Annotated in this window: 58 protein-coding genes (2 of these 58 cut by a window edge); 18 read left to right on the plus strand and 40 right to left on the minus strand. The window is 33.9% G+C overall.

Features of this window, described 5'->3' with window-relative positions; all coding sequences use genetic code 11:
* From rplO to rpsL, 24 genes are all read right to left on the minus strand, one after another.
* Positions 1-153, minus strand: the 5' portion of a protein-coding gene (rplO, locus tag ACIDC4_RS20605; protein WP_017495009.1) for a 50S ribosomal protein L15. Its footprint begins 300 nt before the window's first position; only the first 153 of its 453 coding nucleotides appear in the window; it begins with the start codon at positions 151-153; the stop codon falls past the left edge of the window.
* Between the two features lie 11 nt (positions 154-164).
* Positions 165-347 (minus strand): 50S ribosomal protein L30, encoded by a 183-nt coding sequence (gene rpmD / locus ACIDC4_RS20610; protein WP_017495010.1) that lies wholly within the window; start codon positions 345-347, stop codon positions 165-167.
* Between the two features lie 12 nt (positions 348-359).
* On the minus strand, positions 360-884 hold the full coding sequence (gene rpsE / locus ACIDC4_RS20615) for a 30S ribosomal protein S5 (RefSeq protein ID WP_085950926.1): 525 nt from the start codon (positions 882-884) through the stop codon (positions 360-362).
* A 3-nt stretch (positions 885-887) separates the two neighbouring features.
* Positions 888-1,238, minus strand: coding sequence for a 50S ribosomal protein L18 (rplR, locus tag ACIDC4_RS20620; RefSeq protein WP_056245956.1), 351 nt, complete (start codon positions 1,236-1,238; stop codon positions 888-890).
* 11 nt (positions 1,239-1,249) lie between these two features.
* A complete protein-coding gene (rplF, locus tag ACIDC4_RS20625; protein WP_412043701.1) occupies positions 1,250-1,792 on the minus strand; it encodes a 50S ribosomal protein L6 in 543 nt (180 codons plus the stop codon).
* Between the two features lie 18 nt (positions 1,793-1,810).
* Positions 1,811-2,209 carry a 30S ribosomal protein S8 gene (gene rpsH / locus ACIDC4_RS20630; RefSeq protein WP_017495014.1) on the minus strand — a complete coding sequence of 133 codons (399 nt, stop codon included), beginning with the start codon at positions 2,207-2,209 and terminating at the stop codon, positions 1,811-1,813.
* 104 nt (positions 2,210-2,313) lie between these two features.
* Positions 2,314-2,583: a 30S ribosomal protein S14 gene (gene rpsN / locus ACIDC4_RS20635; protein ID WP_007803655.1), complete on the minus strand. Its 270-nt coding sequence runs from the start codon at positions 2,581-2,583 to the stop codon at positions 2,314-2,316.
* A gap of 3 nt (positions 2,584-2,586) precedes the next feature.
* A complete protein-coding gene (rplE, locus tag ACIDC4_RS20640; RefSeq protein WP_035619635.1) occupies positions 2,587-3,138 on the minus strand; it encodes a 50S ribosomal protein L5 in 552 nt (183 codons plus the stop codon).
* Positions 3,139-3,140: 2 nt separating this feature from the next.
* Positions 3,141-3,455: a 50S ribosomal protein L24 gene (rplX, locus tag ACIDC4_RS20645; protein WP_007803650.1), complete on the minus strand. Its 315-nt coding sequence runs from the start codon at positions 3,453-3,455 to the stop codon at positions 3,141-3,143.
* A gap of 11 nt (positions 3,456-3,466) precedes the next feature.
* Entirely contained in the window at positions 3,467-3,835 is a 369-nt protein-coding gene (rplN, locus tag ACIDC4_RS20650) for a 50S ribosomal protein L14 (protein ID WP_007803649.1), read from the minus strand.
* A gap of 2 nt (positions 3,836-3,837) precedes the next feature.
* The gene (gene rpsQ / locus ACIDC4_RS20655; RefSeq protein ID WP_007803646.1) at positions 3,838-4,098 is read right to left on the minus strand and encodes a 30S ribosomal protein S17; all 261 of its coding nucleotides are present in this window, start codon (positions 4,096-4,098) and stop codon (positions 3,838-3,840) included.
* Between the two features lie 17 nt (positions 4,099-4,115).
* On the minus strand, positions 4,116-4,307 hold the full coding sequence (rpmC, locus tag ACIDC4_RS20660) for a 50S ribosomal protein L29 (RefSeq protein WP_007803639.1): 192 nt from the start codon (positions 4,305-4,307) through the stop codon (positions 4,116-4,118).
* A gap of 13 nt (positions 4,308-4,320) precedes the next feature.
* The gene (gene rplP / locus ACIDC4_RS20665; protein ID WP_007803637.1) at positions 4,321-4,746 is read right to left on the minus strand and encodes a 50S ribosomal protein L16; all 426 of its coding nucleotides are present in this window, start codon (positions 4,744-4,746) and stop codon (positions 4,321-4,323) included.
* Between the two features lie 19 nt (positions 4,747-4,765).
* On the minus strand, positions 4,766-5,524 hold the full coding sequence (gene rpsC / locus ACIDC4_RS20670) for a 30S ribosomal protein S3 (protein ID WP_012022487.1): 759 nt from the start codon (positions 5,522-5,524) through the stop codon (positions 4,766-4,768).
* Between the two features lie 5 nt (positions 5,525-5,529).
* Positions 5,530-5,943, minus strand: coding sequence for a 50S ribosomal protein L22 (rplV, locus tag ACIDC4_RS20675; protein ID WP_007803631.1), 414 nt, complete (start codon positions 5,941-5,943; stop codon positions 5,530-5,532).
* A 6-nt stretch (positions 5,944-5,949) separates the two neighbouring features.
* Positions 5,950-6,228 carry a 30S ribosomal protein S19 gene (gene rpsS / locus ACIDC4_RS20680; RefSeq protein WP_012022488.1) on the minus strand — a complete coding sequence of 93 codons (279 nt, stop codon included), beginning with the start codon at positions 6,226-6,228 and terminating at the stop codon, positions 5,950-5,952.
* A 6-nt stretch (positions 6,229-6,234) separates the two neighbouring features.
* Positions 6,235-7,059 (minus strand): 50S ribosomal protein L2, encoded by an 825-nt coding sequence (gene rplB, locus ACIDC4_RS20685; protein WP_007803623.1) that lies wholly within the window; start codon positions 7,057-7,059, stop codon positions 6,235-6,237.
* 9 nt (positions 7,060-7,068) lie between these two features.
* Positions 7,069-7,359, minus strand: a complete 291-nt coding sequence (gene rplW / locus ACIDC4_RS20690; RefSeq protein WP_017495018.1) for a 50S ribosomal protein L23 — start codon at positions 7,357-7,359, stop codon at positions 7,069-7,071.
* Positions 7,360-7,366: 7 nt separating this feature from the next.
* On the minus strand, positions 7,367-7,996 hold the full coding sequence (gene rplD, locus ACIDC4_RS20695; protein ID WP_395357230.1) for a 50S ribosomal protein L4: 630 nt from the start codon (positions 7,994-7,996) through the stop codon (positions 7,367-7,369).
* Positions 7,996-8,613 carry a 50S ribosomal protein L3 gene (gene rplC, locus ACIDC4_RS20700; protein WP_007803612.1) on the minus strand — a complete coding sequence of 206 codons (618 nt, stop codon included), beginning with the start codon at positions 8,611-8,613 and terminating at the stop codon, positions 7,996-7,998. Before rplC ends, rplD begins: the two co-directional genes overlap by 1 nt.
* Before the next feature lie 403 nt (positions 8,614-9,016).
* Positions 9,017-9,322 (minus strand): 30S ribosomal protein S10, encoded by a 306-nt coding sequence (gene rpsJ / locus ACIDC4_RS20705; protein WP_007803605.1) that lies wholly within the window; start codon positions 9,320-9,322, stop codon positions 9,017-9,019.
* Positions 9,323-9,333: 11 nt separating this feature from the next.
* A complete protein-coding gene (gene fusA / locus ACIDC4_RS20710) occupies positions 9,334-11,490 on the minus strand; it encodes an elongation factor G (RefSeq protein WP_412043700.1) in 2,157 nt (718 codons plus the stop codon).
* A 10-nt stretch (positions 11,491-11,500) separates the two neighbouring features.
* Positions 11,501-11,977 (minus strand): 30S ribosomal protein S7, encoded by a 477-nt coding sequence (gene rpsG, locus ACIDC4_RS20715; RefSeq protein ID WP_007803600.1) that lies wholly within the window; start codon positions 11,975-11,977, stop codon positions 11,501-11,503.
* 117 nt (positions 11,978-12,094) lie between these two features.
* Positions 12,095-12,478 carry a 30S ribosomal protein S12 gene (rpsL, locus tag ACIDC4_RS20720; RefSeq protein WP_007136570.1) on the minus strand — a complete coding sequence of 128 codons (384 nt, stop codon included), beginning with the start codon at positions 12,476-12,478 and terminating at the stop codon, positions 12,095-12,097.
* Positions 12,479-12,831: 353 nt separating this feature from the next.
* Here rpsL and ACIDC4_RS20725 point away from each other — a divergent pair, with 353 nt between their 5' ends.
* The 7 genes from ACIDC4_RS20725 (at position 12,832) to ACIDC4_RS20755 (ending at position 25,614) form a co-directional block, all read left to right on the plus strand.
* Complete coding sequence (locus ACIDC4_RS20725) at positions 12,832-14,361, plus strand: ShlB/FhaC/HecB family hemolysin secretion/activation protein (protein ID WP_412043699.1); 1,530 nt, start codon at positions 12,832-12,834, stop codon at positions 14,359-14,361.
* A gap of 87 nt (positions 14,362-14,448) precedes the next feature.
* A complete protein-coding gene (locus tag ACIDC4_RS20730; RefSeq protein ID WP_412043698.1) occupies positions 14,449-17,664 on the plus strand; it encodes a SusC/RagA family TonB-linked outer membrane protein in 3,216 nt (1,071 codons plus the stop codon).
* A 10-nt stretch (positions 17,665-17,674) separates the two neighbouring features.
* Positions 17,675-19,180: a SusD/RagB family nutrient-binding outer membrane lipoprotein gene (locus ACIDC4_RS20735; protein WP_412043697.1), complete on the plus strand. Its 1,506-nt coding sequence runs from the start codon at positions 17,675-17,677 to the stop codon at positions 19,178-19,180.
* A 311-nt stretch (positions 19,181-19,491) separates the two neighbouring features.
* Positions 19,492-22,557 (plus strand): SusC/RagA family TonB-linked outer membrane protein, encoded by a 3,066-nt coding sequence (locus ACIDC4_RS20740; RefSeq protein WP_412043696.1) that lies wholly within the window; start codon positions 19,492-19,494, stop codon positions 22,555-22,557.
* Positions 22,558-22,574: 17 nt separating this feature from the next.
* Positions 22,575-23,951, plus strand: coding sequence for a SusD/RagB family nutrient-binding outer membrane lipoprotein (locus ACIDC4_RS20745; protein ID WP_412043695.1), 1,377 nt, complete (start codon positions 22,575-22,577; stop codon positions 23,949-23,951).
* An 85-nt stretch (positions 23,952-24,036) separates the two neighbouring features.
* Complete coding sequence (gene rlmB, locus ACIDC4_RS20750; RefSeq protein WP_072960607.1) at positions 24,037-24,771, plus strand: 23S rRNA (guanosine(2251)-2'-O)-methyltransferase RlmB; 735 nt, start codon at positions 24,037-24,039, stop codon at positions 24,769-24,771.
* A 42-nt stretch (positions 24,772-24,813) separates the two neighbouring features.
* A complete protein-coding gene (locus tag ACIDC4_RS20755) occupies positions 24,814-25,614 on the plus strand; it encodes a DUF2490 domain-containing protein (RefSeq protein ID WP_412043694.1) in 801 nt (266 codons plus the stop codon).
* A gap of 6 nt (positions 25,615-25,620) precedes the next feature.
* On the opposite strand, the gene ACIDC4_RS20760 is transcribed toward ACIDC4_RS20755, so the two are convergent.
* Both ACIDC4_RS20760 and ACIDC4_RS20765 read right to left on the minus strand, forming a co-directional pair.
* Positions 25,621-26,127 (minus strand): hypothetical protein, encoded by a 507-nt coding sequence (locus ACIDC4_RS20760; RefSeq protein ID WP_412043693.1) that lies wholly within the window; start codon positions 26,125-26,127, stop codon positions 25,621-25,623.
* Between the two features lie 67 nt (positions 26,128-26,194).
* Positions 26,195-26,959: a rhomboid family intramembrane serine protease gene (locus tag ACIDC4_RS20765; protein WP_412043692.1), complete on the minus strand. Its 765-nt coding sequence runs from the start codon at positions 26,957-26,959 to the stop codon at positions 26,195-26,197.
* Between the two features lie 152 nt (positions 26,960-27,111).
* Between ACIDC4_RS20765 and ACIDC4_RS20770 the strand changes: the two genes are divergently transcribed.
* On the plus strand, positions 27,112-28,389 hold the full coding sequence (locus ACIDC4_RS20770; protein WP_412043691.1) for a replication-associated recombination protein A: 1,278 nt from the start codon (positions 27,112-27,114) through the stop codon (positions 28,387-28,389).
* A gap of 15 nt (positions 28,390-28,404) precedes the next feature.
* On the opposite strand, the gene ACIDC4_RS20775 is transcribed toward ACIDC4_RS20770, so the two are convergent.
* The 4 genes from ACIDC4_RS20775 to ACIDC4_RS20790 are packed head-to-tail and all read right to left on the minus strand — an operon-like array spanning position 28,405 to position 31,004.
* On the minus strand, positions 28,405-29,151 hold the full coding sequence (locus ACIDC4_RS20775) for a hypothetical protein (protein WP_412043690.1): 747 nt from the start codon (positions 29,149-29,151) through the stop codon (positions 28,405-28,407).
* Positions 29,152-29,153: 2 nt separating this feature from the next.
* Positions 29,154-29,840, minus strand: coding sequence for a YjjG family noncanonical pyrimidine nucleotidase (locus tag ACIDC4_RS20780; protein WP_412043689.1), 687 nt, complete (start codon positions 29,838-29,840; stop codon positions 29,154-29,156).
* Between the two features lie 3 nt (positions 29,841-29,843).
* Positions 29,844-30,533 carry a RadC family protein gene (gene radC / locus ACIDC4_RS20785; protein WP_412043688.1) on the minus strand — a complete coding sequence of 230 codons (690 nt, stop codon included), beginning with the start codon at positions 30,531-30,533 and terminating at the stop codon, positions 29,844-29,846.
* Positions 30,534-31,004, minus strand: coding sequence for a GNAT family N-acetyltransferase (locus tag ACIDC4_RS20790; protein ID WP_412043687.1), 471 nt, complete (start codon positions 31,002-31,004; stop codon positions 30,534-30,536). It lies immediately after the preceding gene.
* 129 nt (positions 31,005-31,133) lie between these two features.
* On the opposite strand from ACIDC4_RS20790, the gene ACIDC4_RS20795 reads away from it, so the two are divergent.
* Positions 31,134-31,760 (plus strand): DUF1287 domain-containing protein, encoded by a 627-nt coding sequence (locus ACIDC4_RS20795; protein ID WP_412043686.1) that lies wholly within the window; start codon positions 31,134-31,136, stop codon positions 31,758-31,760.
* Positions 31,761-31,827: 67 nt separating this feature from the next.
* Here the strand turns inward: ACIDC4_RS20795 and ACIDC4_RS20800 are convergent, their stop codons facing one another.
* The 3 genes from ACIDC4_RS20800 to ACIDC4_RS20810 all read right to left on the minus strand — a co-directional run bounded on the left by ACIDC4_RS20800 (position 31,828) and on the right by ACIDC4_RS20810 (position 34,602).
* On the minus strand, positions 31,828-32,175 hold the full coding sequence (locus ACIDC4_RS20800) for a hypothetical protein (RefSeq protein WP_412043685.1): 348 nt from the start codon (positions 32,173-32,175) through the stop codon (positions 31,828-31,830).
* 320 nt (positions 32,176-32,495) lie between these two features.
* A complete protein-coding gene (locus ACIDC4_RS20805) occupies positions 32,496-33,851 on the minus strand; it encodes a UDP-N-acetylmuramate--L-alanine ligase (RefSeq protein ID WP_412043684.1) in 1,356 nt (451 codons plus the stop codon).
* 64 nt (positions 33,852-33,915) lie between these two features.
* A complete protein-coding gene (locus ACIDC4_RS20810; RefSeq protein ID WP_412043683.1) occupies positions 33,916-34,602 on the minus strand; it encodes a tetratricopeptide repeat protein in 687 nt (228 codons plus the stop codon).
* A 130-nt stretch (positions 34,603-34,732) separates the two neighbouring features.
* Here ACIDC4_RS20810 and ACIDC4_RS20815 point away from each other — a divergent pair, with 130 nt between their 5' ends.
* The gene (locus tag ACIDC4_RS20815) at positions 34,733-41,233 is read left to right on the plus strand and encodes an alpha-2-macroglobulin family protein (RefSeq protein ID WP_412043682.1); all 6,501 of its coding nucleotides are present in this window, start codon (positions 34,733-34,735) and stop codon (positions 41,231-41,233) included.
* A 185-nt stretch (positions 41,234-41,418) separates the two neighbouring features.
* Here ACIDC4_RS20815 and ACIDC4_RS20820 read toward each other — a convergent pair whose 3' ends face one another.
* Positions 41,419-43,563, minus strand: a complete 2,145-nt coding sequence (locus ACIDC4_RS20820) for a S46 family peptidase (protein WP_412043681.1) — start codon at positions 43,561-43,563, stop codon at positions 41,419-41,421.
* Positions 43,564-43,877: 314 nt separating this feature from the next.
* Between ACIDC4_RS20820 and ACIDC4_RS20825 the strand changes: the two genes are divergently transcribed.
* Positions 43,878-44,408 carry a porin family protein gene (locus tag ACIDC4_RS20825; protein ID WP_412043680.1) on the plus strand — a complete coding sequence of 177 codons (531 nt, stop codon included), beginning with the start codon at positions 43,878-43,880 and terminating at the stop codon, positions 44,406-44,408.
* Between the two features lie 109 nt (positions 44,409-44,517).
* On the opposite strand, the gene obgE is transcribed toward ACIDC4_RS20825, so the two are convergent.
* From obgE to hpt, 4 genes are all read right to left on the minus strand, one after another.
* Positions 44,518-45,519 carry a GTPase ObgE gene (gene obgE / locus ACIDC4_RS20830; RefSeq protein ID WP_194617139.1) on the minus strand — a complete coding sequence of 334 codons (1,002 nt, stop codon included), beginning with the start codon at positions 45,517-45,519 and terminating at the stop codon, positions 44,518-44,520.
* 144 nt (positions 45,520-45,663) lie between these two features.
* On the minus strand, positions 45,664-46,938 hold the full coding sequence (locus ACIDC4_RS20835; protein ID WP_194617138.1) for a hemolysin family protein: 1,275 nt from the start codon (positions 46,936-46,938) through the stop codon (positions 45,664-45,666).
* 212 nt (positions 46,939-47,150) lie between these two features.
* Positions 47,151-47,723, minus strand: a complete 573-nt coding sequence (locus ACIDC4_RS20840; protein WP_065450832.1) for an adenylate kinase — start codon at positions 47,721-47,723, stop codon at positions 47,151-47,153.
* Positions 47,724-47,797: 74 nt separating this feature from the next.
* Entirely contained in the window at positions 47,798-48,328 is a 531-nt protein-coding gene (gene hpt / locus ACIDC4_RS20845; RefSeq protein WP_412043679.1) for a hypoxanthine phosphoribosyltransferase, read from the minus strand.
* Between the two features lie 184 nt (positions 48,329-48,512).
* Here hpt and ACIDC4_RS20850 point away from each other — a divergent pair, with 184 nt between their 5' ends.
* Positions 48,513-49,787, plus strand: a complete 1,275-nt coding sequence (locus ACIDC4_RS20850) for a PQQ-dependent sugar dehydrogenase (RefSeq protein ID WP_412043678.1) — start codon at positions 48,513-48,515, stop codon at positions 49,785-49,787.
* A 9-nt stretch (positions 49,788-49,796) separates the two neighbouring features.
* On the opposite strand, the gene ACIDC4_RS20855 is transcribed toward ACIDC4_RS20850, so the two are convergent.
* Complete coding sequence (locus ACIDC4_RS20855) at positions 49,797-50,039, minus strand: hypothetical protein (protein WP_488381163.1); 243 nt, start codon at positions 50,037-50,039, stop codon at positions 49,797-49,799.
* Positions 50,040-50,057: 18 nt separating this feature from the next.
* Here ACIDC4_RS20855 and ACIDC4_RS20860 point away from each other — a divergent pair, with 18 nt between their 5' ends.
* The 5 genes from ACIDC4_RS20860 (at position 50,058) to purE (ending at position 55,619) form a co-directional block, all read left to right on the plus strand.
* Entirely contained in the window at positions 50,058-52,154 is a 2,097-nt protein-coding gene (locus ACIDC4_RS20860) for a TonB-dependent receptor (RefSeq protein ID WP_412043677.1), read from the plus strand.
* Positions 52,155-52,175: 21 nt separating this feature from the next.
* Positions 52,176-52,730 (plus strand): hypothetical protein, encoded by a 555-nt coding sequence (locus ACIDC4_RS20865; RefSeq protein WP_412043676.1) that lies wholly within the window; start codon positions 52,176-52,178, stop codon positions 52,728-52,730.
* Positions 52,731-53,487: 757 nt separating this feature from the next.
* Positions 53,488-54,642, plus strand: a complete 1,155-nt coding sequence (locus tag ACIDC4_RS20870; RefSeq protein ID WP_412043675.1) for a 5-(carboxyamino)imidazole ribonucleotide synthase — start codon at positions 53,488-53,490, stop codon at positions 54,640-54,642.
* 22 nt (positions 54,643-54,664) lie between these two features.
* Entirely contained in the window at positions 54,665-55,069 is a 405-nt protein-coding gene (locus ACIDC4_RS20875) for a hypothetical protein (protein WP_230033163.1), read from the plus strand.
* 67 nt (positions 55,070-55,136) lie between these two features.
* A complete protein-coding gene (purE, locus tag ACIDC4_RS20880; protein ID WP_041516353.1) occupies positions 55,137-55,619 on the plus strand; it encodes a 5-(carboxyamino)imidazole ribonucleotide mutase in 483 nt (160 codons plus the stop codon).
* A 102-nt stretch (positions 55,620-55,721) separates the two neighbouring features.
* Here purE and ACIDC4_RS20885 read toward each other — a convergent pair whose 3' ends face one another.
* The gene (locus ACIDC4_RS20885) at positions 55,722-56,393 is read right to left on the minus strand and encodes a hypothetical protein (protein ID WP_412043674.1); all 672 of its coding nucleotides are present in this window, start codon (positions 56,391-56,393) and stop codon (positions 55,722-55,724) included.
* Between the two features lie 220 nt (positions 56,394-56,613).
* Here ACIDC4_RS20885 and ACIDC4_RS20890 point away from each other — a divergent pair, with 220 nt between their 5' ends.
* Positions 56,614-57,671, plus strand: partial view of a M3 family metallopeptidase gene (locus tag ACIDC4_RS20890; RefSeq protein WP_412043673.1) — the 5' portion only. 970 nt of this gene lie beyond the right edge of the window; only the first 1,058 of its 2,028 coding nucleotides appear in the window; the start codon lies at positions 56,614-56,616; its stop codon lies beyond the right edge, outside the window.

The raw sequence follows: 57,671 nt of genomic DNA on the forward strand, positions 1-57,671 counted from the left end.
AAAACCAATCTTTTTAGAATAACCAGAACGAGATTTTGCTCCTTTGTGACCTCTTGCAGAAGTACCACCTTTTCCTGAACCTTCTCCTCTACCTAATCTTTTATTTTGATTGTGTGTTGACCCTTCAGCTGGTTGTAAGTTACTTAAATTCATAACAGTATTTGTTATTTAGCTTCTTCGACAGAAACTAAGTGTTTAACTTTGTTTATCATCCCAAGGATAGCAGGATTTGAATCATGCTCTACAACTTGTCCCATTTTACGTAGACCTAAAGCTTCCAAACCTCTTTTTTGAGAAAGAGGACAGTTGATTTTGCTTCTTACTTGTTTTACTAATAATTTAGCCATAATTTCCTTGAATTAACCTTTAAAAACTTTTTCTAAAGAAACACCTCTTTGTTTTGCAACAGTGTGAGCGCTTCTCATTTGTAATAAAGCATCAAAAGTTGCTTTTACCACGTTATGAGGATTTGATGATCCCTGAGATTTAGATAATACATCGTGAATACCTACTGATTCAAGAACTGAACGAACAGCTCCACCAGCAATAACTCCTGTACCATGAGAAGCAGGAATTAAGAATACACGTGCACCACCAAATTTACCTTTTTGTTCGTGAGGAACAGATTGTCCGTTCAAAGGAATTTTTACTAAATTTTTCTTAGCATCTTCTACTGCTTTCGCAATTGCTTCAGAAACGTCTTTAGATTTTCCTAATCCGTGACCAACTACTCCGTTTTCATCACCTACAACTACAATAGCAGAAAAACCGAAAGCTCTACCACCCTTTGTAACTTTAGTAACACGATTAACACTTACCAGACGATCTTTAAGTTCAAGACCACTTGGTTTTACCAATTCTACATTTTTGTATTTAGACATAATATATTAGAATTTAAGTCCAGCCGCTCTTGCGCCTTCTGCTAATGATTTAATACGACCGTGATACAAATATCCACCTCTATCAAAAGTGATGGTTTCGATCCCAGCTTTTAACGCTTTCTCTGCAACTAATTTTCCAACAGCAGCAGCGACTTCAACGTTAGTACCTTTTCCTATTTCTTTTTCTCTTGAAGATGCAGCTAAAATTGTAACTCCATTTACATCATCAATAAGTTGAGCGTAAATTTCTTTGTTACTTCTAAATACAGATAGTCTTGGGTTAGTAGCAGTACCACTAATCGATTTTCTAATTCTGAATCTAATTCTCTGTCTTCTATCAGATTTTGTTAATGACATAATCTTATTTTTTAAGCTGATTTACCTGCTTTTCTTCTTAATACTTCACCCACAAATTTAACACCTTTTCCTTTGTATGGCTCAGGCTTACGGAAACCTCTGATTTTCGCAGCAACCTGTCCTAAAAGTTGTTTGTCAAATGATGTTAATTTTACGATAGGGTTTTTACCTTTTTCAGATATTGTTTCTAAAACTACTTCTGGAGCAATTTCTAAAACAATATTGTGAGAATATCCAAGAGCTAAATCTAATTTTTGACCTTGGTTTGAAGCTCTATAACCAACTCCAACTAATTCAAGTTCTTTTGTAAAACCTTCAGACACACCAATTATCATATTATTGATTAATGATCTGTATAATCCGTGTTTTGCTCTTTGGTCTTTATGATCAGACGATCTTTCTAATAAAACTTGATCGCCTTCAACTTTTACAGTAATGTCCGAAAACTCCTGAGTTAGTTGACCTTTTTTTCCTTTTACCGTAACGATACCGTCTTTAACTTCTACAGTTACTCCAGCAACGATTACAATTGGGCTTTTACCTATTCTTGACATCTTATTTAGTCTTTAAAATTAGTATACGTAACAAATTACTTCACCACCTACATTTAATTGTTTCGCTTGTTTTCCAGTCATAAGACCTTTTGAAGTTGAAACAATTGCAATTCCTAATCCGTTAAGGATTCTTGGTAATTTGGCAGCACCTGCGTATTTACGTAAACCAGGTTTACTAATTCTTTGGATATCTTTAATTACTGGCTCTTTAGTATCTTTATCATACTTTAAAGCGATTTTGATTGAACCCTGAACAGAGTTGTCCTCAAATTTGTAACTCAAGATATAACCTTGATCAAATAAGATCTTAGTTATTTCTTTTTTTAGATTAGATGCCGGAATTTCAACAACTTTGTGGTTTGCAGCCACAGCGTTACGAACTCTAGTCAAATAATCTGCAATAGGATCTGTATACATATGTATTTGATTGCGACTATGGTTTTCGGGAGGCACCCGCCTCCCGAACCTTTAATCAATTAAAATTATTTTTTGGTTTGCAAAAGTACTAACTTTTTGCGAGATTACCAAGATGCCTTTTTAACTCCAGGAATTAACCCATTATTAGCCATCTCACGGAAAGTTACACGTGAAATACCAAATTGACGGATATAACCTCTTGGTCTACCTGTTAATTTACAACGATTGTGCAAACGAACTGGTGAAGCATTTTTAGGTAATTTTTGTAGACCTTCAAAATCTCCAGCTTCTTTCAAAGCTTTTCTTTTCTCAGCATACTTAGCTACCGTTTTCTCTCTTTTCACCTCACGGGCTTTCATTGATTCTTTAGCCATGTCTTAATTCTTTTTAAAAGGTAATCCTAATTCAGCCAATAATGACTTTGCTTCCTTGTCTGTTTGAGCAGTAGTAACAAATGTAATATCCATTCCTGAAATTTTGTTTACTTTGTCAATATCAATTTCCGGGAAAATGATTTGCTCTAAAACTCCAAGATTGTAATTACCTCTTCCGTCGAAACCAGTAGCTTTGATACCACTAAAATCTCTAACGCGTGGTAAAGCAGAAGTAATAAGTCTATCTAAAAACTCATACATTCTTTCACCACGTAAAGTAACTTTTGCTCCAATAGGCATCCCTTTTCTCAATTTGAATGACGCAACGTCTTTCTTTGAAATTGTAGATACTGCTTTTTGTCCAGTGATCTTTGTCAACTCATCAACTGCATAGTCAATAAGTTTTTTATCAGATACAGCTGCACCAACTCCACGGCTCAAAACGATTTTTTCAAGTTTTGGAACTTGCATCACGTTTGTATATCCGAATTCTTCTTTAAGAGCAGAGATCACTCTACTCTTATATTCTTCTTTTAGTCTAGGTGTATATGCCATTACTATAGTACTTGATTAGATTTTTTTGAAAATCTTACTTTCTTATCTCCTTCTACTCTAATACCAACTCTAGTTGTTTCCTTAGTTTTAGGATCAATTAGTGAAATGTTAGATATTTGTATAGAAGCTTCTTTCTTAACGATACCACCTTGAGGGTTTTTAGCACTTGGTTTTGTATGTTTCGAAACCATGTTTACACCTTCAACTATCGCTTTATTTTTCTCACGGTAAACACGTAATACTTTACCTTCAGCACCTTTATGGTCTCCAGCAATAACTCTTACGATATCTCCTGATTTTATTTTTAGCTTTATCATCTTAAAACGAATTAAAGCACTTCTGGTGCTAATGATACAATTTTCATGAATTGTTTTTCACGAAGTTCTCTTGCTACCGGACCAAAAACACGAGTTCCTCTCATTTCCCCTGCAGCGTTCAAAAGAACACATGCATTATCATCGAAACGGATATAAGAACCATCAGCTCTTCTCACTTCTTTTTTGGTACGTACAACAACTGCAGTTGAAACAGCTCCTTTTTTAACGTTACCGTTAGGAGTTGCATCTTTAATAGATACTACAATCTTGTCACCAACAGAGGCATACCTTCTTTTGGTACCTCCTAAAACACGGATAGTTAAAACTTCTTTTGCTCCCGTGTTATCTGCTACTTTTAGTCTTGATTCCTGTTGTACCATAATTATTTAGCTCTTTCTAAGATTTCAACTAATCTCCAACATTTTGTTTTACTTAAAGGACGCGTTTCGCTAATTCTTACAGTATCTCCAATGTTACAGTCGTTTGTTTCGTCGTGTGCAACGTATTTCTTTGTTTTCAACACGAACTTACCGTATAATGGGTGTTTTACTTTTCTTACTTCAGCAATAACAATAGATTTATCCATTTTATTTGAAGTAACAACACCTATTCTTTCTTTTCTTAAATTTCTTTTTTCTTCCATCTTTCAGCAGAATACAATTATTGTAACTCTCTTTTAGTTAACTCTGTAGCCAATCTTGCAACTGTTCTTCTTACACTTCTAATTTGAAGTGGGTTCTCAATTGGAGAAATAGCGTGAGCCATTTTTAGGTCAGCATATATTTTCTTAGTTTGACTAAGTTTTTCTTGCAACTCCGCTGCAGAAAGATCTTTTATTTCTGATTGTTTCATAATATAAATTTAATTATGCTTCGAAATCTCTAGCAACGACGAATTTAGTTTTTACTGGAAGCTTTTGAGCTGCAAGACGTAAAGCCTCTTTTGCAACTGATAAAGGAACTCCTCCAACTTCAAACATAATTCTTCCGGGTTTAACAACGGCAGCCCAATATTCAACGGCACCTTTACCTTTACCCATACGTACCTCAAGAGGCTTCTTAGTAATTGGTTTGTCTGGAAATATTTTGATCCATAATTGTCCTTCTCTCTTCATGAAACGAGTTGCAGCAATACGCGCAGCTTCGATTTGACGAGAAGTTAAGAACATTCCATCTTCATGTACAGATTTAATACCAAACATTCCATTAGAAAGTTCATGCCCTCTTTGAGAGTTACCTTTCATTTTACCCTTTTGTACCTTACGGTATTTTGTTCTTTTAGGCTGTAACATTTTTCTTTAGTTTAAAAATTTACTTTCTTTTACGAGCGTCTGGTTTTCCACCTTTATTAAAGTTAGATTTACCTCTAGGAGCATCTCCACCTTTACCACCACCAGTTCCAGATTGTTTTTTATCCATTCCTGCAAGTGGAGAAAGATCTCTCTTTCCATAAACTTCACCTTTCATGATCCATACTTTGATACCCATTCTACCATAAGTAGTGTGAGCTTCAGCCAAAGCATAATCAATATCTGCTCTGAAAGTTGATAGAGGAATTCTACCTTCTTTGAAACCTTCTGAACGTGCCATCTCTGCACCATTCAAACGACCAGAAATCAAAACTTTGATACCTTCAGCGTTCATACGCATAGAAGCAGCAATAGCCATTTTGATTGCACGTCTGTAAGAAATACGGCTTTCGATTTGACGAGCGATGCTTGTCGCCACAAGATAAGCATCTAATTCAGGTCTTTTGATTTCAAAGATGTTGATTTGAACCTCTTTGTCAGTAACTTTCTTAAGTTCCTCTTTCAACTTGTCTACCTCTTGTCCACCTTTTCCGATAATGATACCAGGTCTAGCAGTAGTGATAGTAACGGTTACAAGTTTCAAAGTTCTCTCGATGATTACTTTAGATACACTAGCTTTTGATAAACGAGCGTGGATATACTTTCTGATTTTGTGATCTTCGGCAAGTTTATCACCGTAATCATTTCCACCATACCAGTTTGAGTCCCACCCTCTGATGATACCAAGTCTATTTCCAATTGGATTTGTCTTTTGTCCCATGCTGCTTAAGAATTGCTTTGTGTGTTATTGATAGCTCCAAGCACGATTGTTACGTGATTAGAACGTTTTCTTATTCTGTGTGCACGACCTTGTGGAGCTGGACGAAGTCTTTTCAACATCATTCCACCATCTACTCTGATCTCCTTAACAAATAATCCAGCTTCTTCTAAATTACCTTCACTATTTTTTTGCTCCCAGTTGTTGATTGCAGATAATAATAGTTTCTCTAATTTTCTTGAAGCTTCTTTAGAACTAAATCTTAAGATGTTAAGTGCTCTTTCTACCTTCTGACCTCTTACCAAGTCCGCTACTAAGCGCATTTTTCTAGGTGAAGTAGGGCAGTTATTCAATTTTGCGAAAGCAATAGACTTATTAGCCTCTTTTCTCGCATCTGCTGTTTCTCTTTTACGAACTCCCATTGCTTCTTATTTTTTACCTTTATTTTTTGCTCCAGCATGACCTCTAAAAGATCTAGTTGGTGAAAATTCTCCTAATTTGTGACCTACCATGTTTTCTGTTACGTAAACTGGTACAAATTGACGACCGTTATGAACTGCGATAGTTTGTCCAACGAAATCCGGAGTAATCATAGAAGCTCTAGACCAAGTCTTCACTACACTATTTTTACCACTTTCTACGTTTTCCTGAACTTTCTTGTCTAACTTATAATGAACGAAAGGTCCTTTTTTTAATGAACGTGCCATATCTTATTATTTCTTTCTACGTTCTACGATATACTTGTTACTCGGGTTTTTCTTAGAACGAGTTCTATAACCTTTTGCTGGTATTCCATTTCTTGAACGTGGATGTCCACCAGAAGAACGTCCTTCTCCACCACCCATTGGGTGATCAACAGGGTTCATTGCAACAGGTCTTGTTCTAGGTCTTCTTCCTAACCATCTTGTTCTACCAGCTTTTCCTGATACAACTAATTGGTGATCTGAATTAGAAACAGCTCCAATTGTAGCCGAACAAGTTAACAAGATTAATCTTGTTTCACCAGATGGCATTTTAATTGTAGCATATTTTCCATCTCTTGCCATTAATTGAGCAAATGTACCAGCTGAACGAGCAATTACTGCTCCTTGACCTGGACGTAACTCAATACAAGAGATTACAGTTCCTAAAGGAATTCTACTTAAAGGCAATGTATTACCAATTTCAGGTTGAGATTCTGGACCAGAAACTAATTTCTGACCAACTTTCAATCCGTTTTGAGCAATTACATAAGTTTTCTCTCCATCAGCATACGCTAATAAAGCGATAAATGCAGTACGATTTGGATCGTATTCGATTGATTTCACAGTAGCCGGAATTCCGTCTTTAGTTCTTTTGAAATCAATAATACGATATCTCTGCTTGTGACCACCACCCGTATAACGCATGGTCATCTTTCCTTGACTATTTCTACCTCCAGAGTTTTTTATCGGCGCTATCAAAGAGCGTTCCGGCTTATCAGTTGTAATGGCGTCATAACCATTCACAACTCTAAATCGCTGACCTGGGGTAATAGGTTTTAATTTTCTTACTGACATTTTTCTATCTTAGATATTGTTGTAAAAATCAATTGTTTCTCCTTCTTGTACTTGAACAATCGCTTTTTTAATTGCATTTGTCTTTCCACTGATCAAACCACTTTTAGTGTATTTTGTAGTTCTATCCGGTCTTACGTTCATCGTGTTAACTGAAACGATAGTTACTCCATAAGCAGCTTCAACAGCTTTCTTAATTTGAACTTTGTTTGCTTTTTTGTCAACAACGAATCCGAAGCGGTTTAAAACTTCACTTTCTTTGGTTACTTTTTCTGTTACTATAGGTCTAATTATGATACTCATATTCCTATTATTTGCTTAAATTTTCTTCGATTAACTCCAAAGAACCTTCTAAAAGCACTAAATTATTAGTGTTTAAAATAGCGTAAGTGCTTAATTCTGAGCTAGTTACGACATTAGAAGCCTTTAAATTGCGTGACGACAAATATACATTTTTATTTGACTCTCCCAACACAAATAGAGATTTTTTATTTTCTAACCCTAAAGCTTTCAAAACGTTAATGAAATTTTTAGTGTTTGGCGCTTCAAAATTAAAGTCTTCAAGAACGATGATATTCGCCTCTTTTGCTTTGATTGAGAAAGCTGATTTTCTTGCCAATCTTTTCAAGCTTTTATTCAATTTGAATGAATAACTTCTTGGTCTTGGTCCGAAAATTGTTCCACCACCTTTAAACAATGGATTTTTGATACTTCCCGCACGAGCTGTACCTGTTCCTTTTTGTTTTTTAATCTTACGTGTACTTCCTGTCACTTCAGCTCTTTCTTTAGCTTTGTGGGTTCCTTGTCTTTGATTAGCAAGATATTGCTTTACATCAAGGTATACAGCGTGATTGTTTGGTTCAATTGCGAATACTGAATCAGAAAGTTGAACTTTTCTTCCAGTATCTTTTCCGTTGAAATCTAATACTTTTACTTCCATTACTTCTGAATGATTACATAAGAGTTTTTATGTCCAGGAACACATCCTTTAATAACAAGTAGGTTCTTTTCAGCAACCACTTTTAAAACTCTAAGGTTTTGAACTTTTACATTGTCTCCTCCCATTCTTCCAGCCATACGCATTCCTTTGAATACTCTAGATGGATAAGAAGAAGCTCCCACAGAACCTGGCGCTCTTAAACGGTTGTGTTGACCGTGAGTTGCTTGTCCAACACCACCAAATCCGTGACGTTTAACAACCCCTTGAAAACCTTTACCTTTAGATACACCTTGTACATCTACAAATTCTCCTTCAGCAAAAATAGAAACATCAATAAGATCTCCTAATTTTTGTTCAGTTGCAAAATCTTGAAATTCAACGACTTTTTTCTTAGCAACAGTTCCAGCTTTTTTAAAGTGACCTAAAGCCGCTTTAGTGGAATGTTTCTCGTTTTTGTCATCGAAACCAAGTTGCAACGCTTCGTACCCGTCAACACCTTTGGTTCTGACTTGGGTAACAACACACGGCCCAGCCTCGATTACTGTACAAGGAATGTTTTTCCCGTTTTCGTCGAAAATACTAGTCATGCCGATTTTTTTACCAATTAACCCAGACATAAATATTAATTATTAATTACTAAAATTCCCTTCAATTTGAAAATAACAGAAATTTCCAAACAGGGAGTGCAAAAGTATACATTAAAATTGAATATACCAAACAGTTAGAAAAATTAAATAGCTCATAATCAAAATCAAAGCATCGATCTCAGCACCGCCAATATTTTTTTTCCCCTGAAAAATATTTTTCAGCACCTTAACCCTCAAACCTCATTACCTTAACACTCACCTAATATTAAATAAAAAAAACCTTCGCAACAGCCTAAACCAAAGACATTTCAACTAAAAGCAAAACAATTGCCATCTATTAATATTTGACTAAAAATTATCAAATATTTTTTTCGCCATAAAAAAAAGCGAGACATTTCTGTCTCGCTTTTCTATATAAAATATAATAAAAAAATTATACTTTTATTTCTACTTCAACTCCACTTGGCAATTCAAGTTTCATTAATGCATCAATAGTTTTAGATGAAGATGAATAAATATCAATCAATCTCTTGTATGACATTACTTCAAATTGCTCTCTCGCTTTTTTGTTAACGTGCGGAGAACGTAACACAGTGAAAAGTTTTTTGTGAGTTGGTAACGGAATTGGACCTGTTACAACTGCTCCAGTAGTTTTTACTGTTTTTACGATCTTTTCAGCAGACTTATCTACCAACATGTGATCGTAAGATTTTAGTTTTATTCTGATTTTTTGACTCATTTTCTTAAGAATTAAGCGTTACCTTTTGCTTTTTTAATTACAGCTTCTGAAATATTAGAAGGTGTTTCTGCATAGTGAGAAAACTCCATTGTTGAAGTAGCTCTACCAGAAGATAATGTTCTTAATGTTGTTACATATCCAAACATTTCTGACAAAGGCACATCAGCCTTAATAGTTTTAGCTCCATTTCTGTCACCCATGTCATTAACCTGACCTCTACGACGGTTGATATCACCTACGATATCCCCCATGTTTTCTTCAGGAGTAATAACTTCCATTTTCATGATAGGCTCAAGAATTACCGCTCCAGCAGCTTTAGCAACTTCTCTATAACCCATTCTTGCAGCTAATTCAAAAGAAAGAGCATCAGAATCGACAGGGTGGAAAGATCCGTCAGTTAAAGTTACTTTCAAACTATCTACTTGGTATCCCGCTAAAGGACCAGTTTTCATAGCTTCACGGAAACCTTTTTCTACAGATGGAATATATTCCTTAGGAACGTTACCACCTTTTACAGCATTAATAAATTGCAATCCTACAGGTACTTTACCATCAACTTCGTCAGCCGGCTCAAGTGTAAATACGATATCACCGAATTTACCACGACCTCCTGATTGTTTCTTATAAGTCTCTCTATGTGTTGCACTTCTAGTAAACGCTTCTTTATATTCAACTTGAGGCTCACCTTGGTTCACTTCAACTTTAAATTCACGTTTCATACGATCTACCAAGATATCTAAGTGAAGCTCACCCATACCAGAGATAATTGTTTGCCCTGAAGCCTCATCTGTTCTAACCGTAAATGTTGGATCTTCTTCAGCTAATTTAGCCAAAGCCATACCCATTTTATCAACGTCAGCTTTAGTTTTAGGTTCAATTGCAATACCAATTACCGGCGCAGGGAATTTCATAGACTCAAGAATAATTGGGTGTTTTTCATCACACAATGTATCTCCAGTTTTAATATCTTTAAATCCAACAGCAGCTCCAATATCTCCAGCCTCAATAAATTCGATTGGATTTTGTTTGTTTGCGTGCATTTGATAGATACGAGAAATTCTTTCTTTATTTCCTGAACGAGTGTTCAAAACATAAGAACCAGCATCTAAACGTCCAGAGTAAGCACGGAAGAAAGCTAAACGACCTACGAATGGATCAGTAGCAATTTTAAATGCCAAAGCAGCAAACGGCTCTTTTACATCTGGCTTACGCAAGATTTTAGTTTGATCTTCCTCTAATAATTCAGCATCATCAGGGTGAATCCCTTCAATACCTTCTTTATCCATTGGAGATGGTAAATACTTACATACAGCATCCAACATAAACTGAACTCCTTTGTTTTTGAAAGAAGAACCAGCAAGCATTGGAATAATTGCCATATCTATAGTAGCAGCTCTTAAAGCTTTATTGATTTCCTCTTCTGTAATAGAATTTTCATCTTCCATGAATTTCTCCAAAAGATTCTCATCATAATCAGCAACTGCTTCAATAAGGATAGATCTGTATTCTTTTACCTCTGCAAGCATATCCTCAGGGATAGGCACAATATCAAAAGTAGCCCCTAAAGTTTCATCATGCCATATAATAGCCTGATTCTTCACTAAATCAACTACACCTTTGAAATCATTCTCTTCACCAATTGGCAAAGTGATTGCAACTGCATTAGATTTCAACATATCTCTAACTTGTTGACATACATTCAAAAAGTTAGAACCTTGTCTGTCCATTTTATTAACGAATCCCATACGAGGAACTCTATATTGATCAGCAAGTCTCCAGTTAGTTTCAGACTGAGGCTCAACACCATCAACTGCACTAAACAAGAAAACCAATCCATCAAGTACACGTAAAGAACGATTTACCTCTACAGTAAAATCAACGTGTCCGGGAGTATCAATAATATTAAAGTGGTAAGACAATGTTTCCGGCAAAACTTTTCCTTGTTGAGTTGGAAAATTCCACTCACAAGTAGTAGCTGCAGAAGTAATTGTAATACCTCTTTCTGCTTCTTGTTCCATCCAGTCCATTGTAGAAGCACCATTATGTACTTCACCAATTTTGTGAGTTTTACCAGTATAAAAAAGGATACGCTCAGTTGTTGTTGTTTTACCAGCATCAATGTGAGCAGCAATTCCGATATTTCTTGTATATTTTAAATCTCTAGCCATTTCTTACGAATTAAAATCTAAAGTGAGAGAAAGCTTTATTAGCTTCTGCCATCTTGTGAGTATCCATTCTTTTCTTAACCGCAGCACCTTCTTCTTTAGCAGCAGCTAAACATTCTGACGCTAAACGTTGTGCCATAGATTTTTCATTTCTTCTTCTAGAATAAAGTATTAACCACTTCATTGCCATAGAAATTTTTCTGTCTGGTCTAATTTGCATTGGAATTTGAAATGTAGCTCCACCTACTCTACGACTACGTACTTCTACGTGAGGCATAACGTTTGTTAAAGCATCTTTCCAAATTTCTAATGAAGATTTTTCTGAATCTTGCTTTTTAGACTCAATGATGTCAATTGCATCATAAAATACTTTGAAAGCTGTAGATTTCTTACCATCCCACATTAAGTTGTTCACAAAACGTGTTACCAATTGGTCGTTAAACCTAGGATCTGGTAAAAGTGGTCTTTTCTTTGCCGCTCTTTTTCTCATGTCTTTTTTTTAATAAAAAGTTATAGGTTATCCGTTAAATGTTATTTGTTACAGATTTCTACCTAAGTTTCAACCCCCAACGCTTAACTCCTAACCTCCAACTCTTAACGTTTTAAATTACTTTTTTGCTTCTTTTGGGCGTTTAGCACCGTACTTAGATCTTCTTTGCGTTCTTCCTGCAACTCCTGACGTGTCAAGCGCTCCACGAACGATATGATATCTAACACCTGGTAAATCTTTTACCCTTCCACCTCTAACTAATACTATCGAGTGCTCTTGTAAATTGTGTCCTTCTCCAGGGATGTAAGCATTCACCTCATTACCATTTGTCAAACGTACACGCGCTACTTTACGCATTGCAGAGTTTGGTTTTTTTGGTGTAGTAGTGTAAACACGCGTACAAACCCCTCTTCTTTGAGGACAAGAATCTAAAGCAACCGATTTACTCTTCTTAGTTATCTGAGTTCTTCCTGTTCTTACTAATTGTTGAATTGTTGGCATAATTAATACTAAAAATTTATTATGTATATTAAATTCCCGCTTTTTACGGGGTTGCAAATGTATAAAATATTTTTCAGTATACAAACGTTAATTCATTAATTTTCAATAACATTATTTAAGCTTAAACTTTTACAAACAAATAATAGATATTTGCAATACTTTTAAAAACCAAACAATTAGACTTGAAACATCTTTTATACATAATTACTTTCCTACTCAGCACATTGAGCTATAGCCAAAATTTTTATTTAAAAATAACAGGCTCAAGCAAAATCGAAAATCAAATAATTGACTCCATTAATTACAACACCAAACACCCTAATATTAAATCATTAAATAGAGAGACAACAATCATGTCTGAAAAACTGAACAAAATTGGTTATTTAGACAATCAAACACAGCGACTCAAACAAATAAACGACAGCACTTATTCCTCAATAATTCACTTAAAAAAAAGAATTAAAGAGATACATATATATATAGGTACAAATAATCTTTTTTCTGAATCGACAAATACACAAAAAGACACCATAATTATCCCTTACTATGAAGTTGAAAATTTTCTAAACCAAAAAATAATTGAAGCTGAAAAGAAAGGTTTTGCACTTAGCAAAATAAAACTTGAAAACATCAAGAGAAAGAATTTAATAATTTACGCTGATTTAAATTTTAAATCTGAAAAAAAACGCACTGTAAATTCAATTATTCTAACCCAGATTAATTTGGAAGAAAAAAACTTTTTCCCTAAAGGACACTTAAAACAATTAAACAAAAAATATCTCAACAAAACTTTCAACCAACAGACTGTAAAGGAATTATATGATGACATAAATAATTTCGAGTTTGTAACTCAAACCAAGTATCCTCAAATTTTATTTACAAACGATTCAACCAAAATTTACACCTACATAGAAAAAAGAAAAGCTAATACTTTTGATGGCTACATTGGATTTTCTAATGACGAAAATAAAAAAACAACCATCAATGGCTACCTTGACATAGCACTCATAAACACACTACATGCCGGCGAGCAATTTTCATTGTACTGGAAAAGCGATGGAAATCAGCAAAAGACTTTTAATACCAAATTAGAAATTCCGTATATATTTCAGTCGCCGCTAGGAATAAAAGCGCAATTAAACATATTCAAACAAGACAGCACTTTTCAAAACACAAAAACAGCAATTGATTTGGGATATTATATTAATTATAATTCAAAAATATATCTGGGATACCAATCTACTGAATCAAGCGATATTCAGAACACCAACAACTCCACCATTAGCGACTATAAAAACTCTTATATAACATCGACTTTAGAATATAAAAAAACAGATTACATCAATAACCTATTTCCAAAAAAAGCATCACTTAACTTCATAATTGGTTACGGAAAAAGAGACACCAATGACAACCCTGAAACAGCTGAACCAAGCAAGCAATTTTCGTCAAACCTTAACCTGTCGTATAATTTCGAACTGAATAAAAAGAACTTTATCTATCTTAACTCGCAAAATCTATATCTAAAAAGCAAAAACTACATAACAAACGAATTATTTCGATTTGGCGGAATGAACTCGATAAGAGGTTTTTCTGAAAATAGCCTTCAAGGTAATTTTGCAGCAATGCTTCTAACAGAATACCGATATGTTGTATCAAGCAATTTATACATAAATTCAATTTTAGATTACGCTCTTTACCAAGATTTAACAAATAGTCAAAATCCGCATAAAATCAAAAATTTAACAGGAATTGGAATCGGAACAAATATCCAAACCCCGAATGGTCTATTACGGATTAATCTCACTAATGGCGGGGGAAAGCTTAACGAAATTCAATTATTTAACACTATCGTTAATATATGTTATAATGTTAAATTTTAACCATTCTTAAAAATTCGTTAACATAACGTTAGGTTTATTAACTAATTATTATGAATATTGTAACACTAATTCAAAATAATTGAGAAAATGAAGCCAAAGTTCAATGGATTTTTAGTGCTATTATTAGTGCTATTCGCGCAATTAACCTTCGCGCAAGAAAGAACCGTTTCGGGAACTGTTACCGATGATGCAGGCATGCCGCTTCCAGGTGTGAGTGTATTGATAAAGGGAACAAAAACCGGAACACAAACCGATTTTGATGGAAAATATTCTATCAAAGCAACAACAAGTCAAGTTTTAGTATTTAGCTACATTGGGATGAAAACGCAAGAAATAACAGCGAGCTCATCACAAGTAAATACTAAGTTATCCGGAGATGCCCAACAACTAGAGGGAGTTGTAGTAACTACGGCGATGGGTATTAAAAGAGAAAAAAAATCTCTGGGATATGCCTCTCAACAAATTTCAGGTGCAGATGTTAACGGCGGAGCAGGAAGTGCAAACGTTGCAAATCTTTTATCTGGTAAAGCTGCTGGTGTAGAAGTTCAAAGAAATAACAACTTTGGAGGATCTACAAACGTTGTAATTAGAGGAAACAAATCTCTTACAGGAAACAACCAGGCACTTTGGGTAATTGACGGTGTGCCAATTGACAATTCAAACTCAAATGCATCTTCTCAGCAAGTAGGAGGCGGAGGTTACGATTACGGTAACAATGCATCAGACATTAACCAAGAAGACATTGAAAGCATTAACATTCTTAAAGGAGCTGCTGCAACAGCACTTTACGGATCAAGAGCTGCAAATGGTGTTGTAATGGTAACAACAAAAAAAGGAAAGTCAAATGACAACAAAATAGGATTTTCTTTCTCAAGCGGATTCACAAATGGAAGTATCGACAAATCCACTTTTCCTACATACCAAAACAGATACGGTTCAGGATATGGTTTTGGATCCTCATTTTTAGGAACCGGAACACCGGATACTGTAGATACATCAAATGATGCATCTGATGGAGACGCATTCAACAATCAGCTAGTATATCAATGGGATGCTTTTACACCATTTTCGCCAAATTATGGAAAAGCAACTCCATGGGCCGCTGCAAAAAATGGTCCTGTAACTTTCTTTAAAGATGCTCAAACCTTCGTTAACAGTATCTCTCTTGAAAAATCTACAGAAAGATCAAGCTTATCTATGAGCTATGTTAACACAAATCAAACAGGTATTTTACCAAATAGTGAATTGAAGAAAAATCAGATAAGCGCAAGATTTAGCCAAAAAGTTACTGATAAACTTACCGCTAACGCTTATGCTTCGGTTACATTACAAAGCACAGTAGGTCGAAACTCTACTGGTTACAATGATAACATCATGAGTAACTTCAGACAATGGTGGCAAACTAACACTGATGTTCAAGCTCAAAAAGATGTTTATTTTGCATCAGGAGGCCAAAACATAACCTGGAACTGGAGCGACCCTACTACGCCGGAAGGTTTAGTGCCAGCTTATTGGGACAACCCTTACTTTACACGTTATCAGAACTACTCATCTGATGACAGAACTCGTTTATTTAGCTACGCATCCTTAAACTACGAAATCACTCCATGGTTAAGCGCATTAGGAAGAGCTTCCTTAGACACCTACAAACAACTTCAGGAAGAAAGAAGAGCGATTGGTTCTATTGCTTCAGGATTTGGTCTTTCTCCAGTTGATGAATCATCAGGATACCAAAGAAATGACATTAGCTTTCAAGAAATCAATTACGATTTTATGTTAAACTTCAATAAAAAATTCGGAGACGACATTAGCGTAAACGGAGTTCTTGGAACAAACATAAGAAGAAACGACAGAGACAATGTACTATCATCAACAGTTGGTGGATTAGTAGTACCCGGAATCTATGCTTTATCTAACTCGAAATTAGACTTACCATTCCCAAAAGAAGCAAAAATATCTTCAGGTGTTAATGGTATTTACGCTCAGGCATCTATCGGGTATCTTGACACTTATTTTCTAGATGCATCTATCAGAAGAGACGTTTCATCTACATTACCAGACGACAACAACTCTTACGTATATCCAGCCGTTTCAGGATCTTTTTTATTCTCAAACGTAGTAAAAGCAAACTGGTTAAATCTAGGAAAATTCAGAGTTAACTATGCCGAAGTTGGTAACGACGCAGACGCATTACAACTTAACAACACTTATACAAGAGTTTCTAATTTTCAAGGACAACCTCTTTATACAAATTCATTATTACTTCCATTCCGTAGTATTAATAAAAATCCAGAACTTAAACCAGAAAGAACAAAATCATTCGAAGTTGGTTTAGAAGCAAGCATGCTAGACAGACGCTTAGGATTTGATATTACTTACTACAAAACAAACTCTGTTGATCAAATTGTATCTGCAGCAGTATCTTCTGCTTCCAGCTATACAAACGGACTTGTTAATGGTGGAAATATTGAAAACAAAGGTTTAGAACTTCAATTAAATGGTACTCCAATTAAAACAAAAGATTTTACCTGGGAAATTATCATTAACTGGTCAAATAACAGAAGTAAAGTTATTTCATTACCAAATGGACTTGACAACCTTCAATTAGGATCTTTCCAAGGTGGAGTTACAGTTAATGCCGCTCCTGGAGAAGCTTATGGAGCCTTAAAAGGAACGGATTACGTTTACACAAACGGACAACCAACTGTAGATCAAGCGACAGGAAAATATATGATTACTACTTCTTCAAGCAATGTAATTGGAAACATTACTCCAGATTGGATTGGTGGTGTTAGAAATAAATTCACATACAAAAATTTAACTTTTGGATTCTTAATTGACACTCAAAAAGGTGGAGATATTTTCTCTCTGGATATGTATTATGGTCTTGCTTCTGGATTATACAAAGAAACTGCCGTAGGTGATATGAGAGAAAATGGAGTTATACAACCAGGTGTAGCACCAAACGGATCAGTTAATACCGTAAGAACAGAAGGCGGAACAATTGAAAACACTATGGGATATGGAGCAGCTCCAAACAAAGCTTTTATTTACGATGCTTCATTCGTAAAATTAAGAGAAGTATCAATCACATACAACTTCCCTAAAAAAATGTTCGAGAACACATTCTTAAGCTCGGCATCAGCAAGCCTAGTAGGATCGAATTTATGGATAATCAGTAAAAATCTACCATACGCAGATCCAGAAAGCGGATTGTCTTCAGGAAATAGCTCTAGAGGTTACTCAGTTGGATCACTTCCAACAACCAGAGATATTGGATTTAACTTAACATTCAAATTTTAATACCAAAAAAATGAAAAAATTAATATATGCTTTAGGAATTATGATTCTCACAGTTTCTTGTGATGATAGTAGCCTAACAGACCTAAATGTAGATGTCAAAAACCCTTCTGTAGTCCCTGCCAGTACTTTATTCACAAATGCAGAAAAAAACCTTACCGAACAGCTTGTTAATACTAATGTAAATAGAAACATCTTTAGGTTAGTAAACCAGCAATGGACAGAAACTACTTATCTGGATGAATCTACCTACAACTGGGTAACGCGTAAAATTTCTGATAATCACTGGGACAGATTATACGCAGGACCATTAGCTGATTTATCACAAGCAAAAGCTTTCATAGAAAAAGAAGTAATAGATCCTACAGATCCTGAATTTGCTGAAAAAACTATCATAAAGAAAAATCAATTAATATTAATTGATATCCTGATGGTTTACACTTATCAAGTATTAGTAGACACTTTTGGAGATGTTCCTTATACAGAATCTTTAAAAGCAGCAGAAAATTATCTACCTAAGTATGACAAAGCAATTGATATTTATAAAGACTTAATTACCCGTCTTAACAACGACATTGCAAACATAGACACTTCATCATCCGCATTTGGCGATGCCGAAGTTATTTACAAAGATGACTTAGATGCCTGGGTTAAATTTGCCAACAGTATTAAATTAAAATTAGGAGTAAACTTAAAAGCATCCGGACTAGAAAGCGCTATTGCTGACGCTACAATTATATCTGGTGCCGCAGGCGGATTCACATCAAATGCTGACAATGCAAAACTACCTTATATGCTAAACCTTCCTAACACAAATCCACTTTATGTAGATATGGTATTTTCCGGAAGAAATGATTTTGTTGTTGCAAAACCATTTGTCGATGCATTAGTAACATTAAACGACCCTAGAAAAACTCAGTATTTCAGACCTACCTATAAGGATCAGGATCCTGTTACAGAAGAGCTGATAACGATTACAGGTTACAGAGGAGGAATAGTAGGAACAAAAAATTCTCAATCCCGATTCACCCATGCAAGCGATAAAATTAAAGCTCCGGATTTTAGTGGTACTTTATTAGATTATGCCGAAGTAGAGTTTTTATTAGCTGAAGCTTCAGGAAGAGGAGTTGCAGTAGGAGGATCTATCGCTTCGCACTATGAAGCCGCAATCAGAGCTTCTATGCAAGACTGGGGGGTTTCAACAGCAGATGCAGACGCTTATTTAAGCCAGCCTGCTGTTGCTTATGCTACAGCAACAGGAACATGGCAGCAAAGAGTTGGAGAACAAGCTTGGTACGCTTTATTTAACAGAGGTTTTGAAGGATGGACATCTACCAGAAGACTAAATTTCCCGGTTTTAGCATTAGCTGCAAATGCAGATGCTGCAGCTGAAGGTCAGATACCTTCAAGAATGGCATATCCTATTAGAGAGCAAACATTAAATGCTACAAATTACAATGCCGCATCAACTTCAATTGGAGGTGATAAATTAAGCACTAAAATTTTCTGGGATAAGTAAAATAGTAATCCTAACATAATTTAACAGAAAACCACCCTCTAAAAAGGGTGGTTTTTTTGTGTAAAAGTTATAAAAAAAAGAATAATAACCACTATTTTCTTAAATTTAACATTTTAAACAATCACATTATTTTTCATTATTATCATATTTGAAGCAAAAAAATACGAATTTACAATTTACACATCTTTTTTAACTATAAAAAAACAATATCTTATAGTAAAATCATAATTTAACTAAAAAAAAAGCTTTTTATATTAGGTAGATTAACAAATTATTAAGATTTTTGTCGAACTAATTCAAAATATTTAAAAATGAAACTAAAGTTCAATGGATTCTTAGTGCTTTTATTAGTACTAATTGCGCAACTTACTTTCGCGCAAGAAAGAGCTGTTTCTGGAACAGTTTCTGACAATACAGGAATGCCTTTACCAGGTGTTAGTGTATTAGTTAAAGGAACTAAAACAGGAACACAAACAGACTTTGATGGTAAATTCTCTATCAAAGCATCTTCAAACCAAATTTTGGTAATTAGCTACATCGGGATGAAAACTCAAGAAGTAGCTGCAAGTTCAACTTCAATTAATGTAAAATTAAAAGATGACTCAGTAGAACTAGAAGGTGTGGTTGTAACCGCATTAGGTATTAAACGATCTGAAAAAACACTTGGATATGCTGTATCTAAAGTTACAGGAGACGAAATTACTAAATCTGGTGAGCAAAACGTTCTTCAGGCATTGGCAGGAAAAGCTGCTGGTGTACAAGTTATTGGAACTGGTGGAACTCCAGGAGCATCTAGTAAGATCATCATTCGTGGTGTAAATACAATTAACAGAAGCTCTGATCCTTTAATTGTTATCGACGGTGTACCAATTGACAACACTACTAGCCAGACTACAGCTGGTGACAACCCTTTTAACGCCAACTTATCTGGTATCAACAACTCAAACAGAGCTCTAGATATCAACCCTGATGACGTAGAAAGCGTTACTGTTCTAAAAGGACCAGCAGCAGCTGCATTATATGGAGAAAGAGCTGGTAACGGTGTAATTCTTTATACTACTAAAAAAGGTAGAGCAGGAAGAGGATTAGGAATCGACTTCTCAACTTCATTAGGAATTGACAAAGTAAGTCAACTACCTGCGAGACAAAGTAAATATGTACAAGGTACTAGTGCTACTGCAACTTCTATCCCTACTAACACACCACAAAGCTGGGGACCAGCTGCATCTACTTTAGGTGTACCAATGTATGATAACGTTGGAAACTTCTTTCAAGAAGGTTTAACATACAATAACAACATCGCTTTTTATGGTGGAGACAATAAAGCAACTTACAGAGCTTCTTACGGTAACGTAACCCAAACTGGTATGGTTCCTGAAACAGGATTAAAAAGAAACACTTTAAGAGTTGTTGGAGATTTAAAACTGAACGACAAATGGAAAACAGGTGCTAGCTTACAATACACTCATACAACTAACACATTGGCTCAAAACGGAAGTAACGTTTCTGGAGTTATGTTGAGTTTATTACGTTCAGTAGGAAACTACGATCTAAGAAATTATAAAGATGCATTAGGAAACAATCAAAACTACTTTGCTTCTTATGACAACCCATATTTTACTGTAAACGAAAACCCAGCGACAAGTGATGTAAATCGTGTTTTAGGAAATATGTACTTAACTTATACTCCTGGTGAATATTTATCTTTGACTGCAAAAGGAGGTATCGATGCATACTCAGATTATCGTAAACAAATTTATGCAATTTCATCAAATGGTGATAATCTTGCAGGTATTGGAGAAGTTGCTTTTAACAACATTACCAACAAACAATATTATGCAGACTTTATTGCAAGTGGTTTATTGCCATTAAAAACTGAGTGGTTAAAAATTAACTATACTGCAGGTCTTAACTTACGTTCTGGTCAAAATACTGATGTTTTCTCAAGAGGTAAGGAACTTGCCGTAAGAGGAGTTTACAACTTGTCAAATGCTACTCAGCTATATGCTTCTAACTATGAAGAAAACATAATGTCTAGAGCAATTTTTGGTCAATTAGAATTCGACGTAAAAAACCAACTTTTTATAACGGGATCTATCAGAAAAGAATGGTCTTCAACTTACGGATCAAATGCTAATAATGCTATATTCCCTGCAGCATCTGCATCATGGGTTTTAACTAACTCATTTGATTTACCAGAAGTAATTAGTTTTGCAAAATTAACGTATGGCTATGGAGAAGTAGGTATTGCACCAGCGCCTTACCGAACAATAACTACTTATTCTCAACCATTTATGACTGATGGTTTTACAGACGGTTTAAGCTTTCCTTATAATGGAATAAACGGAATGGCAGTATCAGGAGGATTAGGAAACCAAGATTTAAAACCTGAGAGAGTATTAGGTCATGAAGTTGGTTTAAGTACTAAATTCTTAGACAACCGTTTAACATTTGACATCAACGCGTATTACAAAACTTCTAAAGATTTGTTAATCACTTTACCATTACCAGCATCAAGCGGATTTACATCAGTATACCAAAATGGAGCTGAATTAGTAAATAAAGGATTAGAAGTTGAATTAGGATACGATATTTTCAAAAAAGGAAATGCTTTCCAATGGAATATCAATGCAAACTGGTCTAAAAATGAGAACGAGGTTACTGACATCGCAGGTGGATTAACTGAAATTTCTATTGAATCTGCTTTTGGATCAATTGGATACTATGCTGTTAAAGGCCAACCATTAGGAAGTTTCTATGGTACTAAATGGGCACGTGACGCAAATGGCAACAAAATTATTGGAACTGACGGTTTGGCTGTTGTTGACGGAGAAACTGGTAACCTAGGTAACTCTGCTCCAAAATGGACAGGAGGTTTAAGAAACACATTCTCTTACAAAAGAGTAACAATATCAGGTTTATTGGATTTCAGACATGGTGGTGCTGTTTACAACGGTACACTAGCGAGAATGCATAATTTTGGAGTTTCTGAAGAATCTGCAGACAGAGAGCGTACTTATGTAATTGACGGTGTTAAAGCTGACGGTACTAAAAATGATATCGCAATTACAGCTAAAAACTACTTCCAAAAATATTTAGGAGATGGTGGTGGAGCTGCTGAAGAAGCGGTAACTGAGGTTAACTGGATAAGACTTCGTGATGTTACTTTAAGCTATGATTTTGATGTAAAAAGATTTACTGCAATCAATTCTGCTCAAATTTCATTTACAGGTAGAAACTTATGGCTAGACACTAATTACAAAGGTGTAGATCCAGAAACAAGTTTAACAGGTGCTGGTTCAAGAATCAACGGATTAGACTACTTCAACAATCCAGGTAGCAAATCATTTATCATGACTCTTAAAGTAGGCTTCTAATTTTAAAATAAATAAAAATGAAAAAATATATAAAAAGTATAATTCTTACAGCTGTTGGTATTAGCTTACTAACTAGCTGCCAGACAGAGTTAGACACATTTAACGAAAATCCAAATTCTCCTATAACAACTACACCAACATTATTGTTGTCTGCTATGGAAGTTTCTACATTTTCTACACATACAAGTGGTCTAATTAGAACTTCAAATATTTTTGATCAACATCTTGCTGGTACAAGTGTTGGACAATTAGGAGACATTCAACGTTATATTCTTACTGAACAAGATGTAAATAACGAGTGGAATACAGTATACGGAACAACATTAATAAGTGGTCATATCTTAAGTCGTGATTTCGCAGCTGAGTTTCCTTACTATAATGGTATTGGTCAAGTATTGACTGCTCTAAACTTAGGATACGCAACTGACTTATGGGGAGATATTCCTTATGATGAAGCTTTCAAAGGCGAAGAAGGTAATAAATCACCTAAATACAATACACAACAAGAAATCTACGCAAGATTACAAACTATTCTTGATGCAGCTATTGTTAACTTAAGCAAACCTGCTGCAAGTAACACTTCTAAACCAGGAGCTGACGACTTTATCTTTGCTGGAAATACTGCAAAATGGATTAAAGTTGCTTACGTATTAAAAGCAAGATACGCATTAAGATTAACACAAGTTGACACAGGTGCTGCTCAAAAAGCTTTAGATTACATCAATGCATCTGGAATTACTTCTAATGCAGATGACGCTAACACTTTTTTCCCTGGAACATCAAATGGACTTAATCAATGGTACGCTTTTGATAATAGCCGTGCAAATTACCTTAAAACAGGAGCGTTTTTTGTTGATGGTTTAAAAAATACTGCAGATCCAAGATTACCTTTCGCAATTGCAAAAGATGATAACGGAAATTACACTGGTAATGCTGCTAATGATTTAGACACAACATCATCTTCATACATTGGTTTGGCATATGCTGATGCCAACAGTTCAGTTGGAATGGTAACTTATGCTGAAGCTAAATTTATCGAAGCTGAAGCTAAATTCAGATTAGGACAAAATGCTCAACCAGCTTTAGAAGCTGCTGTTGCTGCATCAGTACTAAAAGTTACAGGAACCGCTGCAACTCCAGCTTTCTTAGCTACTGCAACTTCAACAGTAACTTTAGCTAACATCATTCAACAAAAGTATAATGCACTTTTCTTGACTATGGAACCTTACAATGATTACAGAAGAACTGGTTTCCCTGCTTTAGTTGCAAACCAATCATCTAACACTAAAACGATTCCTGTAAGATTCCCAACTCCTTCGGATGAAAGAAATTATAACCCAAATGCTACTGTAGTTAGTAATGTAACTACTAAACTTTGGTGGGATAAAGACTAATTTATTTCTCAAATAAATACATTAAACCACTCTGTTCATTCAGAGTGGTTTTTTTTTATATCAACATTATCCCTATATTTGTCCCATGGAAAAAGAACATCAAATATTTGGAATTAGAGCCATTATAGAAGCAATTCAAGCAGGTAAAGAAGTCGATAAAGTATTTATACAAAAAGAGATTTCAGGAGAATTAATGAAAGATTTAATGAAAGTGATGAAACGCGCTAACATTAATTTCTCATACGTACCTGTAGAAAAATTAAATCGATTAACTCCAAACAATCACCAGGGAGCAGTTGCTACCATCTCTCCTATTGGTTTTATAGAACTGGAACATTTAGTTGAATCAACCATTGCATCTGGTACAAAACCATTATTTTTAATATTAGATCAGATTTCTGATGCCCGTAATTTTGGAGCTATTATCAGAACAGCAGAATGTACTGGTGTAAACGGAATCATTGTACAAAAATCTGGTTCTGCCCCAGTAAACGGAGACACCGTTAAAACATCCGCAGGAGCTGTATTTAATGTGCCAATTTGCAAAGTTGAACATATCAAAGATGCTATTTTTTATCTTCAGGGATCAGGTATCAAAACCGTTGCCGCAACTGAAAAAACAGATCAGAATATATATGACGTTACATTAAACGAACCTGTAGCTATTATCATGGGATCTGAAGAAAGAGGAATAAACCCTTCTGTACTTAAAATCGTTGATGAAAAAGCAAAATTACCAATGTTTGGATCAATAGGATCTCTAAACGTTTCTGTAGCTTGTGGCGCATTTTTATACGAGACTGTCAGACAAAGAAGCTAAATAGTATTGAGGAATTAGGTTGACAAATAAATATAATAATTAATGTCTTTAAACCCTACTCACAACATATCATCAAAAAGAACCGGTTTAATACTTGTAATTGTATTGATTACAAGTATTAATTACGGACAAACTACTACATACAACCAATTTTGGAATGAAATTCAATTTAACAGAACGATCAATGAAAAATGGTCGGCCGAATTAAATCTTGGAGCCGTCTATAGCAGCACAGAATCTTCTTCTAATATTTTTCAACAAAACATACAGCGTTCGGCACGAGTTTGGGGACATTACTACTTTTCTCCCCGCTGGAAATTTTCATCTTTCATTGCTTACAATTATAATAAAGATGTTCCGGAAATTGGTCAGTTTAAATCTCCCGAAGTTAGATTTGCCTTGCAAGGAATTTACTATTTTCACAAAACAGGTTACACATTAAGTACCAGAATGAGAATGGAATTGAGACATATGCGAAATGAAGACGGAGACTATGATAATGTTTTAAGATATCGTCAACAAATAAAATACATTCAACCCATAAACAGTAAAGTTTTAAGAGAAGGTGTTGTTTATGCCATTGCTTCAGATGAACTCTTCTTTAAATCAGGAACAAAAGTAACAGGCCTTAGCTTCTTTGACCGAAACCGTCTAAATCTTGGTGCAGGATATTTATTTAGTGATGATATACAAATCGAAGCAACTTACTCTAACGAATATCTACCCAGAGACAAGGAAAATCAAATTGTGAATGCGGCATCTTTGACTGTTACTTTTAATAATCTATTTAAAAACTTGAATAAAAAGGTACATCATAAAAACGAAGCTTCAAGTGAAGATTAGTATTTTTTATTTATCATCTTTTTTCAAAAAGCAAGCCAGCTGTTTTACTATAGCATCTTTATGTAATTTGAAATCATAATTACGAACAAACTCTGTTCCTTGCATATTAATTTCAGCTACGACAGCTTCAAACTTAGAAAAAGCTTCAATATCTTTTTCATCTATTAAATAAAGCACTTGCATCACTGAATCATTATTTCTGTACTGAGTATCGTAATGTGTTAATTTATAAATATTTTTATCCGCAAGATGAATCACTAAATCATCTTTAATCTTAACACCATCTTTTTTAGCGGGAAATGGCGAAGGCTGCAATGATATAAAAAAATGTTCTTTATCTGTTACGATATTAATCTTTAATGATTTTGATTCTGTGGTATAAAAATTAGCAGGCTCGAAATAGTACGTCATCGTTCCATCAGCAAGCACTCGATTCTTTATATCGCATTGCGCATAGTTTTTTGAACTAATTAAGAATAATAAAAAAACAATTGTAAAGTTTATTTTTCTCATAACACATTGATTAAAATTAGAACACTAACAAAAATAGTCTTTTTAAATGAATTCAAATCTTGCCATCTTACATTTTATCCCCTGATTCTGTTTTGGTTACAGTATAATTAACTAAAACATCAGAATTATAATAAGTTGAAAAATATTGGGGTTCTTCTTCTGGTATTTCAGTGTTTACGAAATTTCCGTTTTCATCAAAATGTTTCATAAACGCATCTTCTTCCGGATTAAAATCAGGCTTTTGCCATTCATAAACAATAGGTTTTGCATATTCCGGAGTTTTATAAAATAAAGACATTGCAAATCCGGTAATAAAACCAGCCAAATGGCCTTCCCACGAAATTGTTTTATCAACATCAGGAAAAACATACCAAATCATTCCGCCATAAAGCAAAATTACTGATAGTGAAAGTGCCACTAACCGATAATAACGAGTTTGAATTCCTTTAAAAAAAATAAAACTTACCAAAACATAAATCAATCCGCTTGCACCAATATGATAATTTTCACGACCGATAACCCAGGTTATTAAACCCGAAAATAAAATTCCGAAAGCAATAACAGAAAAAGATTGCTTTGGATAAAAAAACTGCATAGCCGCCAATAATACAAGTAGTGGAATAGAATTATTATATAAATGATCTAGATTTTCATGAATAAAAGGACTAAACAAAACACCTTGTAAACCTGAAAAGTCGCGAGGATAAATACCATGTTGATAAAAATCAAAATCGAAGCGAATCTGCATCCAATAAACAATCCACAAAAAAAGAACAAAGAAAACAGGAAGACCAATAACGGCATTTGAAAATTTAAAGTGGTTATCATTCATTGTTTTTGAAAATAAAGTTAAAAAGACAATATCAAAAAACTATCCAATTACAATTTACTGATAATTTGTCAGCTAAAGCCTTTATGCCCTTTGTTATGATTTGTAACCCTTTTTTAACTATGAAATTAAAATTGAAATAGTAATTTTACAAAATGGAAGCACCTTTAGCCGAGCGTATTCGCCCACAGCAATTAGAAGATTATATTAGTCAAAGTCATTTGGTTGGACCAAACGGCTCGCTAACGCAACAAATTTCGAAAGGAATCATTCCGTCATTGATATTTTGGGGTCCTCCGGGTACAGGAAAAACAACTCTGGCCCAAATTATTGCTCAGGAATCAAAGCGCCCATTTTACATTTTGAGCGCTATAAATTCGGGCGTAAAAGATATTCGTGATGTAATCGAAAAAGCCAAACAAAGCGGCGGATTATTTACGGCAAAAAATCCTATTTTATTTATTGATGAGATTCACCGATTTAGTAAATCGCAACAAGATTCGCTTTTGGCTGCTGTAGAAAAAGGATGGATTACACTTATTGGTGCGACAACCGAAAACCCGAGTTTTGAAGTGATTCCTGCATTATTGTCACGCTGCCAGGTTTATGTACTAAATGCTTTTACAAAAGCAGATCTAGAAGCTTTATTACATCGTGCCATGAAAACAGATACTTATCTGGCTTCAAAAAATATTACATTAAAAGAAACGGAAGCCTTACTCCGACTTTCTGGCGGAGATGGACGGAAATTATTGAATATTTTTGAACTGGTTATTAACGCTTCTTCAGGTGATGAAATAATTATCACGAATGATAGGGTTTTCGAACTGGTTCAGCAAAACACTGTTTTGTATGACAAAAGTGGTGAGCAACATTATGATATTGTTTCGGCCTTTATAAAATCGATCCGTGGCAGCGATCCAAATGGAGCAGTTTATTGGCTGGCAAGAATGATTGAAGGTGGTGAAGATGTAAAATTTATTGCCCGAAGGATGCTTATTTTATCTAGTGAAGATATCGGAAATGCAAATCCCACGGCTTTTATAATGGCCAATAACACTTTTCAGGCTGTAACTACCATTGGTTATCCGGAAAGCCGAATTATATTAAGCCAATGCGCTATTTATCTGGCAACCTCACCAAAAAGTAATGCGTCTTATATGGCAATTGGTAATGCACAGCAATTGGTAAAACAAACCGGTGATTTACCTGTCCCTATTCATTTAAGAAATGCACCAACTAAACTTATGAAAGAATTAGGTTACGGCGATGATTATAAATATTCGCACGACTATGCAAATAATTTTGCCGAACAGGAATTTTTACCTGATGCTATAAAACAAACGGTTCTTTATAATCCGGGAAATAATTCTAGAGAGAATAGCAACCGCGAATTTTTAAAGAACCGTTGGAAAGATAAATACGGTTATTAAACCGTATTTATCTTTTTAGAATTTTACTACCACTTTTTCAGATACCAATTGATCATTCTTGTAATACTCAAAAAACCACTGATTGTCTTTTGCGTTCAATGACCCCTGAATACCATCTTTTATTGCAATAAAGGAATCCGGACGAGATGTTTTTAACAACTTCATTACCACTTTAGGCGTTTTGTCAATTAGTTGGTATCCGTTTTCTGTAGGTTGTGCATATAATAAGTTAGGATCTGTCATATCTGCAACCGGAGCTGATACAACCGCTGTTGCTGCAACAGTTTGAACAGTTGCAGGAATAGAAGCAGTTGCTGTTTTTACAGTATTAGCACTTTTTCCATTATATTTATATTGTAGTGCATTTACAGAAACAAATGCCAATTCAAGACTTTCTCTGTAAGCAGATTCATATTCTTTCTCTTTGCTTTTTCCTACTTGAGAAGTAAAGATAACTTTACCGTAGCAATCTCTAAACTCTATAAAAAGTTTAGTAACTAAAAAACCATTATCTCTTTTTACATCAACATAGAGCAAATCACAACGATCACCAAATTCTGCAGGAAGTTGTTCATTTCCATAAAAGGCCTGAAAACCCGCTTTAAGCAAATTGGCCTTAGTCATCGTTGATAACCTATATTGGTTTTCTGTTTTAAGAAAATCATACTTTAAAGGCACAATAACTGCTTTGTAATCATTAACACTTTGTGAAAATCCAATCACCGAGGTAAGAAGTGCTATCAACAAAAATTTTATTCTCATAATTATAAATATTTTTTAAGTTCTAATAAATGGTTTATTTGTTTTATATTTTCCGGGGCCGTAATTTTTTTTTCATTAAAAAAGATAGCATCCAGACCAGCATTTAAAGCCCCATTGACATCTGCGTCAAGGCAATCACCAATCATTATACTATTCTCTTTCGATGCTTTAGCAACATTTACAGCATAATCAAAGATAATACTATTTGGCTTTTTTACACCCGCCAATTCAGAATTTGTTACAGTCTCGAAATATCCCGAAAGTAACGCATTAGTAATTTTCTTATCCTGAACATTGGCAAAACCATTGGTAATGATATGGAGTCTATACTTTGGTCTCAGGTATTCTAAAACTTCAATTGCACCATCAAAAAGATGGTTATTATCCGTTAAAAATTCTATATAATCATTTGCAATTTGATTGATATTTTCATCAGAGATTTCAATATTTAAAGCATCAAAAGAAAACTTCAATCTATTATACCGTAACTCTAAGTGAGTAATTTTATCATTCTGATAGAGCTTCCAGCATTCCTGATTTATGGGAGCATATTTTTCTATAAAATCCTGTATTTTAATTTCAGGAAATCTGTTCTTAAAAATTCGATCGAAAGCCATCTCTGAGTTCTTATCAAAATCCCAAAGGGTATGATCTAAATCAAAAAAAACATCGGTAATATTTGTCTTCATCTGTTAAAAAATTCCTTCATCTACAAAACTATAATATTTTGTTTCAGTAATAATCAAATGATCTAAAACTTTAACATCTAAACTCTCACCTGCCGCTTTTAGTTTTTTTGTAATTTCTTTGTCAGCTTTACTGGGTTCTAAGTTACCTGACGGATGATTATGACACAAAATCAGGCCTGTAGCACCATTTTCGAGTGCTAATTTAAACACAAGACGCACATCTACAATTGTACCCGTCATTCCTCCTTTACTAAGTTGGGATTTAGAAATTATCTTGTTAGAATTATTCAGAAAAAGCACCCAAAATTCTTCATGTGCTAATTCACCAATAATAGGCTGCATCATTTCGAATATTTTTTTACTAGAAGTAACTTTTATTAAATCAACAGCATCTTCGGCTCTTCTGCGACGACCCAGCTCCAATGCGGCAATAATTGTAATTGCCTTAGCCTCTCCTATTCCTTTAAAATTAATTAATTGCGAAACTGACATTTTGCCCAACGCATTCAAACTATCAACACTGGATAAAATTCTTTTGCTCAAAGCTACAGCAGACTCATTGCGACTTCCGGAACCAATTAAAATAGCAATTAATTCAGCGTTGCTCAAAGCCTCTTTACCTTTAAGCATTAATTTTTCACGAGGACGATCTTCTTCTGACCAGTCTGAGATTCGGAAAAAAGTACTTTCCATTTATTGTAATGTATTAATCGATTTGCTCATGCAAATACTATTCAACAACCCCACATACGGTTCGTAGTTTTCTACAATTTCAAAACCTGTTTTCTGGTACAAACTAATCGCTTCTTTTTGCTTGTACAAGGTTTCTAAAATCATCACTTCAAAACCCTGATCTATAGCCTCTTTCTCCAGCTCTTTGATAACCAGTTGAGCCAAACCTAAACCCCTTGCTTCCGGCGAAACAAACATGCGTTTTAGTTCTACTGTATTTTCATTATATTTTTTAAAACAGCCGCTGGCAACAGGTTTTTCATCTAAATAAACAAGAATAACATTGGCATTAAACTCAATTAAATTATTCCCCCAATAATCCTTCTTTAACTCAGGATATCGCTCCCATAAAAAAGCATCGAATATTTTTATTAATGATATAAAATCAGAGTTTTCACTAGTTGTTTTTACGATCTTTATTTTTGAATTCATTTTATTTTAATCTAAAAGGCTAATATATCTAAAAATAAGAAAAATCAGTCATAAAAAATCATTACTATTTTCAAATTAATTAACTTTAGAACTCAAAACACTCCTAACCAAACTCCTGCCACATTTACAATGAAATTTTGCTACACCTTAGTCATAACTTTTTTATTATTTTCATGTAATCAAAAAGAAAAAAGTATCTCTTACTCGCAAACCGCACCAACAGCAGCGAAAAATTTTGCCGAGAAATTATCCAATGCAGCAATATCAATAATTGACCCTTCAATAGATTATGATCCTGCTTATTTTTCTATTGAATATCCTAACGGAGATGTACCCAAAAATAAAGGCGTTTGCACCGATGTTATTATTCGTTCGTACCGAATATTAGGTATCGATTTACAAAAAGAAGTTCACGAAGATATGATCGAAAATTTTTCTAAATATCCAAATTTAGAAAAATGGGGAATGACAAAAACGGACACTAATATCGACCATAGAAGAGTTCCTAATTTGGAAGTTTTCTTTGAAAGAAAAGGAGAAAAACTTCCTGTAACCCAAGATCCAAAAGATTACAAGACAGGTGAAATCGTAACCTGGCTCATTAATAACAAATTACCACATATTGGAATCGTTACCAGCAAAAAAACCAGTGATGGAAAAAGAAATCTCATTGTACACAATGTTGGTAACGGACAAGTTTTACAGGATTGCTTGTTTGAATATAAAATTGTTGGACATTATAGGTATTGGGAATAAAATTCTAAATTCCAATTTAAACTAAAAAAAATGCCAGTTACAAATAGTAATTGGCATTTTAGCTATATTAATTAATCTTATAATTTATAATCTTTTTTATACCCCAAAAACCTTCTTTGGTATACAAAACTAATGTCTTTTTTTTGATTTCGTTGCGATCCAGATTTCGTAATTCAACAATAACTTCCGAATCATCACCGTCAAACCTGCTAAGGCTAAGGCTACCATTTTGCACCGTTGTATCATGGTATTTAATTCGAGAAAATCGATTGATACTATTTCTTCCTCCAGATCCGTAAATAAACCTGTCGATAGTAAAAGATTGCATTTCTGTTGGTTTATCCTTAATCGAATAATCCATTAAAGTTTTATAAATAATATTAGATACTGTTCCAAAACTAACAAAAGAGATCATGACACCTATTAAAGACAAAAACAAAAAACATCCAATTTTATCCAGGATTGATGTTGTATCTAAATAATATTTAACAAAAGAATTAAACTTAAAATAAAAAAAAATCATTCCCAATAAAATTGGCAGATAAATAAATATTATATCGCTAATAATTCCCTCATTTAGATACTGGTTATACCACACAAACCAGTTTAGAATTCCAAAAATAGAAAAACCAACTAATAACTTATACAGTTTTTTATCACTGCGTTTTATTTCATTTTTTAACTGTCTTTTTTTTTGTTTTATGTCATTAGTTCTCCTATCCATTTCAAATAAAACTACTCAATTAAACCTTTTACTTCATCAAAGTTTAATCCTCCGTAATTTCCTGAACTCATCAATAACAAAGCAGAATTATCAAGATTTAAATTGAAAAGATATTCTTTGAACTCTGCAGGATTAGTATAAATAATTAAATCTTTACGATTAAAAGCTGTTGCAATTTGCTCGTAAGTTACTTCTTCGAGTTGCTTAATTTTTACAGCATCCGGAGAATAGAAAACTACAGCAACATCCGCATATTCTAAAGCTCCTTCATATTCTTTCAAAAATTCAGCGTTTAAACTACTATAAGTATGCAATTCTAAACAAGCTACCAAAGTTCTGTTTGGGTATTGCTCTTTTACTGCTTTTGTAGTTGCAGCCACTTTACTTGGCGAATGCGCAAAATCTTTATACGCTACTTTTCCTTTTCCTTCGGCAATTTTTTCTAAACGTTTAGATGCTCCTTTAAAACTCGCAATTGCTTCGTAAAAATCAGCTTCGTCTACGCCCATGTTTTGACAGATCCATTTGGCACCAGCCAGATTATTTAAATTGTGTGCACCAAAAACTTCAATTGGCATATCGCCTTCCGGAGTTTCTAATAAAGTTACACCATCATTTACACTGTATTTTGGGGTAGTATAAGCCAGTTTACGAATAGGGTTTGTAGCAGCTTCAGCAACGCGCTTTACTTCTGCATCATCTTCATTATAAACCAGAATTCCTCCATTGGTAATTTTAGCTATGAAAATTTCAAATTGTTCTACATAATTTTCATACGTTGGAAAAACATTGATATGATCCCAGGCAATTCCTGAAATCAAAGCGATGTTAGGTTGATACAAATGAAATTTCGGACGTCTGTCTATAGGAGAAGATAAATATTCATCACCTTCCAGAACCATAAAATCATTTTCTTCGGTAAGATGCACCATTGTGTCGAAACCTTCAAGCTGTGCTCCTACCATATAATCAACTTCGATATTATGATAATGCATAACATGCAAAATCATCGAAGTAATGGTTGTTTTTCCGTGAGAACCTCCAATTACAACACGCGTTTTATTTTTAGATTGTTCGTATAAAAATTCAGGATAAGAGTATATTTTCAAACCTAATTCCTGCGCTTTTAGCAATTCAGGATTATCAGCTTTGGCATGCATTCCTAAAATTATCGCATCAATATCAGCGGTTATTTTTTCAGGAAACCAACCCAACTCAACCGGCAGAATTCCTTTTTTCTCTAATCTTGATTTTGATGGTTCAAAAATAGCGTCGTCGCTACCCGTAACTCTATATCCTTTATTATGTAATGCTAATGCTAAGTTGTGCATAGCGCTCCCGCCTATTGCGATGAAATGTGTTCTCATTTAAGTTCCAATTTTTTAAAATTTCAAATTCCAATCTTCAAATGGAATTCAATTTTGACATTTATTAAGCCTCGAATTTCTGTTTTAATTCCTTTGCTTTTTTAGTGTCTTTTAGATTATTCAAATATAAATTATATAATTTTTGAAACGTGGTTTTTGATTTACCAATTTCATGAGCCTTTATAAAGTTTTTTTCGGCTGCCGTATATCTCTTAAAGTAAACATCTATTCTGCCTCTCGATAAATAACCATCAACAGGCGATAATTGCGCTAACTGATTGGAATATGAAATTGCTTTTGATTCGCTTCCGCCAAAAATCCCCGGCAATTGCAAATATATTTCGATTAATGCCCATCTGGCCGGAAGGTGTTTTGGATCTAAAATAATAGCTTTTTCAAATGATTCTTTCATTTCACCCACCATTCCCAAAGCTTTTAGCCTGCTCACTTCCATTGCCCGCATTGCCAGACAGCCTCCGTATTTATAAAAATAATCTGCTTCTGTTGGTTTTAATTCTTTCAATTTCTTGAAATATTCACCGCCTTTTCCCCATGATTTTTGATGCGCTGCAATTTCACTCAAATACTCGATCGTTTTTATATCCGAAGGTTTGCTTTTTAAAACTCCTTCGAAAATAATCTGCGCTTCATCATACTTTTTTGCATGGTATAACTTTTCTGCTTTTTCAAAATTAGACTGTGACCAAATACAAATTGGTACAAATAAAAAAATGAGTAGCAGCTTTTTCATGTTTCAAAAATAGGGAAATATAAAACGTAACATTTAGTTTTGAAGATAAATTAGTAATTTGTACGAAATTTATTTTACCATTTTTCCAACCTTTTAGACAAAACCGCACTCTATATACTAAAACTCACTTATGAAAAAAATATTATTTGTTTTCTTATTGTTCTCAACGGCTTTATTTGCACAACAAACTGATAAAAAATGGGATAAAGTTATTGACTTTGAAAACGAAGGAAAAATTAAATCGGCGAATGAGATAGTAGATAAAATTTACAAAAAAGCGGTTTCGAATAAAGATGAAGTACAAATGACAAAAAGCTTTTTTTATCAATCTAAATATTTACAGGTTCTTGATGAAAATGCACAAACCAAAATTTTAAACAATCTTAACACAGATATCAATCGTGTTTCTATACCATCAAAAGCAATTTTAAATTTGGTTTATGCTCAATGTTTAAATAATTATTTTAATCGAAATATTTATAAGATAAGAAACAGAACTAACACAACTGATCTTAACAATGACTTTTTGACCTGGACAGAAAATAATTTTATTGTTCAAATTAATAACATCTTAAATAAGTCATTAGAAAATGAAGCAATCTTAAATAATACATCACTAACTAAATATGAAGCTATTTTTGATTATTCTATTTTAGAAAAGTTCAAAAAGGAAACCTTGTATGATTATCTTATTAAGGAAAACATAGCTCTTTACACATCAAGAATCCGTCAATGGGAGATTCAAAAAAATGATTTCATATGCATTAAGGAGCAACTTTTAGGGAATTCAAATGAATTTATAAAATTGAATTTTGATTTTGTATCTAATGATAATTTACGCATACTTCTTAAATTATATCAAAAACAAGAGGCAAACAATTCATCACTAGAAAATCAGTGGGAACGCATACAGTTTTCCAAAACAAATCTGCTGGATATCGACGAAACTTATTTTCCATTATTAAATAAACTACAAAAAATTACAACCGATGATTTTTTAATTCAAAAAATACAATTGGAAAAAGCTGCTTTTTTAATTCAAAAAGCATCAAAAGAAACTCATCCCGATTACAATATTAAGGCACTTGCAACTTTAGACAGTATTATAAATGTTAACAACCGATCTAATACATACAAATTAGCTTTACAAAAAAAAGGTAACATTTTATATAAAAGCATACAGGCTCAACTACAGCAATACACATATGCAAATGAAAATACCAGAGCATTATTTCGTTATAAAAACCTGGAACGACTAAAAATATCATTTTATAAAATCAATCAAAATCAGTTTATTGAACTTAGAAAATCGAATTATAAAAAAGATAGCTTAGGGAATGCTATTATCAGAAAATTACAACCTCTCAAAAGTGAAACTTACTCACTTGTAGATAAAAAAGATTTTTTCGAATACACTACAGAAGTTCTTTTGCCGAAATTAGAAAAAGGTTCTTATTTGGTTTATTTTGAAAGTGACTCAGATTTAAAAGATAAAAAAGCGTTTTGTTATGAAACTATTTCCGTTTCAAACTTATCTGTTTTGGCATCTCAAACATCATCAAAAGAAACATTTCAGGTATTGGATAGAAAAACCGGAAAACCAGTAGAAAATGCAACTATTAAATCTCCTTCATTTTATATTAAAACCGATAAGAACGGAATAGCAGTTAATAGTCAAAAACTCAACAACTATAATTACGAAGATTTAATAGTAAACGCAGAAAATGACACGCTTAATATACATAAAAACTACATAAATTATAACTCTGAATATATTGCAGAGAATGACAAAAACGATTCGTATTCAGATGGTAAAGTCGAATTTTATCTCGACCGCGCAATTTATCGTCCAGGACAAACAGTTTATTATAAGGGAATCGCAATCCATGAAAAAAACAATAAAAATATAATAGTTACTAATACTACTTTTAAAATTAATGTTGAAGATGTAAATCGTAAAAAAGTTCAGGAATTTACCGTTACAACAAATGAGTTTGGTTCTTTCTCTGGTGAATTTATATTACCTAAAACAGGACTTACCGGGACCTTTACGATGAAAGCCGATGAGCCCAATACGTATGAGAATGACATTATATATAACAAAGACGAAGAAGATCATCCGTTTTGGGATCACGTCAATCTCAAAAATTCAGAAATAGAATTTAGGGTAGAAGAATACAAACGTCCTAAATTTGAAGTGACTTTTGATCCTAAAAAAGAAAGCTTTCAGGTTAATCAACCAATGAAGGTAAAAGGAACCGCCAAAGCTTTTGCCGGAAGCAATATTTCTGATGCTAAAGTAACTTATACAGTAACCCGATATACAAGTTATTATAGAAGTTATTATGCACAGGACAACAATGAAATTCTAGCCTCTGGCGAAACTAAAACCGATGCTTCAGGTAAGTTCATTATTGATTTTGTTGCTTCCCCTTCTAAAAACAGCAAAAAAAATCTTTTACCCGTTTTCAATTACCGTATAAAAGCTAATGTAACAGATATTAATGGTGAAAGTCACGAAACTGAAACTACTGTAAAAGTAGGTTATCATGATTTAGTTCTTACAACCTCAATTCCTACTGTAATAGAGACCAAAAACAAAAATCAAATCAAACTATCGAGTACGAATTTAAATGGTGAATTTTTAGCTGCCAAAGGCGAAATCAAGATCTATTATATAAGTCCATTTTCGAATAAATTTAAAGGGAGAGTATTTCCTCAACCTGAAATCAAAACGATATCTGATCAGGAGTTCGAGAAATTATTTCCTTATGAAAATAATAAAAACACAAAAGATAGTATCATGGAAATTTTGGTATTTAATAAAACAATAGATACTCAAAAAGACAAAAATCTTGCATTAGATTTTATTTCAAACTATAAATCCGGGAATTATAAAGTTGTTTTTTCGGCAAATGACACTTTTAAAAATACAATCGAAAGTATTTCTAATTTTGAACTTATTCAAAGTAAAGACAAATTCGATACTAGTAAATTACTCAAGATCGATCAAATTAATACAGATCCTAAAAAAGATGGTTTTGTTACATTAAAAATTACATCGGTTGTTCCTGAACTTTATATTATAACCACAGGAAATTATGAAAGTGAAATATTTTCTCAGGAAACTTATCATCTTCAAAACAATGAAATAACACTTAAAATTCCGATCAAAAAAGAATTTAAAGAAACAGTAAAAATAGGTTTTGAAAGTGTTTTTGAAAATGAAACTTTTAATAATGAGATTGAAGTAACCTTAAAAGATTCAACTCCAAAATTAGAATTTAGCGTAGAAAGCTTCAGAAATAAGATTCAACCCGGAAGCAGCGAAAACTGGTCGTTTAAATTAAATGCTATAAATACCAAAAACGAAGCAGAAGTTCTAGCTTCTATGTATGATAGTTCACTAGATCAATTTACTACAAAAAATTGGAACGGCTTAGGTTTTTATGATTATAAAAGTGATCAAAGCAATAAAAAATCAAGCTTAGGTTTTGATAAAATATACGCTTCTATAAACAATCTAAACTCACCATACAGACATATAGAGCTGAATAACGAAACAACTAAACTAATGTGGTTTGGATTTGACTTTAATAACGACCAAAAAGAGAATTATATACAAAGAGAATATCAAAAACAACTGAATAAAAAGTTGAAAAAACCAAAAAATGCAAAAATAATCTACGGATCAGTTACTGATAAATCGAGCCAACCTCTTCCAGGAGTTACGATTACAATAAAAGGAACTCAAAGAAGCACATTATCAGATTATGATGGTTATTTCGAAATTGAAGCAGCAGGAACAGAAGAAGTTGTTTTTAGTTATATTGGTTCAAAAAGTCAAACTATTTTAATAAATAATCAAAAAAATATTAATATTATTTTAGAGGAAGACTCAAATGGTTTAGAAGAAGTTGTTGTTGTAGGTTATGGCAAAACAACGAAAAGAAATATGACTGCTGCTGTAAAATCAAAATCTGTCAGTTCAGAAGTTGTTGAAGAAGATAATAATGTTTACAATACTGCTGCTATTTCAGAAACTCTAACCGGAAGAGTTGCAGGAATTAGAATTAGAGGAAACTCATCAATTGACGGAAAAATGCCATTGTACGTGATCGACGGAGAAATTGCTTCAAAAGATGAGGCCAACAATTTAAATCCAGCAGATATCCTTTCGATGGATGTTTTAAAAGATGCAAAAGCCACAGCACTGTACGGAAGCAAAGCTGCAAACGGAGTCATAATCATCACAACCAAAAAAGCATTAGAAGCTTTAACGCAGGTAAAAGCCAGAAAAAACCTTTCTGAAACTGCTTTCTTCTTGCCCAATTTAAGAACCGATGCCAGCGGAAAAGTAAGTTTCAATTTTACTTCGCCAGAAGCTTTAACGGCTTGGAAGCTTCGTTTATTGGCACATAATAAAGATGCTGTTTCAGGTTATTTAGAGAAAAGTGTGGTGACGCAAAAAGAATTAATGCTTTTGCCTAATTTCCCTAGATTCTTTAGAGAAAAAGATACGATTGTAATCTCTGCCAAAATTTCGAATATTACAGATCAGCCCAAAACCGGAATCGCTATTTTACAGTTTTTCGATGCAACAACAATGCAACCAATAGATGCCAAAATGCTAAATGCAAAAAACGTGCGTAACTTTACTGTTGGTGCTTTTGGGAACACAACGGCGAGTTGGACAATTTCAATTCCCGAAGGTTTGCAAGGCGTTCAATATAAAATTTTGGCCAAATCTGGTAATTTCTCTGATGGAGAAGAAAACATACTTCCGGTTTTGACCAATAATATGCTGGTTACAGAAAGTATTCCGATTTGGGTTCGAGAGAATTCTACTAAACAATACACGTTTGAGAATTTAAAAAACAATAATTCAACGACTTTAAAAAACCATCAGCTTACTTTCGAATACACATCAAATCCTTCGTGGCTTGCGATTCAGTCTTTGCCTTATTTAATGGAATATGAACACGAATGTGCCGAACAGACTTTTGCTCGTTTTTATGCGAATGCTTTGGCCTCAGAAATTATATCGAGTAATCCGAAGATTGCAACTGTTTTTGAGAACTGGAGAAAAAACGGAAAACTGAATTCGAAATTAGAAGAAAACGAAGAATTAAAATCAATCATTCTGGCAGAAACGCCGTGGCTGAATGATGCTCAAAGCGAAGAAGAAAAGAAAAAAAACCTGGCTCTTTTGTTTGATTTGGAGAAAATGAAAACGTCGCAAGAAGCTACTTTCGATAAATTGAAACAAAAGCAAAAACCTTCAGGTGGATTTTCATGGTTTGACGGAAGTTCTGAAAGCGAATATATCACCAGACATATTCTGGCTGGTTTAGGTCATTTATCGAAACTGAACAAAACAGAAAATAACAATTCTAAAATCGATCAAATCACCAAAACCGGAATACCTTTTCTGGATAATAAATTCTTAGATTATTATAAAGAAAGAACCAAAAACTTAAAAAAATCAGAGAAATTAATTTGGATCAATCCATATTCTGATTTGCATTATTTGTATGCCAGAAGTTTTTATTTAGAAAATTATCCGCTTTCTGATACTTTGCAAAAAGCAACTAAATTGTATTTAGAAACAACTAAAAAAGATTGGTTAAAATATTCCCTTTACGAAAAAGGATTAGCCGCTTTAACTCTAAATCGTTTTGGAGAAAGCGAATCGGCTAAAAAAATCATAGAAAGCCTGAAAGAAACGTCATCGAATAATGAAGATTGGGGCATGTACTGGATCGCTAACAAAGCAGGTTGGTATTGGTATCAGGCACCTATAGAAACTCAGGCTTTATTGATTGAGGCTTTCGCCGAAGTGAGCCACGACACCAAATCTGTCGATGCCATGAAAGTCTGGTTGCTAAAAAACAAGCAAACCAAAAACTGGCCAACGACAAAATCGACAACAGAAGCTGTTTATGCTTTATTGATGCAAGGCAATGATTGGCTAAGTGTGAAAGACAATACCATCATTAAAATTGGAAACGAAAAAATGGTAACCAAAAAATTAGCCGAAAATGAAAAAGAAGCCGAAACCGGTTACATCAAACTGAATTGGAAAGCCGATGAAGTCAAAAAAGAAATGGCTTCAATCAGCATTCAAAACAAATCTAAAGTTCCGGGATTTGGTGGTGTTTATTGGCAATATTTTGAAGATTTGGATAAAATCAAAAATAACTCAGGTGTTGTTTTATCAGTTTCTAAAGAATTATATCTAAAGAAAAACTCCATGAAAGACGATCAATTAGAAAGAATTACAAGTAAAAACCCTTTAAAAACGGGTGATTTAGTTACGGTAAGATTAGTTATAAAATCTAAAGAAAACATGGAATTTGTGCATTTAAAAGATATGCGCGCTTCTTGTTTTGAACCTGTAAATGTTCTTTCACAATATCAATACAAAGATGGTTTAGGATATTATATGAGTACAAAAGATGCCGCAACGCATTTATTTTTTGACCAAATCAACAAAGGAACTTATGTAATAGAATATGACATTAGGGTAAACAACAGCGGTGAATTCTCGAACGGAATTACCACAATCGAAAGTATGTATGCTCCGGAGTTTTCAAGTCATACAAAAGGGATACGTGTAAAAGTGAATTAACAACTTGGAATAAAATTCAAATTCCAAAATTTCAACTTGTGTCAGGCTGAGCGAAGTCGAAGCCCTCCACGACAAACAAGCCTTCGACTCCGCTCAGGATGACATTCTTTTATAAATAAAAGTCATAAAAAAAACCCGACAAGCTTTAAAAACTTGTCGGGTTTACTTTTATAAATCAATTGAGATTATTTTGCAATAGTCAATTCATCAATAATATTTTTAGCTCCAGCGTATTTGTCGATAATCCAAAGAACGTAACGAATATCTACGTTGATTGTTCTTTGCAATTTAGGATCAAAAATAACATCTCCGGCCATAGCTTCGATGTTTCCGTCAAAAGCAATACCAATTAATTCTCCTTTTCCGTTAAGAACCGGTGAACCAGAGTTTCCTCCTGTAATATCATTATCTGTCAAAAAGTTTACTGGCATATATCCTGCTTTATCAGCATATTGTCCGTAATCTTTTTTCTTGTTCAATTCTAACAAACGTTTTGGTAAATCAAATTCCTGATCTCCTGCTTTGTATTTTTTCACCATACTTTCCATAGTAGTATAGTTATTAATTGTAGCATCGTTTCTTGGATCTGCAGGTAATGCACGCACTTTTCCGTAAGTCAGTCTCAAAGTAGAGTTGGCATCAGGGTACTGAATTGTGTTTAATTTCGATTCTCTTAAACCTTCAACCAATTCGCGGAAAGCAGTTGCAAAACCGTCATCAGATTTTGCCTGATCATCTGTTTTAGCACGGTATTTTGTCATCAAATCATTAGAAATAATATACAAAGGATCGTGTACAATTGCTAATGGTTTTGGATTAGCCATAAATGCCAACACTTTTTCTTTAGTTGTAAAGTAACTTATCTCAGTTGCTTTTTCAACATCTGCAGTAAAATCACCTTTATTCTCTGATTTCATTTTAGCTACTTGAGTACCTAAACCATATTCAGCACCTTTTGATGTATACAAGTTCAATTGTGCTGCAAAAATGTCTTTTTCAAGCGGCGCATAAAACTCTCCATAAATGTTATCGATCATCGCATTGATCTTAGGTAACATTTCTGCTTTTTTAGCGTCATTTTCATTATAATAAGCAATCAATGCATTTCCTAAGTTTGAAGGTCCTGCTGCATAACTTGATGTACGTAAAAGTTGCATTAAGTAATTGTCGTGAGTTGCTTTTAAGTTTGTCGATCTGTAATACTCATTAATAGTAGGAATTACATTTTCGTACTTTTCTTTATTAGCAGGTTTAGTTGCCCATTCGTAGAACTTATCTTCCTGTGCCGCTTTAACATCTACCGTTCCGGCTTTTGTTAAGGCATCGATCATTCCCTGACGGTTTTTCCAGTAGTTGGCAGTCGAAGCATATTTAGACGCATATTGCAAACGAACTGTTGCATCTTTGTCCATATATTTCTTCATTACATCCATTCCGGTTTTAGCACCTTCAACCCATGCAGGATATGCATATTTTATATTTTGCTCGATTCCGCCAGCTGGCATCCAACGGTTTGTTCTTCCCGGATATCCTAAAATCATAGCAAAATCATTTTCTTTCACACCTTTAATACTTACAGGTAAGTAATGTTTAGGCTGTAAAGGCACATTGTCTTTAGAATAAGCTGCAGGATTTCCGTCTTTATCAGCGTAAACTCTAAACATAGAGAAATCTCCTGTTTGACGTGGCCACTCCCAGTTATCAGTGTCTCCACCAAATTTACCAACACTTTCAGGAGGAGTTCCTACTAAACGCACATCGGTATAATCCTGGTAAACGAAATAGTAATATTCATTTCCCTGAAAGAAAGGACGAACAGAAACAGTATATTTTCCGCCTTCGTTGTTTTCTTTTTCAATTAAACTAATTTCTTGCTGAATGATTTTGTTTCTTTCAGTCTCAGTCATTGTATCATTTACTTTTGATAAAATTCTTTTAGAAACATCATCCATACGAACGAAGAAACGAACGTATAATGATTTTGGTTTCATTTCGGCACTTTTTTCTTTTGCCCAGAAACCGTCTTTCAGGTAATTTTGTTCAGCTGTAGAAAGTTCAGCAATCGCATTATATCCACAGTGGTGATTGGTTAAAACCAAACCGTTTTTAGAAACGATCTCAGCAGTACAACCTCCGTTAAATTGTACAATCGCATCTTTTAAACTATGATGATTAATACTGTAAATTTCTTCGGCTGTAAGTTGCAAGCCCATTTTTTCCATATCTCTATGGTTCAATCTTTCGATAAACATCAAAAACCACATTCCTTCATCAGCTTTTACAGGAAAAGCCATTAGGCACATGGTCAAGAATAAAACTATTTTTTTCATGTTATTTTGTTTAAGTGATGCGAATATAATTCATTTTCGCAACAAAAAATAGCACAAGTCATCAAAACCAAAAGATACAGAATACATTTTAAGACAATTTTACGAAATTCACAATTTCATAAAGCCAACAAATATATTATTAGTTTCAAACTCTTATTCTGTAAAACTCTTAAAATCCAAAACAAAACATTCAAAATCATGAATAAATTTAATTAAATTGTAAAAATAAACTTTCATAAATAAAATTATAAAATAAATTATTTCTTACAAATATTAATTAATATGTTTGCCGCAAATTATTAATTTAAATTAAAATGAAAAAATTATTATTGGCAGTTGCATTACTTATTGCAACCATTACAAATGCCCAAAAAGGTTCAATTTTATTAGGAGGAAATGTTGGATTTGACTCAGAAAAAATTGGAGATTCTAAAGCAACTAATTTTGAGTTTTCTCCAAAAGTAGGATATCAATTTGCTGATAACTGGACAGCGGGTGTTGAGGGAGCAATTGGTACTTTGGATGTAAAAGGATTAGAAAAAACAGAAAATTATAAAATTGGAGGTTTTGTTCGTTACTCAACTTCGCTTTCTGAATTATTTTCATTTTATGCCGATTTGGGAGCTGGTTATCAAAACACTTCCTTAAACAATGCAAAAGGAATGTACGCAAGTTTTGATCCGGGATTATTCATTAATATGAAAAGAGGTTTTGGATTAAACTTTTCTATTGGAGGAATTACATATGACAACCTTGATGGAAAAAATGACCCAAGACAAGAGCGGTTAGGTTTTAACTTTGGAAAAACCCTTAATATTGGAATCTCTAAAAATTTCGGACTATAATTTCTTTGCTTAACTGGAAATTAGTCTGAGATCATTTGTTTTTTTCGTTAAAAAACAAAAACCCGACAATCATAAAATTGTCGGGTTTTCTATTTTTAAAATATCTTTCTTAGTCGTTTAACATTTTCCAAAGTTTATCTTTCAAATCCGTTAAACCTTGTTGGGCAACTGATGAAATAAACATATAAGGAATGTCTTTGAAAGCAACATCTAATTCTGTTTTCAGTTCGGCTTTAAGTTCGTCATCCAGCATATCGCATTTTGAGATTACTAAAAGACGTTCTTTGTCTAACATTTCAGGATTATATTTGGTCAATTCGTTTACCAAAATATCATATTCTCCTTTAATATCAGGTGTATCAACAGGAACTAAAAACAACAATGTTGAGTTACGCTCGATATGACGCAGGAAATAATGTCCAAGACCTTTTCCTTCTGCAGCACCTTCAATAATTCCCGGAATATCGGCAATTACAAACGATTGAAAATCTCTGTAGGCTACAATTCCTAAGTTTGGTTTTAAGGTTGTAAAGGGATAATCGGCAATTTTTGGTTTTGCAGAAGTCAATACAGATAATAAAGTTGATTTTCCTGCATTAGGAAAACCTACTAAACCTACATCGGCCAGAACTTTAAGTTCCAGAATCACATCCATCTCTACACCCGGTAAACCTGGTTGTGCGTATCTTGGAGTCTGATTGGTTGAACTTCTAAAATGCCAGTTTCCTAAACCACCCTTTCCTCCTTTTGAAAGGATTCTTTTTTCACCATCTTCGGTAATTTCGAATAAGGTTTCTCCGGTTTCTTTATCTTTTACGACAGTTCCTAAAGGTACTTCGATAAATTTATCCTCTCCATCAGCACCTGTACTACGATCTCCTCCTCCGTCTCCACCGTGACCAGCTTTGATATGACGAGCAAATTTTAAGTGAAATAATGTCCACAAACCTTTATTCCCAACTAAATACACGTGTCCTCCACGACCACCATCACCTCCGTCCGGGCCTCCTTTTTCAATAAATTTCTCTCTATGTAAATGTGTAGATCCTTTTCCTCCCTTTCCGGAAGAAACATATATCTTAACATAATCTACAAAATTTCCTTCTGTCATTTTTTTTAATTTCAGATTTTAGATTTTGGATTTTAGATTGCTCTAAATCGTATTACTAAATTCTATTGTTTTTAGTTCAGTCTCAGTCTCGCTTTCAGTGCAAACTGCGACTGAATACTGTGACTGAAAACTATTTTATTCTCTTTACTCTTTAAGTGCTTTCACCAACACTTTATCAATCTTTACGCCATCCATATCAATGACTTCCAGCACAAATTTTTGCCAGATTAATTTTTCGCCTTCTTTTGGAATATGAGAAAGCTCGGTCATAATCATTCCGCTTACTGTATTTACTTCGTAATCATTTGTCAATTCGTCTAACTCAAAATAGGTTAGGAAATCGTGTAATGAATAATGCCCGTCTACGAGCCATGTACCATCTTCTCTTTCGACCAATTGAAATTCGTCTTTATAAAAATCAGATGCATCACCAACTAAAGCTTCCAGAATATCATTTAAAGTAATAATTCCTTGGAAAACACCGTATTCATCAGAAACTAAAGCGTAATGAACTCCGGTTTTCTTAAAGTTTTCTAATGCTTTGTAAGCTGTTGTCTGCTCCATTAAATAAGGAGGATCTGTCATTATTGCTCCTAAATCAAAATGATCGCTTTCGATGTTGGCAAATATATTTTTTAGGGTTACGATTCCCACAATGTCATCGTAATTATCTCTATAAACGGGATAAACGGTATGCAAATCCATAAGAACAAGTTCCTTTATTTTGGCTTTATCAGCATTAAAAGGCAACATGTCTACCGATTTACGGTGTGTCATTAATGAATTTACTTTTCTGTCACCAATATGAAAAACACGTTCTACGATATCTTGTTCAATTTCCTGAACTTCTCCGCCTTCAGTTCCTTCTTTTATAATGGCTTTTATTTCTTCTTCGGTCACTTTTCCGTCGGCTGAAGGTTTAATTTGTAAAACGTTCAGTAAAAAATCTGTCGAAGTGGTAAGCAGCCAAATAAATGGTGCTGTAATAATCGAAATGATCTTCATTGGCATTGCTACCATTTTTGCAATCGATTCAGGATAATTTAACCCGATTCGTTTTGGCAGCAATTCTCCTAAAACTAATGAGAAAAATGTTAAGACTACAACTACAATCCCAACTGCAACTGAATGTGCGTAGGGTTTTAAAACAGCAAATCCGCTCACAAATGTTTCTACATCTACCGTGATTTTATCACCACTATAAATACCTGTCAAAATCCCGATTAAGGTAATTCCGATTTGTACTGTAGATAAAAACTTATTTGGCGAATTGGCTAAATCGAGCGCAATCCTGGCACTTTTATTTCCTTTTTTTGCGGCAGTTTCGAGTCTGTTTTTTCTTGCTGAAATAAGTGCAATTTCAGACATAGAGAAAACTCCGTTTAATAGTATTAGAAAAAATATTATTAGTATTTCCAATTTGAGGGTTATTCGTTATTTAATAGTTCGTTAATATAATTTGCAACTTCGGTATTTCATAGCCCAGATGGAAGAGAAAAGCCCGGAGCTAAAAAAACTAATTTTTCTTGCCAGAAAACAGCGACCGGAGGAAGCTCGTTTTATGGTATAGAAAAATAGTTTTTTAGTGTCCCGATAGCTATCGGGATTTCACGTACAGCTGGAAAAAGCTTCTACAAATTATCTATAACTGACGTTAATCGCTCTGTAATTTCTTCGATAGTTCCGATACCGTTTACGGCATAAAACTTGTTTTGTTCTTTATAATATCCAATTAGTGGAGCCGTTTTCTCATTGTATTCCTGATATCTTACACGAATTTTTTCTTCGTCCTGATCATCAACTCTTCCACTTGTTTTTCCTCTTTCTAACAAACGCGCAACCAAAATTTCATCATCGGCTTCTAATGCGATTGTAGCAGTAACACTTGACCCAATTGTTGGTAAAAATTTATCCAGTGCTTGTGCCTGATCTAATGTTCTTGGGTAACCATCGAACAAGAAACCTGCTGTATCAGGATGTTTGTTTACTTCGTCTATTAACATTGCAGTGGTAACTTCGCAAGGAACCAATTCTCCGTTGTCCATAAAAACTCTTGCTTTTTTACCTAAATCTGTATCATTTTTTAAATTAAAACGAAAAATATCTCCTGTTGAAAGGTGAGTCAATTTGTATTTTTCTTTTAAAAATTCTGCCTGAGTTCCTTTTCCTGCTCCTGGCTTTCCAAATAAAACAATATTAATCATAATATGAGTGAGTGTTGTTACTTCTGTTTTTTATAAGAAGTTTTAAATGAATATATAGTTGTGTGTGTTTATAATTATTCTGCCAATTTATATACTTCGGGTAAATTTCGTCCTAAACCATCGTAGTCTAATCCGTAACCCACGATGAATTTATTTGGAATTCTGATTCCGATGTAATCTATTTTGATGTCTTTTTTATAGGCATCTGGTTTAAAGAACAAAGTCGCAATTTTAAAATGTTTTACATTTTGCGCTTTAAACATCGTTTTTAATTCTTCGATCGTGTTTCCGGTATCGATAATATCTTCGATGATAATTACGGTTCTGCCGGATAAATCCTGATTGATTCCTATTAATTCCTTTACGGTATTAGTAGATTCGGTTCCTTCGTAAGATGCCATTTTGATGAATGAAACCTCGCAATTACTTTTATACTTTTTTAAAAAATCTGCAACGACCATAAATGCACCATTCAAAACTCCTATAAAAATTGGAGTATCGTCTCCAAAATCATCTTCTACCTGAGCTACTAATTTGGTCAAAGCAAAATCAATTTCTTTGGCCGAAATAAACGGAACAAATTGTTTATCGTGAAGTTGTATCATTATTTTTATGTTTAAAATAATGGGCAAAGATACAGAATTAGAACTAAAGTGTAAGTATCAAAATAGGCTGGACACATATTTTTTTAAGAATGTTAAATATCACATAATATTTATAAATCTTTTCTTAAAAACATTTTTAATTTTACTAAATTGTTGTTCTATAAATATTTAACCCTAAACTATAATGAAAAATACCACGCAATTATTTTCTATATCCCTACTAGCTATACTAACAGCCTGCAACGGACAGGTGAAAAAAGAAGAAAAAGAAGCGCTTAGCAAGCAACCTAATACGATTGTAAAAACAGCGGTTGGCGACCTGACTCTGCCTCCGCCTTATGCAACTGAATCGAAAACAAACAACAGTAAAGTTATTGGCTGGCCTGAAGGAAAAACTCCAACGGCTCCCGAAGGTTTTGCAGTTACAAAATTTGCTGATGGTTTCGAAAATCCCCGCTGGACTTATATTGCTCCAAATAATGATATTTTTGTAGTAGAAAGCGGAACAAGAACCAGTAAAAATCAAATTACTGTATTGCGTGACAAAGATAAAGACGGTAAATTTGAAACCCGCGAAGTTTTTATAAAAGACTTAAACAAACCTTTTGGGATGTTGGTGCTAAAAGACTTTTTCTACATTGCCAATACAGATGGATTATACCGATATCCTTATAAAAACAATCCGCTAAAATTAGAAACTCAGGGAACTAAAATTCTTGAACTTCCTGCCGGAGGTTACAACAATCACTGGACAAGAAATATAATTGCTAATCCTGAGGGAACAAAAATCTACGTTTCTGTAGGTTCAGGAAGTAATGTTGGTGAAAACGGAATGGACAAAGAAGTACGTCGTGCTGATATTTTGGAAATTAATCCTGACGGAACCGGTGAGAAAATTTATGCTGCCGGACTTAGAAATCCTGTTGGAATGGACTGGAATCCAGCAAACAAGGAACTCTGGACTGCTGTAAACGAACGTGACGAATTGGGCGACGATCTTGTTCCTGATTATGTAACGAGTGTAAAAAGAGATGGTTTCTACGGCTGGCCTTATTCGTATTACGGAAATATTCCTGATCCAAGAATGAAAGGTGAACGCAAAGATTTAGTAGAAAAAGCTATTGTTCCGGATGTTCCGGTTGGTGCTCATACGGCTTCATTAGGATTGGCTTTTTATACTAAAGATGCTTTTCCGGCAAAATACAAAAACGGAATTTTCGTAGGACAACACGGTTCCTGGAATCGCGCCAAAATATCAGGTTATAAAGTGGTATTTGTTCCTTTTGCGAACGGAAAACCTTCTGGAAAACCTGAGGATTTTTTAACTGGTTTTATTTCTAATGCTGAAAAAGCCGAAGTTTACGGACGTCCGGTTGCGGTTACGGTTACACCAGACGGATCGCTTTTGGTGAATGATGATAGCGGAAATACGATTTGGAAGGTAACGGCGAAGAAGTAAATTCCAATTTTAACGGGAATTCAAAAACGGTGAATTTTTACCGCAAAGAGCGCTAAGATTTTTTATGTAGCTTTTTATAATAATGCAAAGTTCGCAAAGCTTTATCTTTTTAATCTCGTAAAGTGGCAGAGTCACAAAGAAAATAAAAACTTTGCTGCTTCGCGCCTTTGCGAGATTATTAGACATCAGCTTTAAAAAAAACTTTGCGAACTTGGCGTAAATCTTAGCGCCCTTTGCGGTTAATTTTTTCATATTTCAACAAACTCTTTTATGATTTTAAAAAAATATTGTTTTCTCTTTCTTGTGTTTTATGTTTTCCAAAATACTAAAGCACAAGAAAAAGAAAGCAAAACTATTGATTCTCTCAAAACTCAGAAACTGGACGAAGTTGTTATCAGTTCACTTCATGTTAATAATCGCTTGCAGAATACACCGGCTGCAATTGGCATTTTGTCTAAAAAAGACCTTTTGCAAAATAATGCAACAGATATTACTACGGTAATTAATACTATTCCGGGAGTTTTTATGCAGTCTTCTAATTTTACCACAACCCGAATTTCGATTCGTGGTATTGGCGCAAGATCTCCTTACGGAACCAATAAAATCAGGGCCTTTTATGGCAGTATTCCGCTAACTTCCGGGAACAGCGAAACGGTTATTGATGATATTGATCTGGAAAATATTGGGCAACTTGAAGTTATCAAAGGGCCGCTTTCGAGTATTTATGGCGCGGGTTTGGGCGGTGCGATTTTAATTTCACCTCAACTTTCGAAAACGAATGGAGAAAATGCCAGCGTAAGCAGCGTTTTTGGTTCGTTTGGATTACTTAAAAACAGTTTGAATTATAGTCTAAATGAGAAAAGTTCCAGTCTGAATATCAGTTACCATAATCTTAAAACCGATGGATGGAGAGAAAACAGTTCGTACAATCGCGAAGGAATCACACTTGCAGGAGAATTATTCAAAAAGAAAAATAACAAACTGACGTATTTTTCGAATTACACTTATTTGAAAGCTTATATTCCAAGTTCGATTACTAAGGAGGTTTTTGATTCTAACCCTAAACTGGGCGCCTCGACCTGGGTAGCTTCAAAAGGGTTTAAAGAATACAAATCGACCTTGGCAGGATTGGCTTATGATTTTAAAATTAATGATCATCTGAGTAATGCTACTTCAATATTTGTTAATTATAAAGACAGTAACGAACCTCGTCCTTTTGATATTTTACATCAATATACTTTTGGAACTGGCGGAAGAACGCAGTTTTCTGGAGATTTTAAAATAGGAAAAACAGAAAATCAATTTATTGCGGGAATTGAATATTTCACAGATAATTATAACGGGAATACTTTTGAAAACCTCTACAAAACCAACAATGATCAAGGAAGCTTACAAGGAAATCAATTAACAGAAACCGATCAAAAAAGACATTTTTATAATATTTTTTCGCAAATCAGAATGTTACTTTCTGATCAGTTCGAAATTCAGGCAGGATTAAATTATAATGAAACTCATTTTGAGCTAACGAATTTTCTGCCGAATAAAACGGCAACTGAAAAATACAGTTATGACGGAATTTTTTCTCCTCAATTGTCTTTTTTATACAAACCCAATTCCGAAAGAACTTTATACTTTTCGGCAAGTCGCGGATTTTCATTGCCTGCGACCGAAGAAACACTTACAAGTTCCGGCAACATCAATCCTGATATAAAACCTGAAAGCGGTTATAATTTTGAAGCTGGCGGAAAATTCTATTTCTTTAATAAAAATCTTTATACTGAATTTGCGGTTTACCGAATGGAAATAAAAGATTTATTGGTAGCGAAACGCATTGGCGATGATCAATATGAAGGTGTAAATGCCGGAAAAACATTTCATGAAGGAATCGAAGTTTTAGCAAAACACAACTGGACGATTAATCGTTTTTTTACCTTGAATTCTTTTATCGCAGCTTCGTTAGGAAAGTATGAGTTTAAAGATTTTGTCGATAACGGAAACGATTATTCAGGAAATAAATTAACGGGAGTTGCGGCGAATAAAGTAAATGCGGGAATAATTTTAGATACTTCTTTAGGGATTTATTTTTCTGCCGATTTTCAATTTACAGATAAAATTCCGCTCAATGATGCTAATTCTGCTTATTCAGATTCTTATCATATCGTCAATTTAAAAACAGGTTATCGTTTTGAAATTCTCCCTAATTTAAATACCAATTTAGCTTTCGGTATTAATAATGTTACGGATGAAAAATATGCTTCAATGATTTTGCCCAACGCCGTTGCTGTCGGGAACGCAAGTCCACGATATTATTATCCGGGACTCCCTGTAAATTATTACGGAACTATTTCACTAAATTACTTATTTTAGATGTGTCCTAAATCGAAAAAAATGTCATCTGAATTACAAGCAAAACTAGACTATGTAAATGCTTACAGAGAAAACCGACTCATGGCGGCTCAGTATGTTTTAGAAAATCATCATTTATTCGAAGAATTGGTTTCGATTTGTTTTTCGCCCGAAGATAAAAACAATCATAAAGCCTGTTGGATTTTAGAATTTGTATCCTACGAAGAATTAATCTGGCTGCAACCTCATCTCGATTTTTTATGTTCTAATTTGAAAATTTTAAAGGATGAAAGTTCGATAAGGCCAATTGCAAAGGTGGTTCAGCTTTTAATAAAATCACATTATAAGAAAAATGATGACAGCATTTTACTTTCCGAAGAAAACCTCCAGGATTGTATCGAAGTTTCTTTTGACTGGCTGATAAATGATGTAAAAGTGGCAACAAAAGCCTATTCTATCAGAACGTTATACATCTTAGGAAATCATTACGACTGGATTCATCCGGAATTGCAAGTTATCCTGAACAAAGATTATGGAGATCATTCTGCGGCTTATAAAGCTGTCGCCAAAGAAGTTTTGAAGAAAATCGAAAAGTGATTTTTAGTTTGCCACAAATTTCACAAATTAGCGCGAATTTTTAATCTGCCCAAATCTTAACATATAGCCTTACGTTTATTTTTTTGCCACAGATTAAATGATTAAAATGATTTTTTTAGTTAACCGCAAATTTCACAAATTAGCACAAATTTTTATCTACAAAATCTAACACATAGCTTTGCGCCCTTTGCATCCTTTTAACAATTAAAACTTTGCGAACTTTACGAAACCTTTGCGGACTTTGCGGTTAATCTTTTTCAGCCACAGATGAGACGATTAAAAATGATTTTTTTTAGTTAACCGCAAATTTCACAAATTAGCACAAATTTTAATCTGCAAATCTTAACACATAGCTTTGTGTTCTTTGCCTCCTTCTAACAATTAAACTTTGCGAACTTTGCGTAAATCTTTGTGGACTTTGCGGTTAATTTTTTTTAGCCAAAGATTAGATGATTAAAAAGGATTTTTTTTACCACAAATTTCACAAATTAGCACAAATTTTTATCTACAAAATCTAACACATAGCTTTGTGTTCTTTGCCTCCTTCTAACAATTAAAACTTTGCGAACTTTGCGTAAATCTTTGCGGACTTTGCGGTTAAATTTTTCACCACAAACTAAAAAAAGTTCACCACAAATTCCACAAATTTTCACTAATTGTCTTCCAGTTGAAATTAGAATTGGAAAAAAATCATGAAAATCATGAAATTCGTGGCAAAAAAAAGATTAAAAAGTATCTTTGCAAAAACACAACTACAATGAACTATTTTTCTTCTGATTTTAAATTAGGAATATTAGGTGGCGGACAATTAGGAAAAATGCTACTGTCTGACACTCGAAAATTTGACATACAAACTTATGTTTTAGATCCAAGCGACGAAGCTCCTAGTAAAATTGCCTGCAATAAATTCTTTCAGGGCGATTTGATGGATTATGAAACAGTATACAATTTTGGAAAACAAGTCGATGTTTTGACTTTTGAAATCGAATTGGTTAATCTTGAAGCTTTAACGCAACTAGAAAACGAAGGTCTAAAAGTATATCCTTCTCCAAAAACCTTAAAAGGAATTCAGAATAAAGGAGTTCAAAAAGATTTTTATACTCAAAGTAATATTCCGACAGCTTCATATTTACGATTTGATAGTCCGGCACATTTGCAAAAATCAGTTGGAGATAATGAAATCACCATTCCGTTTGTATGGAAATGTACTGAATTTGGTTACGACGGAAATGGCGTAAAAGTCATTCGCCAGATTTCTGATATGGATGATTTACCAAATGTTGAATGTATTGCAGAAACCATGGTTCCGTTCAAAAATGAATTGGCCGTTATCGTAGTAAGAAATCCTTCAGGAGAAATAAAAACTTATCCGGTTGTCGAAATGGAATTTCACCCGGAAGCCAACCAAGTAGAATATGTAATTTGTCCTGCACGAATCGACGAAAAAGTAGCTGAAAAAGCCAGAGCAATTGCTTTGAATGTTTCGGAGAAATTCAATCATGTTGGTCTTTTGGCAGTTGAAATGTTCCAAACTCATGAAGATGAAATTTTGGTAAATGAAGTTGCTCCTCGTCCACACAATTCAGGTCATTATTCGATCGAAGCAAGTTACACATCACAATTCGAAAATCATCTACGCGCTATTTTAGATCTTCCGTTAGGAAACACAGACAGTAAAGTTGCCGGAGTTATGGTAAATTTAGTCGGTGCCGAAGGTTTCTCAGGAGATGTCGTTTACGAAAATATTGAAACCATTTTAGGATGGGATGGAGTTACACCACATATCTACGGTAAAAAACAAACAAGACCTTTTAGAAAAATGGGTCACGTTACGATTGTAAATGAAAACATGGGCGAAGCAAGAAGAATTGCAGAGGATGTTAAGAATACAATTAAAGTGATTTCTCAATAACATTTTCTAACCAATAGGATTTATGACTGAATTAGCAAAAATCGGAAAAAAGCAAACATTATTTGTATTCATTTGTATTTTGATAATTTCATTATATTCAACTTACATCTATCAGTCTTACCAATCAGAAATTGACATAAAAAATTTGATCTCTGGAATAACCCGCTTTTTTTTAACGATTGGACTTCTTTATCTGGTATATATTGGAAAAAAATGGGCAAAAGTCGTAACGATCGTACTTTTTTCGATTGCAAACGTAATTCTCATAATTAGCTTATTTTCAATTGATATCTCTTTGATAAATAAAGCTCCAATAATAATTATGACAGTCGTATATAGTTTTTCACTTTACCATTTTACAATTTCAAAAAGCTTCAAAGCATTTTTTGAATATCAAAACAATAAAAATACTGACGTAATTTCATAAATAAAAAAACAAACATTTTCAGTCTCAACAAAAACCTGAAACCTGAAACAAAACAAACAAAAACAAAATGAGTAAAGTAGCTATTATAATGGGAAGCATCTCAGACATGCCAGTCATGCAGGATGCCATCGACATACTAAAACAATTTAACATTGAAACTGAAGTTGATATCGTTTCGGCACACAGAACGCCGGAAAAATTATTCGATTTCAGTAAAAATGCTCATACTCGCGGCATTTCGGTAATTATTGCCGGCGCGGGCGGTGCAGCACATTTGCCTGGAATGGTAGCTTCGATGTCACCACTTCCTGTAATTGGAGTTCCGGTAAAATCAAGCAATTCTATCGATGGCTGGGATTCTGTTTTATCGATTCTGCAAATGCCAGGCGGAGTTCCTGTTGCAACTGTAGCTTTAAACGGAGCAAAAAACGCCGGAATCTTAGCAGCACAAATCATTGGAAGTCACGATAAAAAAGTACTTGATACGATTATTGCTTACAAAGAAGAATTGAAAGCGGCAGTTAACAAAGCTGCTGAAGGATTGAAATAGTTTTCAGTCGCAGTTTTCAGTATAAACAGCGACTGAATAGAATACAAAAAACAAAGGCTTCCTGTACGGAAGCCTTTTGTTTTACCCTTTTATATTTCTGAATTATGCTTCTTCTTCGATATCCTCCAGAACAGATTCAAATTCATATTCTGTAATGTCTTCTTTATTTATCCAATTCTCCGAAGTAACCAGATCATAATTTACATTATCATCTGTGGTTAATTCCCAAACAATAGCTTCGGCTTCAGGAAATGGAATATTTTGAGAAATTTGGTTTTCGAATAATCTTTTGATAAGATTTCTATCAGACAAACCTTTATTCAATAATTTCAGCACATTTTCTGCTGTCAGTTTTTGTGCTTCGCCATCTGTTGGTGTCATTGAAAAATGAACAATAGAAGCTTTTGCATTGGGGAATTTTCCGTTGTATGCTTTAAAAAGTAATTGATTGATATGAAACAAAGTTCCCTGCATATCTATTTCGGGATATTCCTCACAAACTTTATCAATCAACATATTATGCGATATTTGCTCGATTTGTCCGTCGCCTAATCGATCAGGAAATTTATATTTCAAAACTATTTCGGCAGCTTCATTAGGTTCGTAATCCGATATCGCCATTTCTAACAATTCCGGTAGACTCGCTTTGTCTGCAGTTGCACCATCGGGATAATTGAATTTTTCTAATAACTGAACAAAATCTTCATCAGACCAATATCCTTCTACTTCATTAACCGTATCTATATTCTTTATTACAACTTGATAATTCATCATTTTTTTGTTTTACAATTTCTGATTAGCATTTTATATTCTAATCGCATTTTTTCAATTTACGATTTTTAAAACCCTCACAGAAATAAATAACATATCTATAACACAATTTAAGAGGATTTTATGCCTAGAATCAATTCTATATAGATGATTAGATTTTTATAAATTGCTATCTTTGGAATTCAAAAATTTGACTTCAATTAATATAAATAATTACATTATAATGAACGTTTTACTTTCAAAATTCACAACCAAACATAACACAGCACCTTTTTCGCAAATAAAGATTGAAGATTATCTTCCGGCTTTTCAGGAAGGCATTACTTTGGCTAAAGCCGAAATTGATGCTATCGTAAACAATCCCGAAGCGCCAACTTTTGAAAATACTGTTGTAGCAATGGATTTTTCAGGAGATATTTTAGATCGTCTTTCGAGTGTTTTCTTCAATTTGAATTCGGCAGAAACAAGCGAGGAAATGCAAAAAATCGCTCAGGAAGTTTCCCCTTTATTGTCTGAATTCGGAAATGACATTACGCTAAATGCTGCTTTATTTGCTAAAATAAAAGCCGTTTACGATCAAAAAGAAACATTAAATCTAAATCCGGAACAAACTACCCTTTTAGATAAAAAATATAAAAGTTTTTCCCGAAACGGAGCAAATCTAGCTGAAGACAAAAAAGATAAACTTCGCGAAATTGATAAAGAATTATCAAAATTAAAATTACAATTTGAAGAGAATATTTTGGCAGAAACCAATGCCTACGAATTGCATTTAACTGACGAAAAAGATTTATCTGGTTTACCTGAAGGAACAATTGAAGCAGCAAGATTATTGGCTAAAAACCAGGAAAAAGAAGGTTGGATTTTCACTTTAGATCATCCAAGTTATCTTCCATTTTTGACTTATGCAGATAATCGTGAATTGCGTAAAAAAATGGCAATTGCTTTTGGCTCAAGATCTTTTCAGAATAACGAATTCGACAATCAGGAAAATGTCTTGAAAATTGCGAAATTACGTTTCGAAAGAGCGAATTTATTAGGTTATAAAACGCACGCACATTTTGTTCTTGAAGAAAGAATGGCCGAAAGTCCGGAGAAAGTTTTCTCTTTTTTGAATGATTTATTAGCAAAAGCAAAACCGGCAGCTCAAAAAGAATTTGCTGAATTAACGGCTTTCGCCAAAGAGCTGGACGGAATCGAACAATTGGAAAAGTGGGATGGCGCTTATTATTCTGAAAAACTGAAACAACAGCTTTTTAATTTAGATGATGAAAAGCTAAA

The sequence above is a fragment of the Flavobacterium sp. C3NV genome (assembly GCF_046825355.2).
Classification (GTDB): domain Bacteria; phylum Bacteroidota; class Bacteroidia; order Flavobacteriales; family Flavobacteriaceae; genus Flavobacterium.

Bases quoted from the DNA above. Each gene is read 5' to 3' on its own strand.
- ACIDC4_RS20815 (WP_412043682.1), top strand. From the start codon at position 34,733: ATGAAAAAAATATTATTTGTTTTCTTATTGTTCTCAACGGCTTTATTT.
- rplF (WP_412043701.1), bottom strand. From the start codon at position 1,792: ATGTCAAGAATAGGTAAAAGCCCAATTGTAATCGTTGCTGGAGTAACT.
- rplR (WP_056245956.1), bottom strand. From the start codon at position 1,238: ATGTCATTAACAAAATCTGATAGAAGACAGAGAATTAGATTCAGAATT.
- ACIDC4_RS20870 (WP_412043675.1), top strand. From the start codon at position 53,488: ATGAACTATTTTTCTTCTGATTTTAAATTAGGAATATTAGGTGGCGGA.
- rpmD (WP_017495010.1), bottom strand. From the start codon at position 347: ATGGCTAAATTATTAGTAAAACAAGTAAGAAGCAAAATCAACTGTCCT.
- radC (WP_412043688.1), bottom strand. From the start codon at position 30,533: ATGGAAAGTACTTTTTTCCGAATCTCAGACTGGTCAGAAGAAGATCGT.
- ACIDC4_RS20855 (WP_488381163.1), bottom strand. From the start codon at position 50,039: ATGAAAAAATTAACCGCAAAGGGCGCTAAGATTTACGCCAAGTTCGCA.
- rpsQ (WP_007803646.1), bottom strand. From the start codon at position 4,098: ATGGAAGAAAAAAGAAATTTAAGAAAAGAAAGAATAGGTGTTGTTACT.
- ACIDC4_RS20850 (WP_412043678.1), top strand. From the start codon at position 48,513: ATGAAAAATACCACGCAATTATTTTCTATATCCCTACTAGCTATACTA.
- ACIDC4_RS20745 (WP_412043695.1), top strand. From the start codon at position 22,575: ATGAAAAAATATATAAAAAGTATAATTCTTACAGCTGTTGGTATTAGC.
- rpsC (WP_012022487.1), bottom strand. From the start codon at position 5,524: ATGGGACAAAAGACAAATCCAATTGGAAATAGACTTGGTATCATCAGA.
- ACIDC4_RS20885 (WP_412043674.1), bottom strand. From the start codon at position 56,393: ATGATGAATTATCAAGTTGTAATAAAGAATATAGATACGGTTAATGAA.
- rplX (WP_007803650.1), bottom strand. From the start codon at position 3,455: ATGATAAAGCTAAAAATAAAATCAGGAGATATCGTAAGAGTTATTGCT.
- ACIDC4_RS20775 (WP_412043690.1), bottom strand. From the start codon at position 29,151: ATGAGAATAAAATTTTTGTTGATAGCACTTCTTACCTCGGTGATTGGA.
- rpmC (WP_007803639.1), bottom strand. From the start codon at position 4,307: ATGAAACAATCAGAAATAAAAGATCTTTCTGCAGCGGAGTTGCAAGAA.
- purE (WP_041516353.1), top strand. From the start codon at position 55,137: ATGAGTAAAGTAGCTATTATAATGGGAAGCATCTCAGACATGCCAGTC.
- ACIDC4_RS20765 (WP_412043692.1), bottom strand. From the start codon at position 26,959: ATGAATGATAACCACTTTAAATTTTCAAATGCCGTTATTGGTCTTCCT.
- ACIDC4_RS20735 (WP_412043697.1), top strand. From the start codon at position 17,675: ATGAAAAAATTAATATATGCTTTAGGAATTATGATTCTCACAGTTTCT.
- rplV (WP_007803631.1), bottom strand. From the start codon at position 5,943: ATGGGAGTTCGTAAAAGAGAAACAGCAGATGCGAGAAAAGAGGCTAAT.
- ACIDC4_RS20840 (WP_065450832.1), bottom strand. From the start codon at position 47,723: ATGATTAATATTGTTTTATTTGGAAAGCCAGGAGCAGGAAAAGGAACT.
- ACIDC4_RS20740 (WP_412043696.1), top strand. From the start codon at position 19,492: ATGAAACTAAAGTTCAATGGATTCTTAGTGCTTTTATTAGTACTAATT.
- rpsN (WP_007803655.1), bottom strand. From the start codon at position 2,583: ATGGCTAAAGAATCAATGAAAGCCCGTGAGGTGAAAAGAGAGAAAACG.
- ACIDC4_RS20730 (WP_412043698.1), top strand. From the start codon at position 14,449: ATGAAGCCAAAGTTCAATGGATTTTTAGTGCTATTATTAGTGCTATTC.
- rpsJ (WP_007803605.1), bottom strand. From the start codon at position 9,322: ATGAGTCAAAAAATCAGAATAAAACTAAAATCTTACGATCACATGTTG.
- ACIDC4_RS20800 (WP_412043685.1), bottom strand. From the start codon at position 32,175: ATGATCTCTTTTGTTAGTTTTGGAACAGTATCTAATATTATTTATAAA.
- ACIDC4_RS20755 (WP_412043694.1), top strand. From the start codon at position 24,814: ATGTCTTTAAACCCTACTCACAACATATCATCAAAAAGAACCGGTTTA.
- obgE (WP_194617139.1), bottom strand. From the start codon at position 45,519: ATGACAGAAGGAAATTTTGTAGATTATGTTAAGATATATGTTTCTTCC.
- rplD (WP_395357230.1), bottom strand. From the start codon at position 7,996: ATGGAAGTAAAAGTATTAGATTTCAACGGAAAAGATACTGGAAGAAAA.
- ACIDC4_RS20820 (WP_412043681.1), bottom strand. From the start codon at position 43,563: ATGAAAAAAATAGTTTTATTCTTGACCATGTGCCTAATGGCTTTTCCT.
- rplC (WP_007803612.1), bottom strand. From the start codon at position 8,613: ATGTCTGGGTTAATTGGTAAAAAAATCGGCATGACTAGTATTTTCGAC.
- ACIDC4_RS20725 (WP_412043699.1), top strand. From the start codon at position 12,832: ATGTCTGAAAAACTGAACAAAATTGGTTATTTAGACAATCAAACACAG.
- ACIDC4_RS20795 (WP_412043686.1), top strand. From the start codon at position 31,134: ATGAAATTTTGCTACACCTTAGTCATAACTTTTTTATTATTTTCATGT.
- rplB (WP_007803623.1), bottom strand. From the start codon at position 7,059: ATGTCAGTAAGAAAATTAAAACCTATTACCCCAGGTCAGCGATTTAGA.
- rplN (WP_007803649.1), bottom strand. From the start codon at position 3,835: ATGGTACAACAGGAATCAAGACTAAAAGTAGCAGATAACACGGGAGCA.
- ACIDC4_RS20810 (WP_412043683.1), bottom strand. From the start codon at position 34,602: ATGAAAAAGCTGCTACTCATTTTTTTATTTGTACCAATTTGTATTTGG.
- ACIDC4_RS20780 (WP_412043689.1), bottom strand. From the start codon at position 29,840: ATGAAGACAAATATTACCGATGTTTTTTTTGATTTAGATCATACCCTT.
- ACIDC4_RS20790 (WP_412043687.1), bottom strand. From the start codon at position 31,004: ATGAATTCAAAAATAAAGATCGTAAAAACAACTAGTGAAAACTCTGAT.
- rlmB (WP_072960607.1), top strand. From the start codon at position 24,037: ATGGAAAAAGAACATCAAATATTTGGAATTAGAGCCATTATAGAAGCA.
- rpsS (WP_012022488.1), bottom strand. From the start codon at position 6,228: ATGGCACGTTCATTAAAAAAAGGACCTTTCGTTCATTATAAGTTAGAC.
- ACIDC4_RS20770 (WP_412043691.1), top strand. From the start codon at position 27,112: ATGGAAGCACCTTTAGCCGAGCGTATTCGCCCACAGCAATTAGAAGAT.
- rplW (WP_017495018.1), bottom strand. From the start codon at position 7,359: ATGAGTATCATAATTAGACCTATAGTAACAGAAAAAGTAACCAAAGAA.
- fusA (WP_412043700.1), bottom strand. From the start codon at position 11,490: ATGGCTAGAGATTTAAAATATACAAGAAATATCGGAATTGCTGCTCAC.
- ACIDC4_RS20865 (WP_412043676.1), top strand. From the start codon at position 52,176: ATGTCATCTGAATTACAAGCAAAACTAGACTATGTAAATGCTTACAGA.
- ACIDC4_RS20805 (WP_412043684.1), bottom strand. From the start codon at position 33,851: ATGAGAACACATTTCATCGCAATAGGCGGGAGCGCTATGCACAACTTA.
- ACIDC4_RS20875 (WP_230033163.1), top strand. From the start codon at position 54,665: ATGACTGAATTAGCAAAAATCGGAAAAAAGCAAACATTATTTGTATTC.
- ACIDC4_RS20860 (WP_412043677.1), top strand. From the start codon at position 50,058: ATGATTTTAAAAAAATATTGTTTTCTCTTTCTTGTGTTTTATGTTTTC.
- rpsL (WP_007136570.1), bottom strand. From the start codon at position 12,478: ATGCCAACAATTCAACAATTAGTAAGAACAGGAAGAACTCAGATAACT.
- ACIDC4_RS20760 (WP_412043693.1), bottom strand. From the start codon at position 26,127: ATGAGAAAAATAAACTTTACAATTGTTTTTTTATTATTCTTAATTAGT.
- rpsG (WP_007803600.1), bottom strand. From the start codon at position 11,977: ATGAGAAAAAGAGCGGCAAAGAAAAGACCACTTTTACCAGATCCTAGG.
- rpsH (WP_017495014.1), bottom strand. From the start codon at position 2,209: ATGTATACAGATCCTATTGCAGATTATTTGACTAGAGTTCGTAACGCT.
- rplE (WP_035619635.1), bottom strand. From the start codon at position 3,138: ATGGCATATACACCTAGACTAAAAGAAGAATATAAGAGTAGAGTGATC.
- ACIDC4_RS20825 (WP_412043680.1), top strand. From the start codon at position 43,878: ATGAAAAAATTATTATTGGCAGTTGCATTACTTATTGCAACCATTACA.
- hpt (WP_412043679.1), bottom strand. From the start codon at position 48,328: ATGATACAACTTCACGATAAACAATTTGTTCCGTTTATTTCGGCCAAA.
- rplP (WP_007803637.1), bottom strand. From the start codon at position 4,746: ATGTTACAGCCTAAAAGAACAAAATACCGTAAGGTACAAAAGGGTAAA.